Origin of the sequence: Flavobacterium chryseum (genome assembly GCF_004362015.1) — a bacterium.
Taxonomy (GTDB): domain Bacteria; phylum Bacteroidota; class Bacteroidia; order Flavobacteriales; family Flavobacteriaceae; genus Flavobacterium.
The window spans coordinates 713,974-771,644 of sequence record NZ_SNWW01000001.1 but is presented as its reverse complement, the minus strand read 5'-3'; the positions used below and the strand labels follow the sequence as shown (position 1 = coordinate 771,644).

Sequence of the window (57,671 nt, the reverse complement as noted above, 5' to 3'; positions counted from 1 at the left end):
GAGTTAGTAAGCTTTTCTCGAATGTTTACAAAACAGAAAGTTTAGCACGAAAAACGATTCAAACCAATTCTGAAAAAGATTTTAAAAGCTACCTTATTGAAACAGATTCATTAAAATCAAGAATTGATACTTTAAAACAAATTGTTACTACAGATTATCAAAAGGTTTTATTAGATAGCGTAACGTATTTATTATCAGAAAAAACAGAGAACATCAGACAATTAAAAACGATAAAAAACAAAGCCGAAGATGAAGTTTCTGTAAATACTGCCATTGACGAAATTACCAAAATGGAGTTCAAACTCCGAAAACTGGAATTGCAGGATTTTACCAAAAGCCCTAACGATTTGGGAAATTATCAGCGAAATGTATTGCAGAAATACGTTGATTATCTCAATCAGAATATTCCTGATGACAGTACCAACACGTTAAGCAAACAAGCTTCAGATTCTATTTTGGCTAATTCGAAAAAACTTCTAAGTAATGTAAAACTGAAAGCGGAAAAGAAAAAAGAATCATTGAATTTTGAAGAGAATAAACTCCTGAAAAATGAAATTGCTATTTCTGAACAACTTCGAAAAGTACTTCGAATTATTGAAAGAGAAATTATCATCAACTCCATCAAAAACAATTCATTAAAAGAAAAATCATTAAAAAAAGTCAATGAAATTGTCACGGCTTCGGCTATTATTGGTTTAATATTAACGTTGTTTTTCTCTGTTTTAATTGTTAGTGATTATTCGAAGTCGCAAGTGTATAAAAAGCAGCTTGAAATCGCGAATTTCAAAACCAAAAATCTACTTAAAAGTCGGGAGCAATTAATTTCGACAGTAAGTCACGATTTAAAAACGCCGTTAAGTACAATTGTGGGTTATACAGAACTTTTAGGCAATTCTGATGTCAATACAAAGCAATCTTATTTTGTCAAGAACATTAAAAACTCATCTGAATATATCTCGCAACTGGTTCAGGATTTATTGGACTTTTCTCAAATTGAAGCCGGAAAAATTACCATTGAAAAAGTACCGTTTTATTTGCCCGAAATTATTGATGATGTTGCCAAAAACATCCAAACGGTTTACAAACAAAAAGACATTGAACTTATTATTAATGTCGATGAAAAACTGAATACAAAAGTTGTTGGAGATCCTTTTCGTTTAAAACAAATTCTGAGCAATATTATCGGAAATGCCTATAAATTTACTGAAGAAGGTTTTATAAAAATTAGCGCATTTGTAGCCCTTGAGGAACCATTTTTCACCATTACTATCGAAGATACAGGAATTGGAATCGAAAAGAATAATCAGAAATTGGTTTTTGAAGAATTTGCTCAGGCGAACGAAGGCATCGAAAAAAAATACGGCGGAACTGGTTTAGGATTGTCTATTTGCCAGAAAATAATTTCGATTTTGGGCGGAACTTTACATTTGGAAAGTACATTTGGCAAGGGAAGTGTTTTTGAAATTAAATTGCCTTTGTTAATTGACAATAGCAGCGAAAATGGGGTTCCTGAAATTAAAAAACCTATTCGTCTTAATGACAAAAAATATACTTTTATTGTTATTGACGACGATATCAATTTGTTGAATTTAACGAGCGGCGTTTTAAAACAGGAAAATCATCAGGTTTTTTCTTTTGACAGGGCAAACAAAGCTTTAGAAGCAATTTCTCACACTAAATTTGACTTTATTATTACTGATATTCAAATGCCGGAAATGGACGGTTTTCAGTTTGTTGAAAAATTACGAAACTCTCAAAATTCAACTTTTAAAAATCAACCCGTAGTTGCGCTTACAGGAAGAACTGATTTAGATTTTTCGGTTTACACCAAAGCCGGATTTACAACGGTGATCAAAAAACCGTATTCGCCTAAAGTTTTATTAGAAACGATTCAGCAAATTTTAGAAAATGATACGATTCCAACTATTGAGATTAATGAAAAAGAAGAAGTAGCTTCTCCTCATTTATATTCGCTAGAAACCTTAAAAGAGTTTTTAGGCAACGACAATGATGCCTTACGAGATGTTATAATTTCATTTGTAGAAAGTACGGAAGAAAATATAGGGTTTCTGGACAAAGCAATTACTAATAAAAACATTTCAGAAATTCATGCGATTGCCCATAGAATTGCGCCAATGTTCAGGCAAATTCAGGCAAATGATATTGCTAAAATTTTAAAAGATTTAGAAAAAGAAGCATACAAAGAGGAAGATTTAAAAAGTATTTTTGATGATTTAAAAATCAAAATCAATACGCTTTTTGAATCTTTACAACAAGAAATAATTTAGTCTATATTGTAATGTTTCAATTTATTGTAAAGTGTTTTTCTGGTAATTTTAAGCAATTTGGCGGCTTCAGACTTATTATTATGTGCTTTTGACAAGGCATGAATAATCGCTTCTTTTTCATTTTCTGATAATGAAAAATTACTATTAGCAGTACTTTGTTTTTGAATCTGAAAAAACTCGGCAGGCAAAACATCGCTTTCGATAAAATCTCCGCGTGTTAGTAATGTAGCACGTTTTACGCAATTTTGAAGTTCACGTAAATTTCCCGGCCAGTTGTAATTTTGAAAAATAGTAACTACTTCTGGCGAAAAGCCAATAATTTCCTTATTCAATTGCTGGTTGGCTTTCTCCAGAAAATAATCTGCAAAAACCATTAAATCTTCTTCTCTATCTTTTAATGAAGGCGACAAAATCGAAAATTCATTAATTCTATGGTATAAATCTTCTCGAAAATCACCGTTTTTAACGGCTTCACGCAAATCTTCATTGGTTGCCGTTATAATTCTGATATCGACATTTATTTCCTTGTTGCTTCCAACCGGTTTGATTTTTCGCTCCTGAAGCGCTCTAAGCAATTGTATTTGATTTTCGTATGAAAGATTCCCAATTTCATCTAAAAAAATAGTTCCTCCGTTAGCGGCCTCAAAATAACCCATTTTATCGCTAATAGCTCCCGTGAATGATCCTTTCAAATGTCCGAAGAATTCACTTGCTGCCAATTCTTTCGGAATTGCACCACAATCAACCGCAATAAAATTATTGTTTTTTCTATTACTTTGCTGGTGAATACTTTTTGCAATGATTTCCTTTCCTGTTCCGCTTTCTCCAATAATTAAAACAGACATATCTGTAGGACTCACTAATTGAATATGATCCAGTAATTTTTTTGAAGCAACAGAAATTCCCCTTACAAATTCATTTTCAGAAGAAGGTGCTGGTTTTTTTACCGCTTTTTTTTCTTTTGTTGAGATTTCTTCCTGCTCTGGTTCATTTTGCAATGCATTTGTAATTACCAGTAAAACCTCATCAGGATTAAAAGGTTTCGAAATATAATCTGCCGCGCCGTTTTTAATCGCTTTTACAGCAGTATTTACATCTGAATATCCTGTCATAAGCACAACAGGGACTTCAGGGTTTGAATTTTTGAATTCAGTCATAAGTCCAATACCGTCAGAATCAGGCAAACGAAGATCTGTCAAAATCAAATCGAACGATTCTTTTTTGATTGCTAATCTTGCTTCTTCAGCTGAGAATGCAATTGTTACATCGTATGCTTTTTTTACTAGAAATCGCTCTAATAGTTTGCAGAATGAGATGTCATCTTCTATTATTAATATCTTTGGCATTTGCTTTTTGAGACTTTTTGCTAAAATAATACTATTAAACTTGTATTTTCATAAAATTATGCAAAAAAAAAGAGATTGTTTCTACAACAATCTCTTTTTCACCAAAAACATAAATCTAATTCACCTAATTATATTTTTAACCAATTACCATTAACATCTGAATACACAGTAGCCTTTTGGTCCTTGACAGCTATTTCTAATTTGTATTCTTTTTTATCGTTTACAAAAGCTTTAACCAATTTTGCACCTGGATAAGCTGCTTCTAAAGCTGTTTTTATTGGAGTCGGTACAGTTTCTGTACTCACTTCAGTATATTCACTTTGAGCTGCAACTTCCATTTTTACTTCTTCAGAAGGTAAAATTGTAGTAGCATAAATGGATAAACTTCCAAAAACGATAGCTGCTGATAAGATTATCTTTTTCATCTTACTTATTTTTTAATGATATTTCCTTCAGCATCTGTAAATACAGTATACTTTTTATCTCCATTTGAGATTTCAAGTTTATAGTGTTTCTTTTCGTTCACATACGCTTTTTCAAGTTTTGTTCCCGGAAAAGATTTTTCAACCGTAGATTTTACTGCGGCTGGTATTGCATCAGCACTAACTTCAGTGTATTCGTCCTGAATAGTTACTGATTGATTTATTGAATTTGTTGTTAAAGGAGTTGTTGCTGCGTTTACAGTTAAACTTCCTAAAACGATTGCAGTAGATAATAGTAACTTTTTCATAGTGATTGTTTGTGTGGTTTGTTTATATTATTTTTTAAGGATATTTCCTTGAGCATCAGTATAAACAGTAGATTTTACATCTCTAACACTGATATCAATTTTATATTCTTTTTTATCGTTTACATATGCTTTCTCCAATTTTACACCCGGATAAGCATTATCTAAACCTGTTTTTACTGCTGCAGGAACAGAATCTATTTCTTTATATTCGTCCTGAGTTTGTACTGATTGAGTCGTTGCTTTTGAAACAATTGTATTTCCTGCTTGCATAGACAACGTTCCTAGAACGATTGCCGCTGATAAGATTAACTTTTTCATAGCTATATTTTTTAAATTTAATATCTAATTATTTTTTAATCCAAGATCCGTCAGCGTTTGCATAAAGAGAACCTACTTTATCTCCAACGGTAACATCTAACTTATATTGTGAGTTTGCATTTTTATATGCTTTTGAAAGTACTGCATCAGGATATGCTTTTTTAAGCGCCTCTGTAATGGCAGCCGGAACTTCTTCTAGTTTAACCTCAGTATATTCGTCTTGAATTGAAATTGTTTTTACGATTGTATTTGTAACTGGTGAAGTTGAAGCAAATGCTGTGAAACCTCCCAGAATAATTGCGGCTGATAAAAATAAATTTTTCATAATGTTTGTATTTTAATAGTAATAAATGGAATGAGTGTAAGAGAATCTATTTTGGATTATTTTTTAATCCAGGTTCCGTCTGCGTTTGCATAAAGAGCTCCTACTTTGTCTGCAACAGTAACTTCTAATTTATATTCATTTTTTGCATTTTTATATGCTTTCGTAAGTACTGCATCCGGATATGCTTTTTTAAGAGCGTCTGTAACTGCAACCGGAACTTCTACTACTTTTATCTCAGTATATTCATCTTGAATTGAGATTGTTTTTACGATTGTATTTGTAATTGGCGAAGTTGAAGCAAATGATGTTAAACCTCCCAAAACGATTGCGGCTGATAGAAATAAATTTTTCATGATAGTTATATTTTAATATCGTTAATTTTACTTTAGTATTGTTTATTTGAATTTTCACAAGAATCTGTGTGATTATTTTTTAATCCAAGATCCGTCTGCGTTTGCATAAAGAGAACCAACTTTGTCCCCAACAGTAATTTCTATTTTATACTCTGATTTCTCGTTTTTATATGCTTTGTTAATTACAGCTTCAGGGTATGCTTTTTTCAAAGCTTCATTAATTGGAGCCGGAACTTCTTCTAATTTAATTTCTGTGTAATCTTCGTTAATAGAAATTGATTTTACGATTGTATATGAAATTGGTGAAGTTGAAGCGAATGATGTAAAACTTCCCAAAACTATTGCGGCTGATATGAATAAATTTTTCATAGTGTATATATTTAAAATTGTTAATAGTTGTTTACGCTTTAGATAATGAAATTATTATGCCGTAATCGCAAACTGACCTTTCAATGCCCGTAAACACTTAATTTTAAAGGCTTTTACATGAATATGCCAAAAATGAGTATTTATTAAAAGTGTGTAATTTGTTGAATTAGTGTGTAAAAAGTAAACACAATTTGTGTTTACTTACGAAACAACCGGAAATAAGAAAACCCGACAAATTTTAAAATCTGTCGGGTTTAAAAAAATAAGATTGAAAATAAAAAAGGCTGTCAAAATTGACAGCCTTTAAATTTATTCTACTGGATTCATTTTAAAAGTATCCATAAATGCAGTTGTATAATCTCCTGCAATATATCTCGGATCATCCATTAATTGTCTGTGGAAAGGTATTGTAGTTTTCACACCTTCGATAACAAATTCATCCAAAGCTCTGCGCATTTTGCTAATAGCTTCTTCACGAGATTGCGCTGTAGTAATTAACTTAGCAATCATTGAATCGTAATTTGGTGGAATTGTATAACCTGAATAAACGTGAGTATCTAAACGAACTCCGTGACCTCCAGGCATATGAAGCGTAGTAATTTTTCCTGGTGAAGGACGAAAATCGTTATAAGGATCTTCTGCATTAATACGACATTCGATAGCATGTAATTGTGGTAAATAGTTTTTTCCTGAAATTGGAATTCCCGCCGCTACCATAATTTGCTCACGAATCAAATCATAATCGATAACTTGTTCTGTAATCGGGTGCTCTACCTGAATACGAGTATTCATTTCCATGAAATAGAAGTTTCTGTGTTTGTCCACTAAAAATTCTACAGTTCCGGCTCCTTCGTACTTAATGAATTCAGCAGCTTTTACAGCAGCTTCTCCCATTGCAGCACGTAATTCGTCTGTCATGAAAGGTGAAGGCGTTTCTTCAGTCAGTTTTTGGTGACGACGTTGTACTGAACAGTCTCTTTCAGAAAGGTGACATGCTTTTCCGTATGAATCTCCAACAACCTGGATTTCGATATGACGTGGTTCTTCAATAAGTTTCTCCATGTACATTCCGTCATTTCCAAATGCTGCAGCAGCTTCCTGACGCGCACTTTCCCAAGCTTTCAATAATTCATCTTCTTTCCAAACGGCACGCATTCCTTTTCCACCACCTCCGGCAGTTGCTTTAAGCATCACCGGGTAACCAAATTCTTTTGCTAATTGTTGTGTTTGTTCGAAAGATTCTAATAATCCGTCTGAACCTGGTACACATGGAACTCCTGCTGCTTTCATTGTCGCTTTTGCAGAAGCTTTATCTCCCATTTTGTCAATCATTTCAGGAGCGGCACCAATAAATTTGATTCCGTGTTCCTGACAAATTTTAGAGAATTTAGCATTCTCAGAAAGAAATCCATAACCTGGATGTATTGCGTCTGCGTTTGTAATTTCTGCAGCAGCAATTATATTTGACATTTTCAAATACGATAAGTTACTTGGAGGAGGACCAATACAAACCGCTTCGTCAGCAAACTTAACATGTAAACTCTCTGCATCAGCTGTAGAGTAAACTGCTACAGTTTTAATTCCCATTTCCTTACATGTACGAATTACACGAAGTGCAATTTCTCCTCTATTCGCAATTAATATTTTTTTAAACATCTTACTTATATTAAAAATTACAAATTCCAATCTCCAAATTCCAACAATTGGATTTTGTGATTTCTCTATTGGAATTTTTAAAAATTATGATGGATCTACTAAGAATAAAGGTTGGTCAAATTCTACAGGAGACATATCGTCAACAAGAATTTTTACAATTTTACCTGAAACTTCTGATTCGATTTCGTTGAATAATTTCATTGCTTCAATTACACAAAGAACATCACCTTTTGCGATAGTGTTTCCAACTTCAGTGAAAACTGGTTTATCCGGAGATGGTTTTCTGTAGAAAGTACCAATAATTGGAGACTTAATAGTAATGTATTTCGAATCTTCAGCAGCTGCTGGCGCTTCAGTATTTACGTTTACAACTACAGGTGATACCTGTTGAGGAGCTACTTGCGGCAATTGCGCCTGAGTAGGTAATTGTTGTACATACGTAGTTTCAGTAACGTTTCCTTCTAAAGTTGTTCTGATAGTGATTTTTACATCATCCATTTCCAGCTTTACTTCTGCAACTCCCGAATTTGCTACAAATTTGATTAGGTTTTGAATTTCTTTTAAATCCATAATGATTCGTTTTTAGTTTTAATTTATTTTTTATCGTAAGCCCATTTTAGGTAAATAGATCCCCAAGTGAATCCACCACCAAAAGCGGCAAAAATAATATTATCTCCTTTTTTGAATAAGTGTTCAAAGTCGCTTAGTACTAATGGCAAAGTAGCTGAAGTGGTATTACCATATTTTTCAATATTCATTAATACTTTAGAATCATCAAGATTCATTCTGCTTGCAGTTGCATCAATAATACGTTTATTTGCCTGATGAGGCACTAACCAATTAACATCTTCATTAGTCAAATTGTTTCTTTTTACAATCAATTCGCTTGCATCAGCCATATTGGTAACAGCATATTTAAAAACGGTTTTACCGTCCTGAATAATATTGTGCTGTCTGTTTTTAACGGTCTCTTCTGTAGTTGGTATTAGAGAACCTCCGGCAGGAATTTTAAGAAAATCACGCCCTACAGCATCGCTGCGTAAGTATTCATCTTGTAAACCTAAACCATCATAATTTGGTTCGAATAAAACGGCACCCGCTCCATCTCCAAAAATAATACAAGTTGCCCTGTCTGTATAATCTACAATTGATGACATTTTATCGGCACCAATTAATAATACTTTTTTATATCTTCCTGACTGAATGTAAGCTGCAGCAGTAGACATTCCGTATAAGAAACTTGAGCAAGCCGCTTGCAAATCATAAGCAAATGCATTTGTAGCTCCAATTTCTGTTGCAACATAAACTCCCGTTGCGGCTACCGGCATATCTGCTGTAGCTGTTGCCATAATAATCATATCAATCTCTAAGGGATCAATATTAGCTTTAGCAATTAAATCCTGAGCTGCTTTTATAGCAAGGTATGATGTTCCTTTGTCAGCATCTTTAAGAATTCTTCTTTCTTTAATTCCGGTACGAGTAGTAATCCATTCGTCATTAGTATCGACCATTGTTTCCAGCACTTTGTTTGAAAGTACAAAATCCGGAACATAGGCTCCAACAGCGGTAATTGCGGCTGTGATTGTATTCATTATATTTTATTATTTCCTTTCAAATACAATGTATTTGAAAAATTTTTAAAAGACTTGAAAATTACAAAAAAAAACGAAATGAATTTGTAGATAATTTCTTAAAAACAGAAAATTATAACCAACAAAAAAAACTCTCACGATGTGAGAGTTCCGGTATCATTTACAAAAACGTATTAAGCAACCGCTACAGATTTATCGATAACAACTTGCCCTCTGTAATACATTTTACCTTCATGCCAGTAAGCTCTGTGGTATAAATGTGCTTCTCCAGTAATAGGACATGTAGCGATTTGAGCTACAGTAGCTTTATAATGTGTTCTTCTCTTATCTCTTCTTGTTTTCGAGATTTTTCTCTTAGGATGTGCCATTTTACTATATTATTTATCCGTTAATAGTTTCTTTAATTTGTCCCAACGCGGGTCAATATCTTCTTCTTGTTTACTCTCTTCTTTTTGTTCTTTTACTGTTAATTCATTCAGTTTTGTCAAGGCTTCTGTTTTTAAACTTCCATCTTTTACGCCTGGATGAACTCGTTTTAGAGGAACTGAAAGCGCAATCATTTCATAAATGTATTGTGCAATATCTATTTCATGTTCTCCATGCGGTAAGATTAACAACTCTTCGTTATCGTTATTGAATTCATCTCCAAAACGAACAATCAATTTCATTTTCCCTTTTATAGGAAGATCAAAATCTTCGCCAGTCAGATCACAAGGTACATTTACGGTTCCTTTGTGTTTGAACTCCAACTCTAACATGTTGCTTTTCTTATCTAAAACTAAACTCACTTTGATATCCGAACTTTGAAATTCGTCGTAATCAAAGTTCTCAAAGAACGCGTTACTTATTTGATACTCAAAATGGTGTTTTCCTAGCTTTAATCCACTAAATGGAATTAAAAATTCTTTTGTTTTGCTCATTTCAACATCAATTTGCCCCACTCACCTCTCAAACAAGATATCTGAATTGGGGTGCAAAGATATAAAATTATTATAAAACTAATAATCTTATTCACCTTTTTTTGTTTATAACTGTTTTTCTTTTATTTTAAGAGGTTTTTCGCTAATCTCCTCATATTGATTACGCGAGCGAAAAATATCTATAGCAAGGTAAACTGCCTCTTTAAATGAATTAAAATCTGCCATATCTTTTCCTGCAATATCGTAAGCTGTACCATGATCAGGAGAAGTTCGAATCTTATTTAATCCTGCTGTATAATTAACTCCTTTTCCAAAAGACAGGGTTTTAAACGGAATTAATCCCTGATCGTGATAGGTGGCAATGATAGCATCATATTTCTCATATTGACTGCTTCCGAAAAAACCATCTGCAGAAAAAGGACCAAAAACCATTGTTCCGCTTTCAAATATTTTTTTTAAGGCCGGTTTTAAAATCAAATCTTCTTCTTTACCAATAACACCACCATCGCCACTATGCGGATTTAACCCTAAAACAGCAATTTTCGGTTTTACAATACTAAAATCCTGAATTAAAGATTTTCTTATCGTTTCTATTTTTCTTGTAATTAATTCTTCTGTAAGATGCGAGGAAACTTCGTTTAACGGAACATGATCTGTTAGCAAACCAACTCTTAGATTATCCTGAACCATCATCATTAAAGCATTTCCCTCTAATTCCTGATCTAAATAATCTGTATGTCCCGGAAATTTAAAATCTTCCGACTGAATATTGTATTTATTTATTGGCGCGGTTACTAAAACATCAATCAAATCTTCTTTTAATGCTTTTGTAGCGGCTACAAATGATTTTATAGCATACTCTCCTATTTTTTCATCGTTTGCTCCTAAATTTATATCAACTCCTTCTTTCCAAAGATTAAATACGTTTAATTTCCCTGGTACAATCTGATCTAATTTATCAATCCCGTGAAACTGAACTGCTGATGTAAAACTTTTTTTAACGAAAGAAAGAATTTTAGCATTTGCAAAAATAACCGGTGTACACAGTTCTAACATACGAGAATCTTCGAATGTTTTTAATATAACTTCGCTTCCAATACCGTTTAAATCTCCTATTGAAATTCCAACAATTATATTTTCTGCTTTTTTATTCATGAGCTCAGATTATTTATTACTAATTTTGATGTGCAAATTTAGTAAAATAAAACAACAATGTTCACAGGAATTATAGAAACCCTAGGCAGGATTCACGAAATAAAAAAAGACCAAAACAATCTTCATTTAACTGTTGATTCATCGATTACAAACGAATTGAAAATTGACCAAAGTGTTTCGCACAACGGAATTTGCTTAACGGTTGTTGCAATAAAAAATTCTTTTTATACAGTAACTGCAATAGAGGAAACAATTTTAAAAACCAATATTGGAGACTGGCAAGTCAACGATATTGTAAATCTGGAAAGAGGAATGAAACTTGGAGATCGTCTTGACGGACATATTGTACAAGGTCACGTTGATCAAACCGGAATTTGTATTAGGATCGAAGAAGCAAACGGAAGTTGGAATTATACTTTTGAATACGATAAAGACCTTAACAATATCACGATAGAAAAGGGATCAATTACGGTAAACGGAGTAAGTCTTACGGTTGTAAATTCTAAAACAAACGAATTTAGTGTTTCGATAATTCCTTATACTTTTGAAAACACTAATTTCAAAAACTTTAAGGTGGGCACTAAAATAAACTTAGAATTTGATGTCGTGGGAAAATACATATCAAGACTTTATTCGATTAACAAATAAGCCTCGGAATAGGTCATAAAAAAAGCTTCAATTTATATTGAAGCTTTTTTTATTAAGTTATATCTATATATTGTATACATTCCAAAAAACAATGCGCTTATTAACAAAATCACAACATTTTGATCAATTGCACCTCCTACTGGCGGTGGCGGTGGCGCAGCTGGAGCTGGAGGAGTGGGATTTGCTAAAACACTTGAAACATTAATCAAGGTTATAAATAATACTAAAAAAAAAGTTTTTGCTATCTTCATAAATCTCAACTTACTGAAAGCCAAGGAGCTTTCTATTAATCTATCTGCTTATATTATAATTCGCACAAAAACAATGTCTTACGCTTTATTATTTGACAAATGTATAAGATTTTATCATAAATCCAATCTTTTGAACAAAAAAAAGCTTCATAAATAGTTATGAAGCTTTTCGTGGTCCCACCTGGGCTCGAACCAGGGACCACCTGATTATGAGTCAGTTTTAAGTTATTTTAGAATAATTTATTTTTGCTTATTATATCTGTAAATCAGTGTTTTATGAAAATTAAATTATAAAATATATCATTATAAATGATAATATTTGTAGATTTGTTCGTCGATTGTTCGTCGATTTTTTACATGTTTTTCTAGTATTATAAGGCAATTTATCTTCAAATATTCGTCAAATTTATAAATTAAACCTTAAAACAAGATGATTTCTTACAAATTTATAATAAAAGCTACTACAAATACACAAGCAGAATACTCAATTAATCTCGCCTTTGTTAAAGATCGGGTAAACTCTACTTTATCAATTAATAAAAAATGTAAATATGAAGATTGGTCTTTTGACACCCAACGACTAAAAAAAACGCACAAAGAATACAAACAGATTAATGAACTAATAGAGAAGTATTCCAATCGAATTAACGAAATAATTTATGATTTTGAATCGGACGAAACTCCATTTACAATAAAAGATATCATAACTGAATTCAAAAAGAAATCAGGTAAACAGAAAGCTTTGAGTTATACTTATTTTCATGAGAATTTAATTGAAGAAATTAAAAATGAAGGAAAGCTGTCAACTAGTAGCATTGAAAAGGATACACTAAAATCAATACAACGCTTTTTGGGCAGAACCGAGATCACTTTTAGAGATTTATCTGTAGATACAATCTATAAATACCAATCCTTTTTAAATGCCAATAAAAATAGCCAGAGCACCATTGGTATAAGAATTCGAACTCTAAGATCGGTTTTTAATAAAGCAATTAAGAGGGAAATCATTCCTGCTTCTATGTATCCTTTTACTAAATTCAAAGTATCAAAGATTAAGGAAAGTGGTAAAAAAGAATACTTGTCTGAAGAAGAACTCGATTTACTGAAAAAAGCAAATTTATCTGAAAACAATGATATTATTGCTAGAGATATGTTTTTACTAAGCTATTATGGAAGAGGCATTAATTTCATTGACCTTATACAATTAAAGAAAAGGGACTTGTATAAAGAGACTATTACTTATAAAAGAAGTAAAACAGGAGTAATTGTAAATTTTAAATTAAATGATTTCTGGAAACAAAAAATTAGAGAATATGCCTCTCCTGTTGACTCTTTATATATATTCAATATCATTCACAATAATCAAGATTCTAAAACCTATATAAATAACAGAAAGGAAAAATTCCTAAAACTTTATATAAACAAGCCTATTAAAAAAATCATCAACGACTTGGGTATTCACAAAAACATCACTTACTATTGTGCAAGACATACATTTGCTACAATACTGAAATTTAATAATATCTCTGTAGATATTATTAAAGAAGCTTTGGGTCATAAAGATATTAAATCCACTATGTCTTACTTAAATACACTTCCAAGTAACACTTTAGATAAAATGATTGATGATATTATTTTTTAAATAAATGTCTTGTTTTTTATTTTTTTTTAAAAAATCGATTATTAAAATCATAAATGATAACATTATTCAAAACTTCAAATTTCATTAATTTACAAATGTTAAGTTATTTTGTATATTTTTACAATAAAGAAATTGAAGACTTTCTTTACATCTTTTATTAATTACATTATGTTCTTTCATATATTAACTATTCCAGCAAAAATATCACCCTTCTTTTGGAATGCTGGTACCCAATCGTCATGCCGACACCGAAGAATACCGTTATGGGTTCCAGGGGCAGGAGAAAGACAAGGAACTAAAAGGGGAAGGGAATTCAATTAATTATACTTTTAGAATGCATGATCCAAGGATTGGACGTTTCTTTGCAGTGGACCCTTTGTTTAAAAAATATCCTCATAATTCGCCATACGCATTTAGTGAAAATAGTGTTATAGCATTTATTGAATTAGAAGGTTTAGAGAAATATAGTGTTGTTGGTCGTAGTTTTGCTCCTCGGGGATCATTTGAAGGATCAATACTTTTTGAAGGTAAAGCGGATGATAGAACCAAATTTCAAATAGCAAATTATAAAAAAATCTCTGCAAGAATTCATGTTAAATTAGATATTGATTTAGATAAATTTACATTAGGAAAGGAAATTAGTTCACAAGCCTCCACTGCTTCTATTGGTGGTAGTAAATGGGAAATAACTAATCAAAGTATTGAAGCTAAGGGGTATGGCAATAAGAAATCTAAAAACATGATGGTTCAAGGATCTTATAAAGCTAAAAATGGGATGAATGTTGGACCTCCTATTGATATCCAATTTAAAATTGAAATTAATAAAATTGATAATTCGAATAATGTTAAAATTGATGCCACCATCACAGGCAACGTGTTTCCAGCTCAAGAAACTATTATTTTTGATTCAGTTGGAAATGGTCTTTTCTTAGGAACTTCGACTGCAAATGGAGGTCCATTAACAGATGTTTATGGTGATGGAAAGGATAATATTTTAAGTAAAAGATCATTGCTTATTTCAACAGATAAAGATGGTAATTTTTTAGGAGTTTTCACTCAAGATAAAAATGGTCAACAAAAATTACAATCATTAGACGATTGGAATAAGCAATTCGAGGATAAAAAAGTATGGAATAAACAAGATGATAGAGAGGATTATAAAGAGAAAAAAAAATAATGTTTTAGGAGTTATAATATTACTACTCCTGAGTTCGTGTAACTCTGAAATACTTGTATATTCTATTAATAAAGATTTTACGGGTGTATGTGCGGTCTTTATATTTGACGATTTAACAAATACTGAACTTGTTAAAATTAATAATGATGGTCTTTCTCATATATCAGAAACAGACATGAATAAGAATTTTATTTTTATACAAAATAAGGTAGAAATTGAATGTGTGCCCATTGGTTCAAAAACAGATTTGAGGGATTCACATCGTTATATTTTTCAATTAACAAATAATACTATTAGTTCTAAATGTGTAGATTCTGACATAAAAGTCATTACTTTTTTTATTGGAACAAATAAGGATTTTTTGGAATGGAGTAATATGAATAAAGGTGAACTTGAATACTTAAGTGATCTAGGAATAGATTGGTGTTCATATTATAAAGAATTACTCGATGTCCGAAGAGTTAAATAACAAATCTTGTCTTGTGTGTGGTAAATGTCACCCCAATGTTTGAAGAGTTCTTTAAAAATAATAAATTTATCGTGTGGCTGTGCGAATGTCTCCTGACTTCGCACCCGCAACGATAATACTCAAAAGGCATTGATTAAAACAAGAAAACAATAAAAACTACAACCCTAAAAAAGTTGTAGTTTTTTTATTTATGCGTATCCATAGTTTCACTTTCACCTAAAATTGTATTTTTGGCACAAACCACAAAACCACAACCATGAAAAAAACGAGTCCCATTATTCCGCTTTTCAAACAGTTCATCAGAGAAACGGAAACGGGTAAGCGACTCAAAAAAAATGGTGAAAAAATAAAATCCAGTTCGATAGATAATTATAAATATGTCTTACAAAATTTAATTCAGTTTTCGAGTGACACTAAGTTTGAACTGCGTATTTGTGATGCCGCAAAACTGGATAAAAGGGAACTAACTTCCGAGAAAAGCTATTGGAAAAAATTCTATCAGAAGTTTACTGATTTCCTTTATAAAAAGGGCTGTCACGACAATTATGTGGGGGCTAATATAAAAGTGATCCGGGTCTTTTTTAATTACCTGAAAAACGACAAGGATTTAAATACGGGTGATTTTCAGCGTCTGTTTTATGTAAGAAAAGAAGAAATCGAAATCTTTGTTTTATCACCGGAACAACTTAAGTTTTTAATTCACGACAAAGAATTTGAACAAACCCTTATTCCGAGTTACAAACGAATCAAAGACATCTTTGTGTTTGGTTGTACCACTGGTTTACGGTATTCCGATATTTTTTTACTGACCAATAAAAACTTCGAAAAAATGGAAGACGATTGGTACCTGAAGCTTAAATCCAAGAAAACCAAAACCTTTAGTTTTATCAAACTTTCTGCTTATGCCGTAACTATTTTTCAGCATTATGCAACGACCAACAATAAAACGCCGCTTTTTGGAAATACCAGTTTATTCAATTTTAATAAAAGCCTAAAACAAATTGGGGAACTAGCCGGCTTTACAGCGCCAATAGAAGTTTCCCGCGAAAAACAAGGTAAAACACAACGTATTACAAAAAAAACAGATCTGGTTAAAAATAGGTTTTGCGATAAAATGAGTTCCCACATGATGCGGCGAACTGCCATTACCACTTTATTAATTTTAGGGATGCCGGAACATTTGGTGCGAAAAATTAGCGGACACAGTCATGCCAGCACTTCTTTTAATAGATACGTACATTATGCGCAGGCTTATATGGACAAAGAGATTGAAAAAGTGCATAGTAAACTGGAAAGTTATTAATTGGACCTAATACTGCTAATAAAGAAAATGACGATTTAACCGGTGATAAAATCACAATTCAGGCTACTGATTTGACTGACAATCTGACTGAAAAAGAGCAAATGCTCTAAAAATCTCAAAAAAAGTTTGGACGGAGGAGTGACGGAAGAGTGACGGTACGGTGACGGAGAAATGACGGGTTCGAAAATAATGTCAAACTGCCAGAATTAAGGTTAAAAATCATGATTTGTCGTTCCCCCCTCTCTATAACTTTTAGTATGAGTTTTCTTTTGGTTAAGGTTTAAGGAGTTATAAAGAGTTAAAAAAGAAAAACCTGGTGCCAGAATCATATCTGATACCAGGTTTTTTTATTAGGATCGATGCTGTCTTCGGATCAGTGTTGCGTGTGCGAAGTCAAGAGACATTCACAGCGCATGCGATAAATTTAATATTTGTAAAGACCTTTCGGAAAATTGCTGTTTTTAGCTAGTAAATCATAATCTTATATTAGCTCCATTAGGATTGAAAAAACATACAATTGCTTTCATTTCATTATCGTTAAAAATGGGAATATTTTTGTATTTAGATCTAAGAAAATCAATTTTTATTTTCAGATCACTTAAACTTTCTTTTTTTATTTTCCCAAATTCACTATTAAAATAAGGATCCAAATATTTGTTAAATAAATATCTTCCATTATCATAATTTATTTTTTCAAAATCAGCACACTTTTTTTCTTCTAACAGTTTTCCGTTTATGTAATATGCATCATAAATTATCTTACCATTCCTGCTATATTGTTTAATTGACAAGTTATTGGAATCGTTAAACTCTAACTCTAAAATTAATTTTTCCTTATCATTATAGAACGTCCACAGCCCGTATGGTAATGTATCGTTTTTCATTTGACCAGATAGCAATAGTACACCGCTATTATTTTTAATTTTAACTTTTTCAATAGGTGACTTTAATTTTTCCTCACTGTTTGAACAGCTAATTAAAAACAAAACAAAAAACAAATTTAAATAAAATAAAATTTTCATAAATATTTATAGTTTAGGAGTTGCTATACTATTTGAGCTTAACTTGGCTGTTGTTGATGTTTTCGCACTTTCAGATGAGTGGTAAGTATTGTCTATGTTATATTTATCAGCAAATCTAAATAGGAAAGCGAGAAATTGATTTTTTTGACCAAAATTTATACTTTTATAATTGGAATTTCCCATGGTATTCTTTTCAAATCCTTTATTAGGAATGCCAGTACCTGTATACTGATCTTCTAAACTGAATTGATGACCTAACTCATGATTAATGACATTACTTATTCTTCTGACAGCCTCTCCTCCACCGTTAAAATCGTATCTTCCATTACTGTTCAATTTAGCACCCAAATTTTTAATGTCTAGTATCATCACTTGGCCTTCCAAATCAGTATAAGCTGGTGGGTTAATATTAGTCCCCTTATATGTTACAGCTTTTAATCTATCGTCCCCAAGTATTATAACGTAATCATTTGCTTTTATTTGCCCTAATGATGTAATCATTTCATAGGAAGTTTTTACTTTACTAGTTACTGTATAATTATAAAAAATCCCTCCTTTATTTACATTAACTTTTTTGCCTTTGAAATTCGTCAATCCTAATTGTGTTCCTGTTCCTGTGAGATCAGAATATGTTTTCATAATGTTGAGCTGAGCTTGTTCTATTACTTTTTCAAAGCCTTCTACCTTAACACCTGTTGCATTCAGAACCTTAAAATGAATATCTGTGTTAAAAACCATCGTTATTTTTGATGAAGTGCTATTTATTTTTTCAGAACTTGATACAGTAGTTGATATTTTCATCTCTAGTCCATCCAAGTCTATAGCCATAATTGGAGAGTTTCCGGCAAATTGATAAGGACTATAAAATGGATAATCTTTAGTTAGAGGATCTTGTGACAAGAATTTTCCAATTCTAGGATCATAAACTCTGAATCCGTAGTCATACTGTAATCCTCCCCCTTTAATTTCATCATCTTTTTCCTTTCCATTAAAACCATAGCGATACTCTTTCGAGCTTTCATGACGGTTTGGTACCAGCATTCCAAAAGGATAATAAACTAATCAGCCTCTACCCAACAAACATAAGAACTTTTACGAAATAAATATAACTTAAAAATGCATCTTTTAAGCATTTTATGAGATATTAACTTAATAAAAAAAGTTCTTTCCTATTCATTAAGACTAAAATCTTAATAAGTTATATTAATAATCATTAAAAAAATCACTTATTGACTATTATTTATTTTCTAATGAGTTTATATAAGCTTTTTTCATAAGTTTTTTAGTTTCTTTATTGTTATTATCATACATATACTCCCAAGCTTTTCTTAACCTATCATTTTGAATTTGTTGTATTTCAATTTCTTTGTTATTGTCGCTATAATGTATTCCCCAGTTATAAAGATTGCTTAGGGCTACCATTATAGCAAGCCATAAAAACCACCTGCTGAAAACAATTTTATAAAACAATTTCGCATCCTGTTCCGGAAATAACAAAATCTGGAATTTCTTAACGATATTTTTTGGCTGCCTGCCAATCATATATTTTATGTCTAGAAAACCTTTTTGAAGAATAGCTTCAATTTGCTTAATATCCAATTGTTCTGAAACATTTTTTTCTATTCTATGTTCCTTTTTAAACACATCGATTTTATCCTCTACATTCTTAACTGCAGTAATAAGCGCCTCAATATGCTGATTGTTTGTTTTCTGTTCCAGTGTAAATTCCTCCAGTACTAATTGTAAGGTCTCTCTTTCTATATGTCCTTTGTCTGTATTTGAATTTGTTTCCATATTTTTTATCTTTTAATATCATCTCCTTAATGCTGATTTCTTCTTTTTCTTTTGAGGAATTCTCTGTAATTCAGGATCGATATAATCCGGCTCATATTCAGAATTCATTAATTGTCCTATAGCTCCTAAAACCTCTTTAACAACTGTTTCTCCTGGTCTATCTAAACTATAGCTTTGCTTTTCTTTGTTTTGTTTTTCAGTGTTAAAAGAATTAGATATTGACTGACTATCTCTATCATAATTTTTTTCTTCACCAGCATTTCTGATGGCATAATGTTGTTTCTGATGTAATATCTTTTCAATTTTCATCAATGAAAAACCAACTTCGCTTCCTTTTATTTTTACTTTTTTATCATCTATAAAAGAAATTCCCCTGCCCTTAAGAACTTTATAACCCAACTCCCTCATATGTATTTCAAATTCTAAATAGGAACTGGCATATTTTAATGTCTGTTGAATATTTTCTTTAAGTTTTTCTTTCCTGCTGTCATGGCGAGGCAGTAGTCTATCTTTAGGAGAAAGGAATGCTCTTGGACTCAATACTTCTTGAAGATCGTATTTTTTTTCAAGCCGACGACAAAGTTCAGCCATGCGTTTATAGCTATTGCTATCATTGGCAACCTTACCATCAAAGCCAACTCGATTGGCTGCAATGTGAATATGCTGTTCTTTGGTATCCTTATGTAGCACACAAATATATTGGTTGTCTGCTATACCAAACTCCTTGGCGCATTCTCTTCCAACTTCTCTTAATTGTTCTTTGGTCAATATATCTTCCGGGGCTAGACGTAAGGTGAGATGCAACATTGGTTTTTCAACACGCCTGCTTAATCTCCTAACATCTTTAAACTGCTCTGTAAGCTCATACTTGTTGCCAAAGCATTTATTATATTCTAATACTTCTGCTCGTTCTTTATGCTGCAAATGGTCTTGCATTGCAAGTCCAAGTTTTTTCTCCTCAGACAATTCTTTTTTATCTTCCAGACAGTAGCTAATGCAATGATAAAAAGAGCTGCCTATGCTTACATGACCTATCATGATATAAAGTTTTTAATTTGGACAGCAAGATCTTTAACCTGACCTGACTGTACTTTTAATTCTGCCCGTTCAAGGGGGTTTAATTCATCGTTACTGTTTCTCTTTTTAGCGATTTGGTTCAGGTTGGCAGCCATGTGGTTGAGCATTCCTGTAAAACTTAGAATTTCTTTTGGAAGGGCTTTATTTTTATAATCAATCTTTCCCGTGAGTCCAATTTCACGAAGGTATTCGGAAACGGTTAGATTTACTTTTTTAGCTTTAGATTCAATTATTTTACGCTCGTAGAGTGTACATTTAATTGCCATAAGTTGGTCTCTTTTTATCGCCTTTTTCGGTCTGCCTCCTGTATTTTTTTTAGTTTCATTCTGTTGTTCCATAATCTTTCATCATTTATTTTTTGAATGCGGCAGCATGAAAAAAATCCTCTCAACGAATGCGATAGCATGAGGGGAGCCAGCGTTTTGGTTTTACCAAAACATAGCTGGCTACCACTCGAACGTCATATAGATCGCCTAAAACTATGACCTCGTTTAACTTGCTGTTTCTGGTTTAACCATTCGTTTAAATCTTTCTTTTTCTCATATAATAAACTTTGGTCGATATATTTTGCAGAATCTCTTTGTAGGGCTTCGCAAGTACATTTTATACCTCCCGTATCTCTGTCTAAATAGAGATCAACTGTCTCATGTTTTTCCATTAATTCTAGAGACTTCTTAAAAAAAGATAGAGAATTTAGTATCAGGAAATTTGTTTGTAGGTTAACCGATTTTTGATTCATCATTTTATAAGAGAGGTAGTCAAAAAAGCCCTCGAAAACGGCTACTGATTTTGCTTGCCTATCTATGAAAGTGATATCTTTTGGTGAGCTGCTGCCTTTAAAATATTCATTTCTGAGTTCGTATCCTCCTGAAATATTCTGAAATCCAATAGCAGTATACTTTCGATTATTTAAACAAAAATCAACTTCTTTACAATGTTGTCTTGCTATCTCATGCGAAATGCTTCGGCTATTTAAATAAGCCATAAGGAACTTATTTTCTAATGTGCGTACATCAACAATAACAATTTTGTCATGGACATTAGCTTTTTTGTCATTTACAATTCTTTGATTTGAAGATTGTCGATTCTCATTCTTAGAAGATAAACTTATCCCTGAGGAAATACTACTGCCATTTAAAAGCTGTAAAAATTCAGAAACTGTACATCTAAAATATTCAATTCCAAAATCAACTACATTTCCTCCCTTGCCTAATCCATGGTCATACCATAAATTAAGTTTTTGATTCACTTTGAAAGAGGGTGTATTTTCATTTCGAAATGGCGATAGATACCAATGATCCTGATTTTTTATTTTTGATGGCTCATGTCCTAATGTTTCAAGATAATTGACCAAATCAATTTGATTTGCAATTTTACAATTGAACTTTTCCATAATTGCTTTTTTTAATAAATCTTCTATTTGATTTCGAACAAGTTTGTTCATTTGCTGATGAAAAAAAATAACTATAATTTTTGCTTTTTTTGATATTTTGATGCAAATATCATCTAACTGACTGACTACGTTAACATTAAATCGCATCAATAACTGCATCAGTGCATCACTTTATTTTTGTCCTGCATCAGTTTTGCATCAAAAAAGATTGTTTTTTAGTTTGATGCAAGCTTTGATGCAGATCTGTTTAGCTCAATTACAAGACTTTACACTAATTTCGCATCAAAGCATCAAATATTTTATAAAACAAAATCTTTTTAATGGTATAAAAGCGCCCTCTTCGATCTATTTTTATATACTCACCATGCGACAATAATTCAATTCCACAATAAGACTTCGTATTGTCTTCAGGCGTAAAACCCCATCGTTTGAGAATATTTCTTATTTCATTAGCAGAAATATCCATTCTGTTATTTTGCTTTCTCAGTAGAATAAAAAGATCATTAGGAGCTAATTTCAACTCATCATCTTCCATTTTTTCAAAACATTCATGAATCAATTCAAGCATTAGTATTTCTTCTTTATTTCGATTTACAAGCTTTAATAGAGAGGGTGTCATAATCTGCTCGGGTTTAAACCACATTCTAGTTTTTTGCTCGGAAAAATAATTTCTCATTTGCAGATACTTTAAGAAATACGGAATTTCTTTGTTCAGTTTTTTAAGAAAGAATACATCTTCTGTATTTATAGTGCGAATCTTACGAATCCAAAAACGGATTTCTTCTTCGTCGATTTGGATAAAATTGTCTTCATTATTAGAACAAAGGATAAATTTTGCAAAGAATTCGATTTCTTGCCGATCCTTTCCTTTTGCTTCTACTTTATCTTTGTCGGTTGTTGAAAGATATTTTAAACGTTCTGTAATTTCTTTTTTATCAAAAAAGACTTCATCAATTGCCACAAGTAACATACTTGCCCAATCAGAATTAAACTGCGAGCCAAATGAATCCCCTTTTATGTAAGTCATATTCATTCCAAAAATTGATTTTAACCACTTTATGAAAGAACTTTTTCCAGTCGATCGCTCTTTGCTTACTAAACAGAGAATTGGTAACGTTTGCGTAGGTTTTTCATATAAAAGCTTTACATAGTCTAAGCCCAATTCACTTTGTTCTCCAAAAATATGGTGGATAAACTTCAAAGAATTCGGAATTAATTTTTCCAATTCATCTATTGAAAAATCTTTATCTATTGGTTGATTTGGCAGTTCATGATAGGTATTATAAAAATCAGCTACGATTTGTTCGTATCCAAAATGGTTAGGGATACAACAAAAGCCATCTAATTTGGATATATCGTTTAAAAATGATTTTCCGTGATCGGTAATGATTGTTTCCCGATTCCATCGAACCATTACTTTTACTTTATCACCTGAAATCAAAGGCTTGTCTATAATTTTGAAGTAGGAAGTCCCTACTCGGATATAAGGAATATCTAGGTTCATAAGATTCAAATTACAATCCTTCCAGTTTTGTCGTAAGGATTTGATTAAAAGACAACAAATTTTTATGCGTTTTATTTGTGAGAGTTAAACGCATTATTTTTTCCAAAAAGCAGCATTTTTATTTTCAAGATCTTCGGTAGTATTTATGATTTCTCCGTTTAAATAATCCAGAAGATCCTCTTTTCTAAAATAGATTTTCTTCTGACCTTTTTTCTTGGAATATCTAATTTTTCGTTGGTGGGTGAGTTGATAAATGTATTTGACCTCAATCGATAAAAACTCGGCAGCTTCTTCAGAGGAATAAACATCTTTACTATTTAAAGATAATTTCATTAATGCTTTCTTAATAAAAGCATCTTGTTTGTTCGCTAGTTCCTGTACGATCAATTCTAATCGATCAATTTTTGAAGTAAAATTACTTGTGTCCATGATTCTATTTTTTGAATTAAGAGACAAGTGTACAGAGGTTTGATGAAGTAAAAAATCGTGTAAAAACATTTTACACATCTAAAATAAACCATACTGATTAATACCCAAGTAGGGTAAATCATTATAACTTACTTTATTTGAAAAATCAGATTGCAGTAATAAAATTTTACAATTAGGTTAGTCTAATTTTTCAAATAATCGGGTAAAATCATTACTGTGTAATATTTTCTCTTTTTGGTTTATTATGATAAACATATTCAGAAAATCAATGATTTTGGTATTGGATCTATCTTTTATTTGAGAATTCCAGTTCTTCTGAATATTGAAAAGTGAAGCTAATATTTCAACTATATTCTGTTTGGAATTTCTTTTGTTGTCAATTTTTATAGCAATTGATCCTTCTTTTATTTTTATTCCATTACAAAGTTTATAAAGATTATCAATCGAAAATTGGTCTTGAAAAACATCCTTATGTTTTTCTATAATCAATTCAAATTCTCTTGAGTCAATCTGTTTAATAATATCTCCATTAGATAAATTTATCACATCTTTAAAACTGACACCATTTTGAATTGACGAAATAGCTTTGCTTTCTTCAAAAACTACTTTCCTTTCTTTAAATATTTCTTTAGGGTTTAGAATATACTCATTTAAAATTTTTAAAATATGTACTGGAGTTTTTATTTCAAACAGATAAAGCAAAATGAATTGAATCAAAACAAGTAGAAAGGTATAAAATGTTTGATTATAAATATCTGAATTCTTCGAAATTTCATTTCCAAAGACGATTCCTAAAAAACAAGATAACAGGAAAAGTGAACACAAGATTATCAATCTACTTTTATTAATTCCGATATAATAAGTAAATTTTTCTTCAGCGTATAAATTTATCAAAAGAGGTTTGACAATGAAAAATAATCTAAAAAGTAAGAACACGGGAAAACCAATCTTTGCAAAAAATAACACAAACGTTATGATGTAGATATAAATTTCCATGTTCAATTAGTTAGCTTCGATAAAAATAAGCAAAACTAATTAAAAATAAAGCAAGTCTTTTTTTACATCATTTTTTAAAAATGTTCGTCAAATGTTCGTCGATTAAAACAAAAAAGCCTTCACATATTTGCGAAGGCTTGATTTTACTAGTGGTCCCACCTGGGCTCGAACCAGGGACCACCTGATTATGAGTCAGGTGCTCTAACCAGCTGAGCTATAGGACCGGTTTGAGGATGCAATATTACTACTATTTTTCATTCACTCCAAATATTTCGGGACATGATTTATATTTTATTTCAAACAGCATCAGCGAATTTTAAAAACTTAATTGATTTTCAATACCTTATTTCAAAAGTCAATTCAGGATTTTTTTATTTAATTTCCTGACAAAGCTCTACCAAAACACCATTTGTATTTTTTGGATGTAAAAAAGCAACTAATTTATTATCGGCACCTTTTTTAGGAACTTCATTAATTAATACAAAACCTTCGTTTTTTAAACGCTCAATTTCAGCAACGATATCTTCAACGTCAAAAGCAATATGGTGAATTCCTTCTCCTTTTTTTTCCAAAAACTTTGCAATTGGACTTTCAGGATTGGTTGCCATCAAAAGTTCTATCTTATTTACTCCTGTCTGAAAAAATGATGTTATTACGCCTTCGCTTTCTACTGTTTCAGATTTATACGAGGAAACTCCCAATAATTTCTCAAACAAAACATTAGCATCATCCATGTTTTTTACGGCAATTCCGATATGTTCAATTTTATTTACCATTTCTATTTTTAATTAAAAGAATTATTGATTTACATAAGTATTAAAATATCCGCATTCTGCAATTACATCCTGATAATATTTAGTGTCTGAATAATCCTTTTTTAAAGCTTTAAATCCGTTCCAGGCAATAAAATTAACTTTATCATCCTGAATTTCCCACCAGCTGTTCACTCCATTATATTTGGTATTGTAATATGCATTACGTTCACATTTTGCCAGCAGATAAATACATTTAGCTTTTTGTTCTTTTGTCGTTGCGGCTTCAAAAGCTTTTTGATAATACATTTTAGGTACATCGCAATTGGTAATCATTTTTTTCATTGGATCTCTAAATGAATATGGACTCGATCCGTAGCCTACAATGTTGATTTCATAAAAAGTTCTGCCATTTCCAAAATGTGTAATGTTATAAAATGCATTTCCAAGTAATAAACTATTGGTATAAACATCTTCTTTTTGAGCCAGTTTATCCTGCATTTCTTTTATTGTAGTTAGAAACTCTATCTGAGAATATTTCTTTTTCTGATACGCAGCATGTTCACAATCGTGGCAATCTTTTATATTACCATTAAACGGATTTCCAAGAAATTGATAATGTTGCACTGAATCTGTTTCTTTCATGTAAGCAATTGCTTCGGGAATTTTGTTTTTGAATGTTGCCTGAATCGCCTGAAAATTACTAATGTCTTTTAGTTTTAAATTATAAATTCCAGATGCAATTTTTTCGATTTCTGTTTTATCTGATTTTGCTAAAAATGCTTTCATATCGAGCAAATTCTTTTCATTGTCATAAAATGAATTTCCAGAACCCCAATAATTGTTTGGCGTATCACCAAATAACTCCGCCATAACCGGATTTGCTTTCGCTCTGTAAAGTGTGGCTAAATAGTTTTTACTCCATTGAGCAGCATTTTGATAACGAAAAGTTTCACCTTTATACGTTTTTGGAAGTTCCTGATACAACCAATTCAAATCGGCTAAAATTGTTTTTTCGTTTTTATCTGTAAGCTGATCAATCTTACTCATGTTATTTACAAACCGAAGTAATCTTAACTGATATTTTGCCAACTCTGTTTTAGGCATTGATTTCTCAGCTTTATCATAATTACTTTCTGCAGCAGCAAAATCACCTTTTAAAGTTTGCAGATATCCTATCGAAATATCCCATAAATAAGGTTTATTGGTATTTCCTGCCAAAGCGATCTTAGCCACTAAATCAAAAGCCTTTTGATCAATTTTAGTCTTATTAAATTCTTTATTTTCAGCAACTGTTTGCTTTTTTGACGGCAGATTGTCTTTACCGCTTTCTTCAAATGAATTATTTATACTTTGTTCCTGACTGTTTACCAATCGGGTTAACAAATAATTCAAGTGTTCGCTTTTGGGATCTAATCCGTAAATTTTTTCGATTGCTTGCTTTTCATCTTTGTAAAATCCGCGAATTGCCCAAAGTGCTGCTTTTTCAGTATTATTTTTAGCCAAAAACAACGACTTGTTCCAGTCCGCGTCATTCTGGGGATGAAAACTATATGCCGTAACAATTCTCATTTCCGGGCATTTATCAAATACTTGTGCGTACAGGCAATTTGATTCAGCATATTTTTTCTGCTTGTATTTTACTCCTGCTATATAAGCAAGCCCTCTGTAATACAATACGTTTTTGGGAACTGATTGCTCTGTTTTATTAAAAAAATCAATCGCTTTTTGTTTATTGGTACTATAAAAATAAGCTTTCAGGGTAAGAAACCAATATCTATTTTTTAAGAATGCGTCCGGAGTTGTATTATAAACATTTTCTATAGATTGAATCATTTTGAAATCTTTCAACGTTTTTGCTACGACCGGATCGTAACTCCAATAATCTTCTCCAATAGAAACTGTTTCTACTTTTTGTGCCAAATACAGGAATTCGATAAAACTCTTGACTTTGTCATCTTTCAAATTCAATTTTTTACCCCATTTTAAAGAAGTCTGATTTTCTTTTTTGGTTTTTAAATAAACGTGAAGCTGTGTAATCTCCGTTTTATTTTTCGAGATTTTACTTTCGCTGGAATATTGTGGCGTTAAATCTCCAATTAAAAAATAACTCACCGTTGCTGTATCAACTTTGGTTTTTAAATACGTGTTCCAGTCTGATTTAATTTTATCATTAAATCTGGAATTATGTTGTGTATCAAAGCCTATTCCGTAAAAAATATCTCCTGACAAAAAAAGTGGTGAATACGATTTATCTGTAAATGTTTCTGGGGTGAAATTAGAATTGTAACTAAAAAAATCCCAGTCGTCTCCGCCAGCGCAGGCATAAATTACGCCATAAACAAAAAGCAGAGAAGCGCTAGAAATAAGAAACAACTTGTTTAAAAATATTCTTTTCATGGTATTTAATATTGAATTCGTCTAAATCGTAAAAAATAATTTCATTTGGCGTCTGAGCTAAATTTTCATCCAAATCCTGCGCCATTTCTTTTAAATCTTCTGAAGAAATTGCTTCAATTTTAAGCAAATCGTTTTCTTCATAAAAAACTCCGTTTTTGTAATTAGATTGTCCGGCTTTAAAAAAGACTGAACTAATTTGTTTGAAGTTTTTATCTTTTTTAAGTTCCTCTACATTCAGTTTCGAACGTAAAGCTATCACTTTCTGATTTCTGATATGAATTCCCCAGGAATATATGGGTAAAGCGACATCCAGATGCAACGGATATTTTTTTAAACTTTTAAGATAGTTGTAGGCAATCTTTTGACTGTAAATTGAATTTAGAGAATCCGGAGCGATAGATCCCATATTATAATACATTAAAACGCCAGAATCTACATTCGGAATTTTGGTCTTTTTGAAATATTTTACCTGATGCAATCTAATTGTTGCTGAGAGTTTCTTATGCGAGAGTTTTTTAAATTGTTCAATAAACTTCAAATAATTCCCTTTGCTAGCCAATGTCCAATCGCAATCAATTTGAATTTCAGTGGAAACAATTTTATTTTTAGTATTGATTTCTTCTACTAAACGAATCGTTTTCTGAGCTAAATCCTTAATATCAAGGTTTGCTTGCAACATGACTTTGTTTTTGATGAAGATTACCGGAACAATTTCAAAATCCTTCATGTTTTCCTGAAAATGTATTGGACTTATCGGAATAGGTTCTTCCGTTTTTGGATGCAGACCAATATCAAAATACCGAATATAAAGCTTTGTTACGTTATTGTCTTTCAAAACTTCTTTCTCGGTATGAGATAACTTGAAAATGGTTTTCCAGTAATAAAAAGATACAATTGGCTCTTTTGTTTTGCTACAGGAAACAAGTAATAAAAACACAAAAGCAACTAGGATATTCTTTTTCAAAACCAATCAAATTAAATAAGAACTCAAATGTAAGAAATAATGAAGCGTTTCTGAATTCATCTCCAGAAAAAACAATAAAAAAGCAAAAGCTGTAATTCCCAATAAATAGATAAAAAATTTCGATTAAAGCAAATATAATCGTTATTTTGTGCAATCAAATTTAAAAACCGTTATGTTGAAAAACAACTTAAAATATATTTCATTCTTTTTAGTTTTCTTAATGATGAGCTGCGCCAAACGAGGCAGTATAACTGGCGGATTGAAAGATACGCTTGCTCCGGTTTTAGAATCGAGTTCGCCTAAAAACTTCAGTACTGACTTTAAAGGAGATCAAATTATTTTAAATTTTGATGAATATGTTAAGCTTAAAAACCTGAACAAACAGCTTATTATTTCACCTCCAATGAAACATGAGCCGCTCATTACTCCAACCAATGTGAGTAAAGTTATCACCATAAAAATTAAGGATACTTTACAACCTAACACGACTTACAGTTTTAATTTTGGACAAAGTATTACCGACAATAATGAAGGAAATGCGATGAATCAGTTTAAATATATTTTTTCAACGGGACCTTATATCGATTCGCTTTCTATTGGCGGCATTATTAAGGATTCTTATGAAAAAACGGTTGATAATTTTGTTTCGGTGATGTTGTATGAAGTGAATGACAAATACAAAGATTCTGTTGTTTATAAAGATTTTCCAAGATATGTAACTAACACTTTGGATAGTTTAAGAACTTTTAAATTAGAAAATTTAAAAGCGGGAAAGTATCTTTTAGTGGCGATGAAAGATAAGGGAGGAAACAATAAATTTAACCCGAAAGATGATAAAATTGGTTTCCTTAAACATTTTATCACGGTGCCAAACGATACGCTTTTTGAATTGGAATTATTTAAAGAAGTATTACCCCTTAAAGCCTTTAAACCTATTCAGGCTTCAGGAAACAGATTATTGCTTCCGTACGAAGGAAAACAGAATTTTAAACTTTCTAAACCAAAAATTGTTCTTAAAAACAACACTGAAATACTGGAAACTATTGTAACTCAATTTCCTAAAAAAGATTCTTTGCAGGTTTGGTATAAGCCTTTAAAAGCAGATTCTTTGTCGCTTGAAGTTAGCAAAGAAGGTTATGATAAAAAGTTTACATTTAGAATAAAAGACCAGAAAAAAGACACTTTAAACATTATAGCGTTACAAAACGGCGTTATTCATTTTAGAGACCGATTTACTTTAGAAACGGCAACGCCTTTGGTGAAATTTGACAAATCAAAAATCAAGTTGATAAATAAAGATTCGACTGCGGTAGATTTTACTACAGAATATGATGAATTTGAACAGAAATTATATATTGATTTTAAGAAAGAGCCTTTGCAGAAATACAATTTCACGTTTCTTCCGGGCGCTCTGACTGATTTCTACGACAAGGCTAACGACACTTTATCTTTTAAATTAAGTACTAAGGAATTTGAAGATTACGGGAATTTAATATTGAATTTGAAGAATGTAAAACGTTTCCCGATAATTGCGGAAATAACCAATAAAAAAGGAGATGTAGTACTTGCCAGCGACTATTCTGAAGGCAAGACTAAACTTCAATTCGATTTATTGCAGCCTGAATCATTTACTTTAAGAATAACATATGACGATAATAAAAACAAGGTCTTTGACTCTGGTAATTTCTTAAGTAAAACTTATGCTGAAGAAGTGTTTTATTATCAAAAAGAAATCGATGTGCGAACGAATTGGGATGTAGACGAAAGTATCGATTTAAGCATTCCTTATAATCCTGAATTGGAAAAAAAGGAAATAAATAAAAAGAAAAAACAAGAGGAGAAGAACAGAAAAGCTTTCTAGATTTTAATTTCGAAAGCATCTTTATCACTCAAAAAGTCAAGTTTTTTGCGTGTTTCCAACATTATATTTTTATCTAATTCAACCACAAAAACGTCTTCGGTTTCTTGTGGCTCCAGAATAGTATTGCCTAAAAAATCAATTACCTGCGAATGCCCTATGTGTTCATAATTGTTAGCGTCAATTCCTAATCGGTTTACGCCAACAACATAACTCAGGTTTTCTACGGCGCGTGCTTTTAGCAAAATATCCCAGGCATTGGTGCGGACTTTTGGCCAATTGGCAACATATATTAGTAAATCGTAATTTTCGACATTTCTCGCAAAAACAGGAAACCTCAAATCATAACAAATTTGCAGACAAATCTTCCAGCCTAAATAATCCACAATTACTTTTTCAGTTCCACTAGTATAGGTTTTATCTTCGCCTGCCAATGTAAACAAATGGCGTTTATTATAATATTCAATTTCTCCTGACGGAAAAACAAATAGCATTCTATTATAATATTGATTATTTCCTTTGATAATCAAACTTCCGGTAATCGCGCAATTTCTCTGTTTTGCCAATGACTGTAGCCAAAGAACCGTTTCTCCTTGCATTGTTTCTGCCACTGCAACAGCATTCATTGTAAATCCGGTCGAAAACATTTCAGGAAGTACAATCAAATTAACTTCTGAATCGATTTGATTTATCTTTGATTCGAAGTTATTTCTGTTTTTGGAAGCGTCTTCCCAATAAAGATCTGATTGTATAAGTGCTATTTTCATTTTATATGAATTTTGAGCGTAAGATTAAATAAGAACTAAATCTGGAAAAGCCGTTTTATATGCTTTTAGCTTTTCGTTTTTCGGATCAACTTCCGTAACGATATAATCAACTTCAGATAAGCTCGCAATTTTCATTTTCAGCACCGTATTAAGCTTTTCAGTAATTGTTATAATGGCTGTTTTTTTTGAAGCTTGTATCATCGCTTTTTTGACTTGTACCGTTTCCCAATCCGAATCAGAATAACCACCGTCAATGTCTAAAGCATTTGTTCCTAAAATCAATAAATCTGCTTTAATATTTGCCAATTGATGATATACTTCTCCACTCACACACATTTGACTGTAAGATGATATACTGCCTCCAATCATTATGACTTTAATATTGGGTTTATCTAAAAGTTCCACAGCAGTAACTACAGTAATAGTAAAAATGGTCAGATTTAAATCATTTGGAATTAATCGGATAAACTCTCTAATCGTAGTTCCTCCATCAAGGATTAAAACCATACCATCATGCAGCAGACTAATCGTTTTCTGAGCAATTATTTGTTTTGATTCTACTTCATATGTTTGGTTTGAGGATGAATAATGATATCCTTTAGTCATCGCACCACCCTTCACTTTAATCAACAATAACTCTGATTCAAGTTCATTAATATCACGTCTTATCGTATCTTCCGAAACACCCAGTTTCGCCGAAAGTGTTTCGAAACTTACGCGAGTATGCAGGTTAATCTCTTTTAAGATGTGATTTTTCCTTTCCTCTTTGGTATAATTTATTAATTCATGATCATTCATTCCAATACTTTTTACGTAAACAAATTTAAGCATTTAATACAATAGTATTGCGAAACATAAAAAGGTGTCTTCTAAAAACAAAAAACGCATCCAAATTAATGAATGCGTTTTTTAATATAATTTAATCTTTTTTAGATTATCCTTTTAAGCTTGCAGATAAATATTCACGGTTCATACGTGCGATATTTTCAAGAGAAATTCCTTTAGGGCATTCTACTTCACAAGCTCCGGTGTTGGTACAGTTACCAAAACCTTCGTGATCCATTTGGTGTACCATGTTTAAAACACGATCAACAGCTTCAACCTGACCTTGAGGCAATAAAGCATATTGAGATACTTTTGCTGCAACGAATAACATTGCTGATGAGTTTTTACAAGTTGCAACACAAGCTCCACAACCAATACAAGCTGCAGCATCAAATGATTTATCTGCATCGTGTTTGTTCACCGGAATTGTATTGGCATCAATTGTGTTTCCTGAAGTATTTACCGAGATAAATCCTCCTGCGTGTTGAATTCTGTCGAAAGAACTTCTGTCAACAACTAAATCTTTAATTACAGGAAAAGCTTTTGCTCTAAATGGCTCGATAAAAATCGTATCGCCATCTTTAAACATACGCATGTGTAATTGACAAGTTGTAACACCTCTGTCTGGACCGTGCGCTTCTCCGTTAATGAATAAAGAACACATTCCGCAAATTCCCTCACGACAATCGTGGTCAAATGCTACAGGCTCTTCTCCTTTATTGATTAATTGCTCGTTAAGAACATCAAGCATTTCAAGGAAAGACATATCTGGTTCAATTCCGTCGATTGGATAATCAACAATTCCACCTTTATCTTGGGCGTTTTTTTGACGCCATATTTTTAATGTAAGTTTCATACTGTTTTAGTTTGAAGGTCATAAAGTCGAAAGTCGAAAGTCAGCTAACATTGAGCCATTTGACTTTAAGACTTCTGTCTTTTGACTAATTGCTATTTGTAACTACGCTGTACTAATTTAATGTTTTCATAAACCAGAGGTTCTTTGTGTAACACGGCATCACTTGGTTTTCCTTTGTATTCCCAAGCTGCAACGTATGCAAAGTTCTCATCGTCACGAAGTGCTTCTCCTTCTTCTGTTTGATATTCTTCACGGAAGTGACCACCACAAGATTCGTTACGGTGTAAAGCATCTTTCGCGAACAATTCACCTAATTCTAAGAAATCGGCAACACGTGTCGCTTTCTCTAATTCCTGATTAAATTCGTAAGCGCTTCCTGGCACTTTTACATCTCTATAAAACTCTTCACGTAAAGCAGCAATTTCTTCGATAGCTTCGGTTAAACCTTTAGCATTACGAGCCATACCAACTTTATTCCACATAATTTTTCCTAATTTCTTATGGAAATAATCTACAGAATGAGTTCCTTTATTATTGATAAATCTATCGATTTGATCTTTTACATTTTTCTCAGCTTCAACGAATTCCGGTAAATCTGTAGAGATTGGTCCCATTTTAATATCCGGAGCCAAATAATCTCCAATAGTATAAGGAAGAACAAAATATCCATCAGCTAAACCTTGCATCAAAGCAGAAGCTCCAAGTCTGTTTGCTCCGTGATCAGAGAAGTTAGATTCTCCAATTGAGAAACATCCCGGAATAGTAGTCATTAAGTTATAATCAACCCAAGTTCCACCCATAGTGTAGTGAACCGCCGGGTAAATCATCATTGGTGTTGTATAAGGATCCTCATCAACGATTTTGTAATACATCTGGAATAAGTTTCCGTATTTACTTTTCACGATTTCAGCTCCTAATTTAGTTACCAATACTTTATCATTAGCATCTAAACCTTTTACGTAAGCTTCTTCAGTTCCGTAACGTTGAATTGCCGCAGCAAAGTCTAAGTAAACTGCTTCTCCTGTTTTATTAACTCCAAAACCTGCATCACATCTTTCTTTTGCAGCACGAGATGCTACGTCACGAGGTACTAAGTTACCAAAAGCAGGATATCTTCTTTCTAAGAAATAATCTCTTTCAGCTTCAGATAAATCAGTTGCTTTTTTCTTTCCTTCGCGAATTGCCTTAGCGTCTTCTAGTTTTGCAGGAACCCAAATACGACCGTCATTACGTAACGATTCAGACATCAAAGTCAATTTAGACTGGTGATCTCCAGAAACCGGAATACATGTTGGGTGAATTTGTGTGTAGCAAGGATTTGCAAAAAACGCTCCTTTTTTATGAATTTTCCAAGCTGCTGTCGCGTTACTTCCCATAGCGTTAGTTGACAAGAAAAATACGTTTCCATATCCTCCAGAACCAACTACTACTGCATGAGCAGAATGTCTTTCTATTTCTCCTGTAATTAAGTTACGAGCGATAATACCTCTTGCTTTTCCATCAACGATTACTAAATCCAGCATTTCGTGACGGTTGTACATTTTTACTTTTCCACGACCAATCTGACGGTTCATTGCTGAGTAAGCTCCTAACAATAATTGTTGCCCGGTTTGTCCTTGTGCGTAAAAAGTACGAGAAACTAGAGTTCCTCCAAAAGAACGGTTGTCTAAAAGTCCTCCATATTCACGAGCCAATGGCACACCTTGAGCCACACACTGGTCGATAATATTTGCAGAAACTTCAGCTAAACGGTGAACGTTTGCTTCACGCGCACGGTAGTCACCCCCTTTTACAGTATCGTAGAACAATCTGTAAACTGAGTCACCATCACCTTTATAATTTTTTGCTGCATTGATACCACCTTGTGCCGCAATAGAGTGCGCACGTCTTGGTGAATCCTGAAAGCAAAATGCTTTTACGTTATATCCCAGTTCAGCCAAAGTAGCCGCAGCAGAACCTCCAGCTAAACCTGTACCAACAATGATAATATCTAAATTACGTTTGTTTGCAGGGTTTACTAAATTAATATGATCTTTATAATTTGTCCATTTGTCCGATATTGGACCATTTGGAATTTTTGAATCTAATGCCATTATAATTGATATTAATTATTGAAATGATGAAATAATGCGATGATGATGAAAAGTGCAGGTACAATTACCGCAAAACCATAACCAACTTTACTTAAAAATCTTGAATACTTATTGTGCATCCCCATAGATTGAAGAGATGAACCGAATCCGTGCCAAAGGTGAAATCCTAATAATACAAAAGACACACAATAGATAGCAGTACGAATTGGATCGTGAAATTTATGAACTAACTCTCCATAATATCTTGTAGCATCTGGTGCTGCACCTGCAATATATTTGTAATTAACTTCAGGAAACCAAAAATCATAAAAATGCAATCCTAAGAAAGCTAAAATAACCAATCCAGAAATAATCATATTTCTTGAACTCCATGAAGCATTAGCAGCTCCGTTGTATTTTGCATACGAAATTGGTCTTGCAGCGCTATTTTGAGCGGTCAGTACAAATCCCATTACGAAATGAAAAATTACACCGAATGCCAAAACTGGTTGCATTACATATTGAATCAGCGGATTGTATCCCATAAAGTGAGAAGCTTCGTTAAAAACATTTTCACTAATAATTGAAATAAAATTTAAGGAAACATGCAGCGCTAAAAACGTGATTAAGAATATTCCCGAAAGAGCCATAGCCACTTTCTTTAAGATGGAAGCATTCAACTGTGCAGATTGTGCCATAAGTGTTTAAGTAGTTTGTTTTAAAAAATTACACAAAAATAACTCAAATAGAAAAGAACTACAACCATTTCGTTGTTATTTATAATGATTTTAAAGAGCTTTAACTGACAATTCATCAAATTATTTAAAAACAACAAAATAGGATTTATTCCGAAGCTCTTTTAACGAAAACCTGACATTTATGTAATTACTAAATTGTTATTTTTTTTACGCTTTTGATTTATTTTCCTCAAAAGTGATTCTAAACTAAATTTTAATGAAGCAAAACCGCGCAATTTCAGAAGCATAATTTTACCTTTATCGGCTTCAAAAAAAAGCAGAATGAAAACAGGAATAGACGCTATCTCTTTTGATGTAGCTAACATACATTTACCCATCAAAACTTTGGCGATCGCCAGAAATATTGAACCAGAAAAATTAGAAAAAGGTCTCGGGTTACTAAAAATGACCCTTCCGGATGTTCATCAGGATGCCGTTGTTTTTGGGGCAAACGCTTTAACAAAATTAATTTTTGACAACGAAATAAATCTAAGTGAAATCAGCAGAATTTATGTTGGAACTGAAAGTGGAATTGACAGTTCTAAGCCAATTAGTTCTTTCTTAATCAGCCTAATGGAACAAAAATTTGGTGAAGATTTATTAGCCGAATGCGATGTCGTTGATTTTACTTTTGCCTGTATTGGTGGCGTTGATGCTTTGCAAAATTGCATTGATTTTGTAAAACTGAATCCAACTAAAAAAGCAATTGTCGTTACAACAGATTTTGCTAAATACGATTTAAACTCTACTGGAGAATATACACAAGGTGCAGGAGCTTTGGCAATGTTGGTAACTTCAAACCCAAGAATAATCGCTTTTGATGAAAATTGGGCAACAAGCACAAAAGGCGTTTTTGACTTTTTTAAACCGTACAGAAGCATTTCAAAAGAAGCGATTACACAAAATGAAAACAATGATCCGTGGTTTGATAATTTAGAAAATGAAATCGAAATTCACAAAGATCAGCCTGTTTTTGACGGTCAATATTCCAACCAATGTTATATGGATCGTACGCGAAATGCTTACTTTTCATTCAAAAAATTAAAAAACACAACCGAAACTTTATACAATTCCTGGAACAGCATTATCATGCACCTTCCCTATTCCTTTCAGGGACGCAGAATGTTATCTGAGATTTACGCTTTAGATCACGCTAATAAAATTATTGCAGAAAATATTGAACCTGCAGATTATCAAAACAAAATTAAAGAAGTTGGAAAATCTGACGAGTACCGAAAATTTGTAACGGACAAATTACAACCTGCAGAATTGGCTTCGTCTTTAATAGGAAATCTTTACACCGGTTCCATTTTCATGGGATTATTATCGACTTTGGCTCATTATTACGATACAAAACAAGAAATTACCGGGACAAAATTCGGTTTCCTGGCTTATGGAAGCGGATCAAAATCGAAAGTTTTTGAAGGAACGATTCAACCACAATGGAAATCTGCTATAGCCAAAACCAAACTTTTTGAAAATCTTGAAGAAAGCATTGAAATTGGTTTTGAAACTTATGAAAGTCTACATAAAAAAGAACAAAAGCAAAGTGTTCGAAATCCTAAAAACGAATGGGTTTTAGATCGAATTGAAAAAGAAATTCCTAATTTGATTGGGGCGAGATATTATAAATGGGTTGATTAAATTTCAAATTTTACAAATTCCAATAAAAACCGAAGCAATTTTGCCTCGGTTTTTTTTATGTCAATCTTGTCCTGCTGAGCTAAGTCGAAAGACATGCCCGAAATTCACGCAAAGCGAATCCACATTGTCGAGCTACTTACTTGTCCTTCGACTTTGCTCAGGAAGACATACTTTACGCTTACAAAACCTTTATCAAAGTTTTAAACTTTGACAAAGGTTCCTTAGTCATAAAAATCAATCCTTTTTATGTTGTTCCGTATAATTTTGATTTCCTTTTAAAGCTTCATCCTGCGTATGCATTCCATTTGCCATTCCTAACATAAATGCGGTCATTATTACGAGTATTTTTCTTTTTAACCAAAATAATGGTCGCTTAGATTGCTCTAAACGTGTTTTATTTTTGTGTTTATACATTTTGAAAATGATAAGTGATTAGACATTATTTTATCATTTTATGCGTTAAGCGCATAAAAGCGCAGAAGAGAAACTTCTTAAGCGCTGTATAAACTTTTATAAAAGTTGTTTGAATTTAATATTTCATTCATAAAACAGGATTGTCTTATAAATGAATCTATATTTTGATGAAGAATGTTTTGCAATTTTTGAATAACTCTCATTTGAAAATCGAGAACCTTTTTAAAATCAAGATAATTTACAGGAATAGAAAACGCAATTTTTAATCGGCGAACAAATCGATTGAATACGTATAAACGAGATTTTTTAAAATCTAATTCTCTCTTAACAATCACAAAAGATGATTGATAATAATCTGCCGACTTAGACTGAGGAAATAATGTTCCGTCATTCGCAATCACAACAAAAGTTAGAAAGAGATAAATTAGATATTTTAAATACTTATTCAATTGATTAATTTAGATTATTATCATTTCAAATTTACAAAAAATCATTACTTATAAATCGTAAACTTATTATGTATCAAATTAAAACCAAGATTTTTATAAATCAAAACATTTTCGAATCTTTTACTATTTGTGGTTACCAATTATGAGGATTGAAATAAAGAATTTAGTAGTTGGTTTCATAAAGTAGTTTTATTAAAAATCATCTTTTACAAGCGTAACTATTTAATTTCAAAAATTATACTTCAAATTAATTTGTTTAAACATATTTGTCCAGCCTTCCCAAGCACAAGTTCTATCGTTAAATTCTTTTTCTTCATTTCCAAATTTAACGATGTAATGATCATTTGTAGTGCATCCGCCTTTTTGTAAAAGATTCAATTCGCACTCCATTTTGATTATCGCGTCTAATTCTTTTTTATTCAGCTTTTTAGCCGACCCACGACTTTCAGCATAATACGTATTATCCTTTTTATTGACTATTAAATTTCCTTCAAGAGAATGAAAACAACCTGAACTTTTATAAAAGAATTCTACCTTTTGATTGTCTTCTAAATTACGAACAAGTGATTTATCAATAAAATCTTTGTAGTCAGAATAATCAGGATTGATTGAAATAGTATATTGCTTATTTTCTTTTATTTCGACAGTTTTGGTTAAAGATTGATTTAAAAAATTCAAATAAACAAATTCATATTCTCCATTGGTCAGGCTATCCATTAAGATTTCTTTTTCAATATGAGGTTTTCTAAAACGTTCGTATTTTTTAAATATTTTTCCGTCTTTATAGACATCTATAAAATAAATTCGAGGAATTTCTTTTTTTGATTTATCTGAATACTCGACTTTTAATTTTATAGATGGCGGGATTTCTTTTGTGCAAGATGACAAAGAGAGCAAAGTTAAAATTGCTATTATTGTTTTAAATCTCATTTATCTTTTTTAATTCATTATTCATGGACGAATATACAAATTCCTATAATTGATAAAACCATATTTTTAACATAACAATAAATCCTTATAACCTAAATTGAATAAGGGATTGAGGCGGCCCCGGCACGGGGCAAATGCTTTTATAAAGATCCTATGATTCTGAGAAGCTAAGTTGCTAAGATTTAAAAGAAAAATCTATGTTGGAAAAAAATCCTTTTAATCAAATGAAATCTGTGGCCAAAAACAGAACCCAAACAAATAAGAAAACTTTAATAAACCAATTTTGTTCTACTTCTTCAAAAAATAGTAATTTTGAAATTCGAAGTTCAAAAACTAAGTTATTATGAAATATCATCAAATAAGCAGCGCTCTTTTTGTAAAAAATCGCAGAAAATTTACGGCAGAAATGAAACCTAACAGTGTTGCCGTTTTCAACTCAAATGACATTTATCCAATTAGTGCCGACAGTACTTTGCCGTTTGCACAACACAGAGATATTTTTTATCTGAGCGGTGTAGATCAGGAAGAAAGTATTTTGCTTTTGTTTCCGGATGCGCCTTACGATAATCAAAAAGAGATTCTTTTTCTGAAAGAAACCAACGATCATATTGCGGTTTGGGAAGGTGAAAAACTAAGTAAAGAACGTGCTTTTCAGGTTTCGGGAATTAGAACCGTTTATTGGCTACAAGATTTTCATAAAATTTTGAACGAAATGATGACGTATGCTGATACGATGTACATTAATACTAACGAGCATTACCGCGCAATGGTTGAAACTGAAACTCGCGAAGCGCGTTTTGTAAAATGGTGGAAAGAGCGTTATCCTGCACACAATGTAGCAAAAAGCAACCCAATTTTGCAACGCATTCGTTCTGTAAAAGAAAGCGAAGAAATTGATTTGATTCAGAAAGCTTGTGATATTACAGAAAAAGGTTTCCGCAGATTATTGTCTTTCGTAAAACCAAATGTTACTGAATATGAAATTGAGGCAGAATTGGCACACGAATTTATTCGTAACCGCTCTAAAGGTTTTGCTTATACACCAATTATTGCTTCTGGAAATAATGCGAATGTTTTACATTATATCGAAAACAATCAGCAATGTAGAGCCGGAGATTTAATTTTGTTGGACGTTGCGGCTGAATATGCAAATTATTCTAGTGATATGACGAGAACAATTCCGGTTTCGGGAAAATTCTCTGATCGTCAAAAAGCGGTTTACAATGCAGTTTTAAGAGTTAAAAATGAAGCAACCAATATGTTGATTCCTGGAACACTTTTGAAACAATATCATATTGAAGTAGGCAAAGTAATGACTTCTGAATTGCTTGGTTTAGGTTTAATTGACAAAGCCGATGTTCAGAATGAAAATCCGGAATGGCCAGCTTATAAAAAATATTTCATGCACGGAACTTCTCACCACATGGGTCTAGACACGCACGATTACGGATTGCTTCACGAACCAATGAAAGCTAATATGGTTTTTACGGTTGAACCTGGAATTTATATTCCGGCAGAAGGTTTCGGAATTCGTTTGGAAGACAATGTTGTGATTCAGGAAAAAGGGGATCCTTTTAACTTGATGCGCAATATTCCAATTGAAGTGGATGAAATTGAAAGTTTAATGAACTTATAATTCTTTGATGAAGAATATTTCTCTGAAGTAAATTCAATTTTAAATCATAAAAAAACGGCTTTCAGAAATGAAAGCCGTTTTTTGTTTTACTCCGATTATCATCAATAGAGTTTGCCACAAATTTCACTAATTTTAAGTAATTACTTTGCCCTTAATTTTATTTGTAAATAAAATTCGTAGAATTCAATTTTTGAAGTTGATTTGAATTCGTGTAAATTTGTGTAATTCGTGGCAAAAAAAATACTTAAAAAAAACATTTTGAAAAACATTCAATATAAAAACACTAAAATATCTTTTAATGATTCTGGTCAAGGAAACGCAATTGTATTGCTTCACGGCTTTCTGGAAAACAAAAAAATGTGGGCAGAATACATTTCGCTGTTTTCAGAAAAATATCGCGTTATTGCGATTGATTTATTAGGCCATGGAGAATCAGAATGTTTGGGGTATGTGCATTCAATGGAAGAAAACGCAAATATAGTTCATGAAGTTTTAGAACATCTGCAAATTGAGAAAGCTATTATGGTTGGACATTCTATGGGAGGTTATGTTGGTTTGGCTTTCGCCGAATTGTATCCTGAAAATATTCAGAAATTGGTTTTATTAAATTCAACTTCAAAAGAAGATACCCCGGAGAAAAAATTAAACCGAACTAGAGCCATAAAAGCTGTGAAGCAAAATTATGTTGGTTTTGTAAGCCTGGCAATTGCAAATTTGTTTAGCGAAAACAACAGAACAAGATTGGTCGAAGAAATAGAAAAAATTAAAATTCAGGCTTTAAAAACGCCTTTGCAGGGAATTGTGGCTTCGCTGGAAGGAATGAAAATCAGAAAAGATCGTGAAGATCTTTTGCAAAAAAATCTATTTCCGGTTTTATTAATTTTAGGAAAGAAAGATCCGGTCCTAAATTACGAAGAAAGTATTTCTCAAATAGAAGATACAACAGCTGAACTTGTTTCATTTGATGATGGTCATATGAGCCACATTGAAAATAAAGAAGAGTTAAAAATTATATTGGGAGAGTTTTTTCAATAAAATCAGAACATATTAAAACCAAAAAAGGCTGTTCAAATATATTGAAACAGCCTTTTTCTCATTGTTGGGGGCAAAAATTATAGTTTTGAAATAATATCCTTTTTGAACTTCGACAATGTCGCTCTTGTTAATCCAAGATTAGCTTTTGTAGAGTCTACTGCTAAGTAAATAAAATATTTACCATCCTCAGAAACATCTATAATATGTATTTGGTCTGTTAGCGTAATTAAAATATCGTTGATTTTTTGATTTAATCCTAAAGCTTTAATAGCGCTCATTTTTGCTTTTACAACCTCTAAATTATAAGCAGATGCTAATTCAGGGTCAAAATTTGGGTTTAAAGAAAGTGAACAATACGACATTCCTGTTTCAACTTCAGTTACTGAAACCGCAATGAATCCGGCAACATTCTCTTTTAAGTCGTTTTGAAAATTTTGTAAAAAATCTGACATGTTTTAAATTATATTTAAATTAATTATTGAAAACGGTATCCATTTTGCGAAGCAAAAGTCCCATTTTACTTATATCTTTAGAAAGTAGCGCAACACAATTATCATCCTGATCTTTATTTGCTACTACAATACCATCATTATTTTTTATCATGATTTGTTTCAGTTCTCCGTTATTAAGATCTTCAGACATTTCAAGGCTCATTTTCAATATCATACCAATCATTGCCGCAACATTTCCATCATATTCTAAATTAACAGATTCAAGCAAAATTCCATCAATATTAAAAACCAATCCAGACTCTGCTCCTGTCTCTTCTACTAGTGCATTTATATTAACCATGTTGTAATTTATTGTTTATCAATAATCAAAGATATTTTCAATAAACAAATATGACGTATAAACAGTTGTTAAAAAATGAGGCGCTCTAACTTATTGACTTACTTTTATTTATCTCTTAATTTTTAGCAATCTTTAAAATAAGATTCTCAAAAAAAATTAACAGAAAAAAGAGATTTATTGATAATTCTTTGGTTTTGTTCCGTAAAATTCATTTATAAAATTAAGATTTATGACAAAGTATGTTTAATAGAAGTTTTTCATAACTTTGCAAAAATTTTATCAAATGAAAAATGTAGAAGAATTAAGATTTGACTTAAACGTAAAACTAATGAAGTTTAGAAGATTTCGTTTTGAAAATGGTCGTCTAAATAACCCTGGTGCTCAAGAAACCGAAAAGAAAGGTTTTTTTAAAAAAATATTTAGTTAAAAACTCCTTACAAAAAAGCTGAAATTTTCAATGAAAATTTCAGCTTTTTTCTTTTGAAAAACAATCTCTAACAATTTTTATTAAAGGTAATTCCCTCAAAAAATCGGATTACATTTTAAACTTCAAACAATAGAAAAATAATCTTATTTCTTCCAATTTATATTTTTCATTTCAACTCTAAAGTCAGTCATAACGGGTAACTATAGAGATCGTATTAATTCATCAAACAAATTTAATAACTTCAAAATTTAGTTTTAGATAGTGAGGTTTTCAAGCTAAAAAGTACTTTATTTTTTTATTTACATCAATATAAATTTTCCAATTATGTATAAAAGTGTTTATACTTTCATTTTTAATAAAAACATAAAACGTCTGCAAACCTTGATATTTTAATTTGTTTTTTCTTCAAATGGAATGGAAGCATCAAAAATTTCTTTTAACAATAAAGCAATTTCTTCTAAATAATTTTTCAGAATTTCTGAAGTCACGGTAATAGTGAGTTCTTTATCTTCTTTAAAACCGAAAGGCAAAAATCCTGATTTCAGATTTTTAAATGAAATAATACCAACTTCAATTGGAACTCCTTTTGCTTCGTTCTCAAACATGAAAGCATAAGCCAGAACCTGAATAATTTTATCATTTTTAAGCTCTTGAGTCAATCCGTTCCATGATTTCAATATAATATTTGTCTTTTCAACTTTTCCCGTCTTATAATCGATGATTCTTATTTTCCCGTTACGAAGTTCAATTCTATCGACATTTCCTTTAATTAAAACCGGAAACGGCAAACCCGGATGTGCAAACTCTCTTTCAAATGTTTTTTCTAAAGCAATAATCTGAATTGCGTCACCATCCTTAATTGATTCTAATTCCATTTTTAGGAAATTAGAAACATTACGTTTAGCTACTTCAAAGGCCAAAAGATTCCTTCCTTTTTTGATTTCTCCTTCTTTATAAACTAATTTGAATTGCTTTAAAACTTCATCATCTAACATTTTAAAACAATTAGAAATATCTGTTTCAGAAATAAATTTTCCAATAAAAGGATCGTATAATGCTTTTAGTGTTTCATGAATTATAGTTCCGAGTGTATTCAGAGCAATGTTTTCCTCAACTTCATCCACTTCACGAATTCGGAGTATTTTTTGGAAATAAAAATCAATCGGATTTCGAATGTAACTTGTCAAAGCCGATGGAGAAAAACCTGCAATTGCAATTTCGCGTAATCGTTCCATAACAGCATCTGATTTCGGAATCACCATTGACTGATATGCTGTATTTGGCAAAGCAGGATTATAGATATCAAACGTAAGATTGTGCTTTGGCTGTTTCTCAACTTCTAATTGTGTGATAAACCGACTGCGCTCTCCGGCATCTAAACCGTCATTTTCGGTATTATAAATTAGATAAATATTTTTGGCTCTTTGCAGTAAATGATAAAAGTGATACGTGTAAATCGCATCTTTTTCTTTAAATGTAGGCAAGCCTAATTCTCGTTTAACATCATACGGAATAAATGAATTTTGAGATTTCCCGGCAGGAAATTTTCCTTCGTTCATAGAAGTTACAATAACTGTATCAAAATCTAAGACGCGACTTTCCAGAACCCCCATGATCTGCAATCCGCGCAGAGGTTCCCCTTCAAATGAAACTTCAGCAACATCAATAACTTGCTTATAAATAGCATACAAAGTATCAATATTATCAATATGTTGATGTTGAGAATAATAATTAATCAATTTATTAATGACTTTAAAAATAGCGTATACAAAAGCTTTTGCTATTTTTTCTTCTTCATTATCATTATTGAAATTTTCTTTTATCAAAAGTAAAAGTGCCGAAATATTCTCAAGAACCTTTAGTGCTCCGTTTTCCCACTTCTGAAACAATAAATGAAATAAATTTGATGGATTATTTCCGAGTTCCATAAGCCTATGATGCGTAATAAAAGTGTAATTATTTTCTTTGATAATCTTTACTAAATTATTGGCTTTTGCGTAAGGCTCTACTAATGGATGCGTTAAAATGTCAAGAACATCTTTATAATAAAAAACATAGCTTTCACCTTTTCTGGAAAGGGCATTTGTATGCATTTTAAACAATTTGGCAATTAATATTTGTGATGGATTATTTTTGCTCGAATATCCCATTGTAATATTTAAAGCACCAACAGAAGAAGGCAATGAATATAAAACCGGCATCAGTAAATTTTCTTCACCAAGAACAATTGCAACTTTATCAAGTGATGTTTCCGGATTTTCATTTATTATATTCTCTATAATATTTCCGGCTAATTTAGCCTGACCAATAGTTTTTGGAGTTCCTATTATCTGGATATTTTTAGATTGAGAAAAGTCATCTACAATCCACTCAAAATGATTTGTTTTATAATGTTTCCAGCTTTCTTTAAAACGACGAACAAAAAGCCCTACGTCATGATAAGAATCATTTAAAAAAGTCTGATCAACATCCCAATAAATTTTAGCCTGATCAAGAGCTAAAAGGTGCTGTACTATTTTTTCTTCGGCTGCATTTAAGGCATTAAATCCAGCAAAAACATAAGTACGATTTGAAATTGTATTCGAAAAATGATTTAGATTATTAACGGCTTCACGGTAAATCAAACCTTGATAACCAATTTCTTTGTTTAACAGATGATTATATAACGATTCATAATATAACGGAAGAAGTTTCCAAAAATCAATATATTTTTCTAAAAGCTTTGTTTTGTTTTCAACTTCTATTCCCCATTTTTTAATATCTTCAATATCTTTCAAATAAGATAAAACATGGGATGGTTCTAATAAGTATCGATCGATTTCATTAAAATCCTGTAAAAGAGTTTTAGCCCAATTCGCAAATAATTCAAATGATTGTTGATTTTGTTTTTCAGTCACAGAAAGATAAACTTCATAAAATTCAAAAAGAAGCTCTATGGCGTCAATAGATCTAATTGAAGCAACATCCTGAACAAAATCTTCAATACTAATAATTTCAGGAGAAAGGATAGTTTGTTTTGTTTCTTTTTTCAAAGCTTCAATCAAAAAAACTTTAGCTCTTTTATTAGGGAGAATGATAGTTGTTTCAGCAAGTTTTCCTGAGTAATCCTGAATTATAACCGTTGCAATTTTTTCGAGAAAAGAAATATTTACCATTTGATAAAAATAAAAAAAGCCATTCAATTAAGAATGGCTTTTCAATTTTATTTACAAAGTAAATTATAGTTTACCTTGGTATTTAGAACCAATATGTTTGATTTCAGTTCTTCTGTTTTGTGCTTTACCTGCAGGAGTTTTATTACTTGCAACTGGCATAGACTCACCAAAACCTTTTGATTGTAAGTTATCAACGTTTACTCCTCTTTCGATTAATGCGTTCATAACAGCAGTAGCTCTTTCTTCAGAAAGTTTTTGATTCAATTTATCAGAACCATCGCTATCAGTGTGTCCTTCAATGCTGAATTTAGCATTTGGATAGTTGATAAGGATTTGTTTGATAGCATCTAATCTAGCTGGAGTTTCTTTGTCTCCTGTTTTGAAAGTAGCTTTACCTGAGTTAAAGTAGATTGCTCTAGCTTGAACTTTAAGATCTTCTAACGCTTCAGAAGTAACTTCTGGACAACCTCTGTTACTAGCAGGACCAGCAACTGTAGGACAATCATCATCTTTGTCTAAAACACCATCTTTGTCAGCGTCTAAGAAAGGACAACCACCGTTTTCTCTTGGACCAGCAACTGTAGGACATTTGTCATCTTTGTCAGCAATTCCGTCTCCGTCAGCATCTGGACAACCTTTTAAAGCAGCTAAACCAGCAACATCTGGACAAGCGTCATCTTTATCAGCAATTCCGTCTCCGTCAGTATCAGGACATCCGTTTAATGCAGCTAAACCAAATACATCTGGACAAGCATCACTAGCGTCAACGATTCCGTCTCCGTCAGTATCAGGACAACCATTGAATTGTTTCAAACCAGCAACATCTGGACAAGCGTCATCTTTATCGTAGATTCCGTCTCCGTCAGTATCTTTACCTCCAAATTTGAAGATAAGACCTGCAGTGTGTTGGAAAACAGATCTGTCAAGAGGCTTATCTTCATTAGCAGCTACAGCCCATTTGTATTTTGAAGCTAACTCAAGACCAATTGCGTCAGTAAACCAAAAAGTTATACCAGCACCTGGGTTAACAGTTCCAAAACTGTTATCACCAAAGAAAGTGTAACCACCACCAACAGATAACGAAGGATCAATTACTTTAGATTTGATCATTTCTTTGAAGCTATATTTAATAGTAGCATCAATTCCATAATACATCAAATCACCAGGATTAGATACAACATTTCCTCTTGAATCATGAGCAGGATTGCTTGGATCAAAAGTAACCAATTTATCAATTTTGTTTACAGAACCTTGTAAACCTAAAGAGAAACCACTTCCTACGTATCTAGACACACCAATGTAAGATAAAGAAGGAAGAATATTCCAGTTGTCTTTCACAGCGAATGGCTGAGAAAAATGTTGATCAAAGAATCCACTTCCGGCACCAGAACTAGTTCTAGTGTCAACGGCATTAACCCCAAAAGAGATCGCCCATGGATTGTTACTGTCTTGCGCGTGAGAACTTAAACCCATCACCATCATCACAGCAACTAAAAGTTTGTTAAGATGTTTCATACTTAATTTTTTTAATTACAATTTAGTTAATTACAGACAAAAGTAACACCAAAATTTTTAAATACAAAATGAAATGTTAAAAAAAACCTACAAAAATTACATAAAATGGGAATTATATAACTTTTAACATTTTACCTACTGATATGAAAGCACTTATAGCTTTGTCTAAATGCTCTTTATTATGGGCTGCTGACAATTGAACTCTAATTCTTGCTTTTTCTTTTGGAACCACAGGAAAGAAGAATCCAATAACATAAATTCCCTGTTTCAACAGCTCGTTTGCCATTTGTTGCGATAGTTTTGCATCATATAACATAACAGGTACAATTGCTGAATCCCCATCGATGATATCAAAACCGGCTTTTTTCATACCGTCTTTAAAATAATTTGTATTCCATTCTAATTTATCACGTAGTGAAGTATCTTTTTCCAGCAATTCAAAAACCTTAATAGATGCGCCTACAATAGCCGGGGCAAGTGAATTCGAAAACAAATAAGGACGTGAACGCTGACGCAATAATTCAATAATTTCTTTTTTAGCAGTTGTATAACCTCCCATTGCTCCGCCTAATGCTTTGCCAAGAGTTCCGGTTATAATATCAACTCTTCCCATAACACCTTTCGCTTCAAGTGTTCCTTTTCCGGTTGCTCCTATAAATCCGGCTGCATGACATTCATCTACCATTACCATGGCATCATATTTATCAGCCAAATCGCAAATTTTATCTAAAGGCGCTACAACTCCATCCATTGAGAAAACACCATCTGTAACAATTAATTTGAAACGTGCTCCAGCTTCATTTGCTTTAATTAATTGTTGTTCTAAATCTTCCATATTACTATTTTCATAGCGATAACGGGCCGCTTTACACAAACGAACTCCATCTATAATAGAAGCATGATTTAAACTATCTGAAATAATTGCATCATTTTCTCCCAACAAAGGTTCGAAAACCCCACCATTAGCATCAAATGCAGCTGCATAAAGAATGGTATCTTCTGTACCATAAAATTCTGAAATCTTTTTTTCTAATGTTTTATGAATATCCTGAGTTCCGCAAATAAAACGTACTGAAGACATTCCAAAACCATGCGTATCCATTGCATCTTTAGCAGCCTGAACAACTTCAGGATGAGATGAAAGTCCTAAATAATTATTGGCGCAAAAATTTAAAACCTTTTCTCCTGTAGAAATAGTTATTTCAGCACCTTGGGCTGAAGTTATAATGCGTTCTTTTTTGAAAATCCCGTTTTCTTCAATCGTTTGCAGCTCACTTTGCAAATATTCCTTAATTTTACCGTACATTTTTTTATTTATTTAATATGTTAAATATTAACAAGTTAACATTACTTAACTCTTTAACATCTGATTAATTTTATCACAAATTTACCACATCGATTTCGGTTCCTATATACACCAAAGCTCTTTTTAACACTTTGTATCCCAAATCTTCAATCGCATCCTGATATTCTTGAATTTGTTGTGTGTATTTGGAATTTATAGCGCCCGTTTTATAATCCAACAAATAAGCTTCTTTATTCTTGGTCAAAACAATTCGATCCGGTTTCAGGATTTTACCTTCTTTTTGAACAATAGTTTGCTCGTTCAAAATAGTATTTGTTCCGTCAAAACAAATATTTAATTCACTATGATTTACAATTTCATCCAGTGTTTTCTTTACTTTTTCAACCTGATCAAAAGTAATCAATCCATTTTCTATCGCCTTTGTAATCGCTAAATGAACATCTGATTTATCTTTTACAAAAGCTAAAATTTCATGAATTATATTTCCATATGAAATCGCTTCCTGCTGATGCGTCCCCCACATTAAAGATTCTTTCTGCGCAATTTTAATATTTTTCGGATTCAATACCTCTGAAACGATCGGAATCATTTTTACCAAATCTAATGTTTTACTATTAGCAGAAAGTTTTACGCTGTTTCCAAATTCATATTCCAATTTTTCGGGATCATAAACTCCTTTGTGCATTAAATATTTAATAAAAAAAGAAGCCATATTACTCGGGAATTCTCCATCTTTCCTTTCTTTTATAGCTTGCGAAATAATATACAATTGTTCTTCGGCCCGCGTTAGCGCAACATATAGGACATTAATATTATCAAGCAATTCTTCTTGCTTTTTCAAATTAAAAACAACCGAAGCACTTTCACCAAAACCTTCTACAGCGCTGCTATTGTCAATCAGAGCTTTTGGAACTCCTAAATCAGCATCTTCTGTATCAATCCACAATTTGTCTTTTGGTTTTCTATTATAATCTTCTTCAGCAAAAGGCATAATCACTACAGGAAATTCTAAACCTTTCGATTTATGAATGGTCATAATGCGAACTGCATTATTTCCTTCGGGAGACGGGACACTGAATTTGTGTGCATTTTTATCCCAATAACTTAAAAAGTCAGCTATTCCCGCCTGATTTCTGATATCACGTTCTAAAACGATGTCAAGAAAATATTGTACATAAGCATTCCCTTCTGAAGGAAGTACAAATTTTGAAATGATAATTTCTACCGCTTCGTACAATGATTTTTTTCGAATGTTTTCAAAAGACAATGAAACATCAAAGGTTAAAAGCCACTTTTCAAAATCATTTTCAAATCTCTGAGCCATTCCCTTTGCTATAAAATCATGAATTGGCATTCCAATTTCTATTGTGTTTGCCAAAAAGTGCAGGAAATTAGCTTTTGCTTCCAGATCGATACTATTGTTCAGATATTTAAGCAAATGAATAATCAAACGAACTTCTGTAGCATTTTGAATCATCAAAGTTTCTGATGATAAAATGGGAATACTTTGTTCTGTTAAATAATTTGCAACTGCAATTCCCTGATCTCTTTTTCGGGTCAAAATTACAATATCTTTGTACTCAAAACCTTCACGAACAACTTTCTGAATTGTATTTAAAGTTGCTAAAACATATAAATCTGATTTTTCTACAACTTCTTCCTCATCAACAAAATCATTTTTTTCAATTATAGGGAGGAAAGAAATATTTACATAGCCGCCTTTTTTAGCATTTGAATTTTGATGACTGTGATTTTCATATAAATCTTTATAATCTTCATTTGAAAATTCAGTCGAAATCAGCCTAAAAAAAGCATTATTAAAATCAATTACTTCACTGTAGCTTCTATAATTGGTATCTAAATGCTCTATTACTTTATCCGGATTACTAAACGGGTTTGTATCCTTTCCCAGTTCAATAAACTGCTCTGCCTTCCCCCCGCGCCAGCGATAAATAGATTGTTTTGGATCTCCAACAATCATCAGCGTTCCTTTATTGCCCAGATCATCCTGGCCAGCAAGTGCGTTATCAATTAATGGAATTAAATTTTGCCATTGCATTTCAGAAGTATCCTGAAATTCATCGATAAAGAAATGGCGATATCTTTCGCCTAAACGTTCATAGATAAAAGGCGCCGGTTGATTCTGAATTTCACGATGAATAATGGCGTTGAATTCTGAAATCGATAAAATATTTTGTTCAGATTGAATTTTAGCCAATTCATTGCTAACTGTGTTTAATAATGAAAGCGGCGTTATATTTTTTAAGAAGGCTTTATAGAAATCTCTTTTTTCAAAATTTTTATAGATTTTTTCTAATGCCTGAAGAAATTCCGGAATAAGATTTTCTATTAACGCTTTGTCTTTTGCCGCTTTATTGATGGCTATATCTTCAAATTCATGAAAAGTTTTATTTCTGGGATTGAATTTTCCATCCCGGATGCTTTCTAAATGATTTGGAAACGTTCCTCTTGAAAATGATTTTAAATCGATGCCGTTATTATCAATTAAAGAAAGAAGTTGTGTTGCAAACGCTGCATTTTCTTTTTCTAAATCGGCACACAAAGCTGACATTTTCTTTTTTATTGCCACGAATTCTTCAATTGAAGTATCCTGAAAATGCAAAATCTCATTTCGATTGTTTTCGTTCAAAACCAATCTTCCTGTTTCCAGAATTTCACGAGAAACATCCCAACTTTTATCATCGTCGGTTTTCTCCATCGTAAAATCGATTAGCAGCTTTGTCAAAGTTTCATCCTGTCCGGCTTGTGCAATAATGGCATCAACAGCTTCGACTAATAAATTTTCGGTATCTAAAGTAACCTCAAAAGTCATTGGCAAATTTAAATCATGTGCAAAAGCACGAATGACTTTATGTGTAAATTTATCGATGGTAGAAATATCAAAGGCAGCATAATTATGAATAAGATGCTTTATTATACTCTGAGATTTTGTTTTGATTTTAATTAACGAAAGCCCCGTTTCCTGAGACAAATTCTCCATTAGAGCTATGGCTTTCGCCGAAGGTTCATCTTTGGCAAATTCAGACAAACTTCCCACAATACGGCTTTTCATTTCGTGAACAGCCTTGTTTGTAAAGGTGATTGCTAAAATATTTCGATAAGCATCGTTTTTAGGCGATGAAAGAATTATTTTAAGGTATTCCTTAACCAAAGTATAGGTCTTTCCTGAACCTGCAGATGCATCATAGATGGAAAAAGACGGACTTGGCATAGGTTTGGCTTTTGTATGGTAAAAATAGCACAATAAATATTAAGAATAAATTCCAATTAAAATGAAAATCTAAATTCCAATATCTGTGGTAAACAAATTCCAACAACTCTGTAGTAAATGCAAATTCCGATAATACAAATTCCAAATTCCAATATCTACATGCAATTAACGCTTCAAAATATTGGAATTTGGAATTTGATTTTTTTGAAATTTAATTTTTTGGGAAAGCTCTTTTGTTAAAAACAAGCAAGATTCCAACTCCTGTAGAAATCGCCATATCGGCAACATTAAAAATAGCATTAAAAAACATAAAGTGTTTACCGCCAAAAAAAGGAATCCAGGCTGGTAAATTACCTTCCCAAATAGGAAAATAAAACATATCTACAACTAAACCATGAAACCATGTTCCGTATGGATGAGGAGAAAAAAGTGTTGCAAGATTATTAGAGCTGTCGTCAAAAATAACTCCGTAGAAAACTGAATCTACAATGTTTCCGGCAGCACCGGCAAAGATTAAAGCAATTGCTACGATTAAATAAGTCGAATGACGTTTTTTAATTGCATCAGCCAACCAATATCCAATTCCGAATACAGCAAAAATTCTAAAAACCGTTAAAATCAATTTACCGTATTCACCAGGAATTTTTGTTCCCCACGCCATTCCTTCATTTTCAATAAAATGAATTCTGAACCAGTCAAAAACTTTAACTTCATTATCCGGATACTGTAAAGTAAAATTGGTTTTTACATAGATTTTTGAAATCTGATCGATAAGTAAAACTAAAAATATAAGGAGATACGCTTTTCGTAATGACATTTTAATAATTTTTGTTGCGCAAAAGTAACAATTTAATCAAAAAAAACGCTCCTTATAGAACGTTAATTCTTTGGTAACAAAACTTATTATTAATATCTAATCGTTAAACAGAATAATAGTGCTATTTTTTGATATTTGTTTTAGGTGCTGTTTTTGGACTATCTGCAAAAAATCCGGAAATTGATTTAAGCAAACCTTTGCTTTCTTTTCCTGCACTGGCTTTTTTAGAAGCATCCTTATCAATTTGAGCTTTTAATTTAAGTCTCATTTTCTCAAATTCTTTCATTCTATTTTCAACATCTGAGTTTACATCCTTGAATTTCAATACTTTAGCCATAATGTAGGTTTTTTATAGTAAAAAAAAATTATTTAACGGTTTCGCATTACAATGATACGTAATTTAATTTATATTTGTTAATAAAATTAACACTTGTTTAATTCAAATAGACGTATTTCTCTTAAATATAATGTTATATGAGTAATTTTTAACAACTCCTCAAACTTTACCGAAAATGAATGAAATTACATCCACCTTAAACGATTATTTAGTTACTACTAAATCTACCTCAGCTCTTATTTTAAACGGAAAAGGAAAACTAATCACTTCCTTACATATTGATTACGGAGATAGTATTGCCGCCATGAGCGCTGCAATTTTATCTATGAGTGAAAAATTTGTTTCTGATTTAGAAAAGGGATCTCTTAAACAATTATTTTTAAAAACGACTGAAGGAGTTGTCATTGGAAATAAGATTAACAGCTCAAATTTTGTTATTGCATTTACTAAGGACGGAACCAACCTTGGATTACTAATGCGAACCACTGATGAACTTTCGGCAGAATTAGGCAAAAATTCCCTATTGAAATAAATAAACTATTAACAACAAACCCACCTAACTATGAGTAATGATTTTTTAAATGTGTTTTTAAATGAAATAAAAACAAACGTAAATGGATTTATAGCTGTCGCTGTAACAGAAATCGAAACAGGATTAAGCTTTGGAAACTTTACAGTAGACTCAAATTTTGACCCTGAACTTGCAGCAGCTTACAATCTTGAGGTTGTAAAAGCCAAATTGAACGCCGTAAAAGCTTTAAATTTAAACCAGGACATCGAAGATATTTTGATTACACTTTCAAATCAAATTCACATTATCGATATTTCTCCTAACAAAAAATTCATGATTTATCTTGCTGCAGATGCCAGTAAGGCAAATTTAGGAATGACGAGAGCAGTTTTAAGAAAACATAAATTAGACTTAGAGAAAAATCTAGCTTAATTAATTTGTAATAATTTAGAATTGGCTTTAATCAAAACAGTTCTAAGTTATTATATTTTACTTTAAATTGACCGCATTAAGATTTCTTGATAAAAAAGATTTCTTATCAAATACAAAAAACGCTCCCAAAAGGAGCGTTTTTTATTTATATATTATCGTTGTAGATTTTTAGCCTCGATACTCATTGTAGCGTGAGGAACAATTTTCAGTCTTTCTTTACCGATCAGTTTTCCTGTTACTTTACAAATACCGTATGTTTTGTTTTCTACACGGAATAATGCATTTTTAAGATCGCGTATAAACTTTTCCTGTCTGATAGCTAACTGTGAGTTTGCTTCTTTAGACATTGTTTCGCTTCCTTCTTCAAAAGCTTTAAATGTTGGAGACGTATCATCTGTCCCGTTATTCAAATCATTCATGTAAGCACTTTTTATTAAATCCAGATCGGCTTGTGCTTTTTGTATTTTATTTTGAATTATTTCTTTGAACTCTGCTAAATCAGCGTCAGAGTATCTTGTAATTTCATCTATCATGGTATTTATAATTATTTTGAAATTAATATCATTGTTTTAATATCATCAAATTCAATTTCTATGCCGCTTTCTAAAGCGTCTGTAAAAACTAAACTATCTGTTAATGTCTCAGACTTAATATAGTCTTCATTTTTAAGAATGGCTTCTTCTAAAAGACCACTTCTCTTTAATTGAACCTTGATTTTATCAGTAACTTCAAATCCAGAATCTTTACGGATATTTTGAATTCTGTTTACCAATTCTCTTGCGATTCCCTCGTTTTTCAATTCTTCAGAGATTGTAATATCAAGCGCAACTGTTATTCCGTTTGAATTTGCAACCAACCAGCCTTCGATATCCTGAGATGTGATTTCGACATCTTCTAATGATAAAGTTACGCTATTTCCAGCAATAACAATATCTAACGCACCCTGCTTATCTAACTGATTAATCTGATCTGCAGAAAAAGATTGTATTTCTTTGGAAATCAGACCCATATCTTTTCCGAAACGTGGTCCTAAAGTTTTAAAATTAGGTTTAATCTGTTTTACCAATATACCGGAAGCATCGTCTAAAAGTATAATTTCTTTCACATTTACTTCGGCTTTTACAAGCTCAGAAATGGCTTCAATTTCAGCACGTTGATTTTCGTCAAGTACCGGAATCATTACCTTTTGCAGAGGCTGACGCACTTTGATCATTTCCTTTTTACGAAGTGATAAAACCAAAGATGAGATGGTTTGAGCCTTCTGCATTTTGCTTTCTAACGTTTTATTAACAAAGTTTTCGACAAATTTTGGAAACTCAGCCAAGTGAACACTGCTATATTGCTCAGATTCTGTCGAAGTTGTCAAATCTCGGTACAATTTATCCATGAAAAAAGGAGCGATTGGAGCGCTTAATTTACTGATTGTTAACAAACAAGTATAAAGCGTTTGGTAAGCTGCAATTTTATCATGTGCATATTCGCCTTTCCAGAAACGACGACGGCATAAACGAACGTACCAGTTACTCAGGTTTTCCTGAACGAAATCAGAAATTGCTCTTGCTGCTTTGGTTGGCTCATAATCTTCGTAACATTCATCAACAAATTTTATTAATGTATGTAATTCAGACATAATCCATTGATCGATTTCAGGTCTTTCGTTTAACGGAATTTCCGCTTCAGCGTATTTAAAGCCATCTATATTGGCATATAACGAAAAGAATGAATAAGTGTTGTATAAAGTCCCGAAGAATTTACGACGCACCTCAGCAATTCCATCCAAATCAAATTTCAGGTTATCCCAAGGATTAGCGTTCATAATCATATACCAACGCGTAGCATCAGGACCGTATTCTTCAATGGTTTTAAAAGGATCTATAGTATTCCCTTTACTCTTAGACATTTTTATTCCGTCTTTATCTAAAACCAAACCGTTTGAAACTACATTTTTGTAGGCCACTTTATCAAAAACCAAAGTTCCGATAGCGTGTAAGGTATAAAACCATCCACGAGTCTGATCGACACCTTCGGCAATAAAATCTGCAGGAAAATCTTTATTCTCGTCGATTTTATCTTTATTTTCGAAAGGATAATGCCATTGTGCATAAGGCATTGCTCCAGAATCGAACCAAACATCAATTAAATCGCTTTCACGTTTCATTGGCTGGCCTGAAGCCGAAACTAACGTTATTTCATCAACAACATTTTTGTGTAAGTCAACTAAATCATAGTTTGACTCAGACATATTTCCAATTTCGAAACCTTTAAATGGGTTTTCCTTTTGAAAACCGGCTTCGATAGATTTCTCAATCGCATGGTATAATTCTTCAATAGAACCAATAAGAACTTCTTCTTTTTTGTCTTCAGTTCTCCAAATTGGCAACGGAATACCCCAATATCTAGAACGAGATAAGTTCCAGTCGTTGGCATTTTTCAGCCAGTTTCCAAAACGTCCTTCACCAGTAGACTTAGGTTTCCAATTGATAGTTTCGTTCAGGTCGAACATTCTATCTTTTACATCGGTTACTTTAATGAACCAAGAATCTAGTGGATAATATAATAACGGCTCATCAGTTCTCCAACTGTGTGGATAACTATGTACGTATTTTTCAACCTTAAAGGCTTTATTTTCTTCTTTTAATCGAATTGCGATTTTAACATCTACAGATTTTTCCGGAGCTTGTCCTGCATTGTAATATTCGTTTTTAACATATTTACCGGCAAGGTCACCTAAATGTGAAGTGAATTTTCCTTGTAAATCTACTAAAGGAACTGCTGTTCCGCTTTCGTCAAGAACCAACATTGGCGGAATTTCCGGTTTTGCTTCTTTTGCTACTTTGGCATCATCTGCACCAAAAGTTGGAGCGGTATGTACAATACCTGTTCCGTCTTCTGTTGTAACGAAATCTCCTGCAATTACTCTAAATGCATTTTCAGCATTTTGATAGGGTAATACATATTGCAATAATTGTTCGTATCTGATTTCAACTAAATCAGCACCTTTTGCTTCTGCTAAAATTTTGTACGGAAGCTGTTTGTCGCCATTTTTTACTT

General features: G+C 32.1%; 56 protein-coding genes, 1 tRNA gene and 1 pseudogene (2 of these 58 only partly in view). 13 read left to right on the top strand and 45 right to left on the bottom strand.

Annotated elements, in window-relative coordinates:
- Positions 1–2,288, top strand: the 3' portion of a protein-coding gene (locus EV143_RS03205) for a hybrid sensor histidine kinase/response regulator (protein WP_133506529.1). It extends 157 nt beyond the left edge of the window; the window shows 2,288 of its 2,445 coding nt (coding positions 158–2,445); its start codon lies off the left edge, out of view; its stop codon occupies positions 2,286–2,288.
- On the opposite strand, the gene EV143_RS03200 is transcribed toward EV143_RS03205, so the two are convergent.
- The 13 genes from EV143_RS03200 to pdxA form a co-directional block, all read right to left on the bottom strand.
- Complete coding sequence (locus EV143_RS03200) at positions 2,285–3,634, bottom strand: sigma-54-dependent transcriptional regulator (protein ID WP_133506528.1); 1,350 nt, start codon at positions 3,632–3,634, stop codon at positions 2,285–2,287. The two genes, EV143_RS03205 and EV143_RS03200, sit on opposite strands and share 4 nt — an antisense overlap.
- Before the next feature lie 128 nt (positions 3,635–3,762).
- Positions 3,763–4,059 carry a hypothetical protein gene (locus EV143_RS03195; RefSeq protein WP_133506527.1) on the bottom strand — a complete coding sequence of 99 codons (297 nt, stop codon included), beginning with the start codon at positions 4,057–4,059 and terminating at the stop codon, positions 3,763–3,765.
- 5 nt (positions 4,060–4,064) lie between these two features.
- Entirely contained in the window at positions 4,065–4,364 is a 300-nt protein-coding gene (locus tag EV143_RS03190; RefSeq protein ID WP_133506526.1) for a PepSY-like domain-containing protein, read from the bottom strand.
- Between the two features lie 27 nt (positions 4,365–4,391).
- Positions 4,392–4,682, bottom strand: a complete 291-nt coding sequence (locus EV143_RS03185) for a hypothetical protein (RefSeq protein WP_133506525.1) — start codon at positions 4,680–4,682, stop codon at positions 4,392–4,394.
- Positions 4,683–4,710: 28 nt separating this feature from the next.
- Positions 4,711–5,007 (bottom strand): hypothetical protein, encoded by a 297-nt coding sequence (locus EV143_RS03180; protein ID WP_133506524.1) that lies wholly within the window; start codon positions 5,005–5,007, stop codon positions 4,711–4,713.
- Between the two features lie 56 nt (positions 5,008–5,063).
- The gene (locus EV143_RS03175) at positions 5,064–5,360 is read right to left on the bottom strand and encodes a hypothetical protein (RefSeq protein ID WP_133506523.1); all 297 of its coding nucleotides are present in this window, start codon (positions 5,358–5,360) and stop codon (positions 5,064–5,066) included.
- 72 nt (positions 5,361–5,432) lie between these two features.
- On the bottom strand, positions 5,433–5,729 hold the full coding sequence (locus EV143_RS03170; RefSeq protein ID WP_133506522.1) for a hypothetical protein: 297 nt from the start codon (positions 5,727–5,729) through the stop codon (positions 5,433–5,435).
- Positions 5,730–6,038: 309 nt separating this feature from the next.
- Positions 6,039–7,385 carry an acetyl-CoA carboxylase biotin carboxylase subunit gene (accC, locus tag EV143_RS03165; RefSeq protein WP_133506521.1) on the bottom strand — a complete coding sequence of 449 codons (1,347 nt, stop codon included), beginning with the start codon at positions 7,383–7,385 and terminating at the stop codon, positions 6,039–6,041.
- Positions 7,386–7,469: 84 nt separating this feature from the next.
- The gene (accB, locus tag EV143_RS03160; protein WP_133506520.1) at positions 7,470–7,955 is read right to left on the bottom strand and encodes an acetyl-CoA carboxylase biotin carboxyl carrier protein; all 486 of its coding nucleotides are present in this window, start codon (positions 7,953–7,955) and stop codon (positions 7,470–7,472) included.
- A gap of 23 nt (positions 7,956–7,978) precedes the next feature.
- A complete protein-coding gene (locus EV143_RS03155) occupies positions 7,979–8,977 on the bottom strand; it encodes a beta-ketoacyl-ACP synthase III (protein WP_133506519.1) in 999 nt (332 codons plus the stop codon).
- A gap of 173 nt (positions 8,978–9,150) precedes the next feature.
- Positions 9,151–9,345: a 50S ribosomal protein L32 gene (gene rpmF / locus EV143_RS03150; protein WP_007137315.1), complete on the bottom strand. Its 195-nt coding sequence runs from the start codon at positions 9,343–9,345 to the stop codon at positions 9,151–9,153.
- A gap of 9 nt (positions 9,346–9,354) precedes the next feature.
- Positions 9,355–9,897, bottom strand: coding sequence for a YceD family protein (locus tag EV143_RS03145; RefSeq protein WP_133506518.1), 543 nt, complete (start codon positions 9,895–9,897; stop codon positions 9,355–9,357).
- A gap of 105 nt (positions 9,898–10,002) precedes the next feature.
- Complete coding sequence (gene pdxA / locus EV143_RS03140) at positions 10,003–11,052, bottom strand: 4-hydroxythreonine-4-phosphate dehydrogenase PdxA (RefSeq protein WP_133506517.1); 1,050 nt, start codon at positions 11,050–11,052, stop codon at positions 10,003–10,005.
- Positions 11,053–11,109: 57 nt separating this feature from the next.
- Between pdxA and EV143_RS03135 the strand changes: the two genes are divergently transcribed.
- A complete protein-coding gene (locus EV143_RS03135; protein WP_133506516.1) occupies positions 11,110–11,700 on the top strand; it encodes a riboflavin synthase in 591 nt (196 codons plus the stop codon).
- A 32-nt stretch (positions 11,701–11,732) separates the two neighbouring features.
- Here the strand turns inward: EV143_RS03135 and EV143_RS03130 are convergent, their stop codons facing one another.
- Positions 11,733–11,951 (bottom strand): hypothetical protein, encoded by a 219-nt coding sequence (locus tag EV143_RS03130; RefSeq protein ID WP_133506515.1) that lies wholly within the window; start codon positions 11,949–11,951, stop codon positions 11,733–11,735.
- Positions 11,952–12,381: 430 nt separating this feature from the next.
- Between EV143_RS03130 and EV143_RS03125 the strand changes: the two genes are divergently transcribed.
- From EV143_RS03125 to EV143_RS03110, 4 genes are all read left to right on the top strand, one after another.
- Positions 12,382–13,593: a site-specific integrase gene (locus EV143_RS03125; RefSeq protein ID WP_132037301.1), complete on the top strand. Its 1,212-nt coding sequence runs from the start codon at positions 12,382–12,384 to the stop codon at positions 13,591–13,593.
- Between the two features lie 220 nt (positions 13,594–13,813).
- Positions 13,814–14,770 carry an RHS repeat domain-containing protein gene (locus tag EV143_RS03120; protein ID WP_132037295.1) on the top strand — a complete coding sequence of 319 codons (957 nt, stop codon included), beginning with the start codon at positions 13,814–13,816 and terminating at the stop codon, positions 14,768–14,770.
- The gene (locus EV143_RS03115; RefSeq protein WP_132037296.1) at positions 14,736–15,239 is read left to right on the top strand and encodes a hypothetical protein; all 504 of its coding nucleotides are present in this window, start codon (positions 14,736–14,738) and stop codon (positions 15,237–15,239) included. The genes EV143_RS03120 and EV143_RS03115 overlap by 35 nt, the downstream gene beginning before the upstream one ends.
- A 256-nt stretch (positions 15,240–15,495) precedes the next feature.
- Positions 15,496–16,542: a tyrosine-type recombinase/integrase gene (locus EV143_RS03110; RefSeq protein ID WP_133506514.1), complete on the top strand. Its 1,047-nt coding sequence runs from the start codon at positions 15,496–15,498 to the stop codon at positions 16,540–16,542.
- 473 nt (positions 16,543–17,015) lie between these two features.
- Here the strand turns inward: EV143_RS03110 and EV143_RS03105 are convergent, their stop codons facing one another.
- The 13 genes and pseudogenes from EV143_RS03105 to EV143_RS03045 all read right to left on the bottom strand — a co-directional run bounded on the left by EV143_RS03105 (position 17,016) and on the right by EV143_RS03045 (position 28,873).
- A complete protein-coding gene (locus tag EV143_RS03105; protein ID WP_132037299.1) occupies positions 17,016–17,564 on the bottom strand; it encodes a hypothetical protein in 549 nt (182 codons plus the stop codon).
- Between the two features lie 6 nt (positions 17,565–17,570).
- Positions 17,571–18,608 (bottom strand): annotated as a pseudogene (locus EV143_RS03100) (RHS repeat-associated core domain-containing protein); the annotation flags it as partial.
- 192 nt (positions 18,609–18,800) lie between these two features.
- On the bottom strand, positions 18,801–19,358 hold the full coding sequence (locus EV143_RS03095) for a hypothetical protein (RefSeq protein ID WP_132037294.1): 558 nt from the start codon (positions 19,356–19,358) through the stop codon (positions 18,801–18,803).
- Between the two features lie 18 nt (positions 19,359–19,376).
- Positions 19,377–20,396, bottom strand: coding sequence for a relaxase/mobilization nuclease domain-containing protein (locus EV143_RS03090; RefSeq protein WP_132037293.1), 1,020 nt, complete (start codon positions 20,394–20,396; stop codon positions 19,377–19,379).
- Positions 20,393–20,773, bottom strand: a complete 381-nt coding sequence (locus EV143_RS03085) for a plasmid mobilization protein (protein ID WP_132037292.1) — start codon at positions 20,771–20,773, stop codon at positions 20,393–20,395. The genes EV143_RS03090 and EV143_RS03085 overlap by 4 nt, the downstream gene beginning before the upstream one ends.
- Positions 20,774–20,895: 122 nt before the next feature.
- On the bottom strand, positions 20,896–21,987 hold the full coding sequence (locus EV143_RS03080; protein WP_238698758.1) for a toprim domain-containing protein: 1,092 nt from the start codon (positions 21,985–21,987) through the stop codon (positions 20,896–20,898).
- A 112-nt stretch (positions 21,988–22,099) separates the two neighbouring features.
- The gene (locus EV143_RS03075) at positions 22,100–23,332 is read right to left on the bottom strand and encodes a primase-helicase family protein (RefSeq protein WP_132037291.1); all 1,233 of its coding nucleotides are present in this window, start codon (positions 23,330–23,332) and stop codon (positions 22,100–22,102) included.
- Positions 23,333–23,425: 93 nt separating this feature from the next.
- Complete coding sequence (locus EV143_RS03070; RefSeq protein ID WP_158286341.1) at positions 23,426–23,761, bottom strand: helix-turn-helix domain-containing protein; 336 nt, start codon at positions 23,759–23,761, stop codon at positions 23,426–23,428.
- Between the two features lie 177 nt (positions 23,762–23,938).
- A complete protein-coding gene (locus EV143_RS03065; protein WP_132037289.1) occupies positions 23,939–24,757 on the bottom strand; it encodes a hypothetical protein in 819 nt (272 codons plus the stop codon).
- A gap of 150 nt (positions 24,758–24,907) precedes the next feature.
- Positions 24,908–24,981, bottom strand: a tRNA-Ile gene (locus tag EV143_RS03060).
- A gap of 147 nt (positions 24,982–25,128) precedes the next feature.
- On the bottom strand, positions 25,129–25,533 hold the full coding sequence (mce, locus tag EV143_RS03055; protein ID WP_133506513.1) for a methylmalonyl-CoA epimerase: 405 nt from the start codon (positions 25,531–25,533) through the stop codon (positions 25,129–25,131).
- Between the two features lie 21 nt (positions 25,534–25,554).
- Positions 25,555–27,909: a hypothetical protein gene (locus EV143_RS03050; protein WP_133506512.1), complete on the bottom strand. Its 2,355-nt coding sequence runs from the start codon at positions 27,907–27,909 to the stop codon at positions 25,555–25,557.
- Positions 27,869–28,873 (bottom strand): hypothetical protein, encoded by a 1,005-nt coding sequence (locus tag EV143_RS03045; RefSeq protein WP_133506511.1) that lies wholly within the window; start codon positions 28,871–28,873, stop codon positions 27,869–27,871. Before EV143_RS03045 ends, EV143_RS03050 begins: the two co-directional genes overlap by 41 nt.
- A gap of 172 nt (positions 28,874–29,045) precedes the next feature.
- On the opposite strand from EV143_RS03045, the gene EV143_RS03040 reads away from it, so the two are divergent.
- On the top strand, positions 29,046–30,734 hold the full coding sequence (locus EV143_RS03040; RefSeq protein WP_133506510.1) for an Ig-like domain-containing domain: 1,689 nt from the start codon (positions 29,046–29,048) through the stop codon (positions 30,732–30,734).
- On the opposite strand, the gene EV143_RS03035 is transcribed toward EV143_RS03040, so the two are convergent.
- The 5 genes from EV143_RS03035 to EV143_RS03015 all read right to left on the bottom strand — a co-directional run bounded on the left by EV143_RS03035 (position 30,731) and on the right by EV143_RS03015 (position 35,949).
- Complete coding sequence (locus EV143_RS03035) at positions 30,731–31,498, bottom strand: nitrilase family protein (RefSeq protein WP_133506509.1); 768 nt, start codon at positions 31,496–31,498, stop codon at positions 30,731–30,733. The two genes, EV143_RS03040 and EV143_RS03035, sit on opposite strands and share 4 nt — an antisense overlap.
- A gap of 24 nt (positions 31,499–31,522) precedes the next feature.
- Positions 31,523–32,296, bottom strand: coding sequence for a DeoR/GlpR family DNA-binding transcription regulator (locus EV143_RS03030; RefSeq protein WP_133506508.1), 774 nt, complete (start codon positions 32,294–32,296; stop codon positions 31,523–31,525).
- Between the two features lie 136 nt (positions 32,297–32,432).
- Positions 32,433–33,179, bottom strand: coding sequence for a succinate dehydrogenase/fumarate reductase iron-sulfur subunit (locus EV143_RS03025; protein WP_133506507.1), 747 nt, complete (start codon positions 33,177–33,179; stop codon positions 32,433–32,435).
- Positions 33,180–33,271: 92 nt separating this feature from the next.
- Complete coding sequence (locus EV143_RS03020; protein ID WP_133506506.1) at positions 33,272–35,272, bottom strand: fumarate reductase/succinate dehydrogenase flavoprotein subunit; 2,001 nt, start codon at positions 35,270–35,272, stop codon at positions 33,272–33,274.
- Positions 35,273–35,283: 11 nt separating this feature from the next.
- Positions 35,284–35,949, bottom strand: a complete 666-nt coding sequence (locus tag EV143_RS03015) for a succinate dehydrogenase cytochrome b subunit (protein WP_133506505.1) — start codon at positions 35,947–35,949, stop codon at positions 35,284–35,286.
- A 321-nt stretch (positions 35,950–36,270) separates the two neighbouring features.
- Between EV143_RS03015 and EV143_RS03010 the strand changes: the two genes are divergently transcribed.
- Positions 36,271–37,632: a hydroxymethylglutaryl-CoA synthase family protein gene (locus EV143_RS03010; protein ID WP_133506504.1), complete on the top strand. Its 1,362-nt coding sequence runs from the start codon at positions 36,271–36,273 to the stop codon at positions 37,630–37,632.
- Positions 37,633–37,866: 234 nt separating this feature from the next.
- On the opposite strand, the gene EV143_RS03005 is transcribed toward EV143_RS03010, so the two are convergent.
- From EV143_RS03005 to EV143_RS02990, 3 genes are all read right to left on the bottom strand, one after another.
- On the bottom strand, positions 37,867–38,046 hold the full coding sequence (locus EV143_RS03005) for a hypothetical protein (RefSeq protein WP_133506503.1): 180 nt from the start codon (positions 38,044–38,046) through the stop codon (positions 37,867–37,869).
- A gap of 77 nt (positions 38,047–38,123) precedes the next feature.
- On the bottom strand, positions 38,124–38,495 hold the full coding sequence (locus EV143_RS03000) for a hypothetical protein (RefSeq protein ID WP_133506502.1): 372 nt from the start codon (positions 38,493–38,495) through the stop codon (positions 38,124–38,126).
- A 228-nt stretch (positions 38,496–38,723) separates the two neighbouring features.
- A complete protein-coding gene (locus EV143_RS02990) occupies positions 38,724–39,425 on the bottom strand; it encodes a hypothetical protein (protein ID WP_133506501.1) in 702 nt (233 codons plus the stop codon).
- 343 nt (positions 39,426–39,768) lie between these two features.
- Here EV143_RS02990 and EV143_RS02985 point away from each other — a divergent pair, with 343 nt between their 5' ends.
- Positions 39,769–41,061 (top strand): aminopeptidase P family protein, encoded by a 1,293-nt coding sequence (locus tag EV143_RS02985; RefSeq protein ID WP_133506500.1) that lies wholly within the window; start codon positions 39,769–39,771, stop codon positions 41,059–41,061.
- A gap of 258 nt (positions 41,062–41,319) precedes the next feature.
- Positions 41,320–42,096, top strand: coding sequence for an alpha/beta fold hydrolase (locus EV143_RS02980; RefSeq protein ID WP_133506499.1), 777 nt, complete (start codon positions 41,320–41,322; stop codon positions 42,094–42,096).
- A 77-nt stretch (positions 42,097–42,173) separates the two neighbouring features.
- On the opposite strand, the gene EV143_RS02975 is transcribed toward EV143_RS02980, so the two are convergent.
- The gene (locus EV143_RS02975; protein WP_133506498.1) at positions 42,174–42,548 is read right to left on the bottom strand and encodes a hypothetical protein; all 375 of its coding nucleotides are present in this window, start codon (positions 42,546–42,548) and stop codon (positions 42,174–42,176) included.
- Positions 42,549–42,567: 19 nt separating this feature from the next.
- Positions 42,568–42,888, bottom strand: coding sequence for a roadblock/LC7 domain-containing protein (locus tag EV143_RS02970; protein ID WP_133506497.1), 321 nt, complete (start codon positions 42,886–42,888; stop codon positions 42,568–42,570).
- Between the two features lie 283 nt (positions 42,889–43,171).
- Between EV143_RS02970 and EV143_RS21415 the strand changes: the two genes are divergently transcribed.
- Positions 43,172–43,315: a hypothetical protein gene (locus tag EV143_RS21415; RefSeq protein WP_166638103.1), complete on the top strand. Its 144-nt coding sequence runs from the start codon at positions 43,172–43,174 to the stop codon at positions 43,313–43,315.
- Positions 43,316–43,704: 389 nt separating this feature from the next.
- Here EV143_RS21415 and EV143_RS02965 read toward each other — a convergent pair whose 3' ends face one another.
- The 6 genes from EV143_RS02965 to EV143_RS02940 form a co-directional block, all read right to left on the bottom strand.
- Complete coding sequence (locus EV143_RS02965) at positions 43,705–46,470, bottom strand: PD-(D/E)XK nuclease family protein (protein WP_133506496.1); 2,766 nt, start codon at positions 46,468–46,470, stop codon at positions 43,705–43,707.
- Between the two features lie 63 nt (positions 46,471–46,533).
- The gene (locus EV143_RS02960) at positions 46,534–47,985 is read right to left on the bottom strand and encodes an OmpA family protein (protein WP_133506495.1); all 1,452 of its coding nucleotides are present in this window, start codon (positions 47,983–47,985) and stop codon (positions 46,534–46,536) included.
- Between the two features lie 112 nt (positions 47,986–48,097).
- Positions 48,098–49,291 (bottom strand): glycine C-acetyltransferase, encoded by a 1,194-nt coding sequence (gene kbl / locus EV143_RS02955; protein WP_133506494.1) that lies wholly within the window; start codon positions 49,289–49,291, stop codon positions 48,098–48,100.
- Between the two features lie 73 nt (positions 49,292–49,364).
- Positions 49,365–52,523 (bottom strand): UvrD-helicase domain-containing protein, encoded by a 3,159-nt coding sequence (locus EV143_RS02950; RefSeq protein ID WP_133506493.1) that lies wholly within the window; start codon positions 52,521–52,523, stop codon positions 49,365–49,367.
- Between the two features lie 211 nt (positions 52,524–52,734).
- Positions 52,735–53,340, bottom strand: a complete 606-nt coding sequence (locus tag EV143_RS02945; protein WP_133506492.1) for a lipoprotein signal peptidase — start codon at positions 53,338–53,340, stop codon at positions 52,735–52,737.
- A 121-nt stretch (positions 53,341–53,461) separates the two neighbouring features.
- Entirely contained in the window at positions 53,462–53,677 is a 216-nt protein-coding gene (locus tag EV143_RS02940) for a hypothetical protein (RefSeq protein WP_133506491.1), read from the bottom strand.
- Positions 53,678–53,852: 175 nt separating this feature from the next.
- Between EV143_RS02940 and EV143_RS02935 the strand changes: the two genes are divergently transcribed.
- Together EV143_RS02935 and EV143_RS02930 are read left to right on the top strand one after the other, a co-directional pair.
- A complete protein-coding gene (locus EV143_RS02935; RefSeq protein WP_133506490.1) occupies positions 53,853–54,209 on the top strand; it encodes a roadblock/LC7 domain-containing protein in 357 nt (118 codons plus the stop codon).
- Between the two features lie 30 nt (positions 54,210–54,239).
- Positions 54,240–54,620, top strand: coding sequence for a hypothetical protein (locus tag EV143_RS02930; RefSeq protein WP_133506489.1), 381 nt, complete (start codon positions 54,240–54,242; stop codon positions 54,618–54,620).
- A gap of 152 nt (positions 54,621–54,772) precedes the next feature.
- Here EV143_RS02930 and EV143_RS02925 read toward each other — a convergent pair whose 3' ends face one another.
- Both EV143_RS02925 and ileS read right to left on the bottom strand, forming a co-directional pair.
- Positions 54,773–55,153, bottom strand: a complete 381-nt coding sequence (locus tag EV143_RS02925) for a TraR/DksA family transcriptional regulator (RefSeq protein WP_007807070.1) — start codon at positions 55,151–55,153, stop codon at positions 54,773–54,775.
- An 11-nt stretch (positions 55,154–55,164) separates the two neighbouring features.
- A protein-coding gene (gene ileS / locus EV143_RS02920; protein ID WP_133506488.1) for an isoleucine--tRNA ligase crosses the window boundary here: on the bottom strand, positions 55,165–57,671 show its 3' portion. It continues 895 nt past the right edge of the window; 2,507 of the gene's 3,402 nt are visible here — the last part of the coding sequence; its start codon lies off the right edge, out of view; the stop codon is at positions 55,165–55,167.

Excerpts from the sequence above, each read along its gene's own strand:
- EV143_RS03200 (WP_133506528.1), bottom strand. The coding sequence starts at position 3,634 with ATGCCAAAGATATTAATAATAGAAGATGACATCTCATTCTGCAAACTA.
- EV143_RS03195 (WP_133506527.1), bottom strand. The coding sequence starts at position 4,059 with ATGAAAAAGATAATCTTATCAGCAGCTATCGTTTTTGGAAGTTTATCC.
- EV143_RS03190 (WP_133506526.1), bottom strand. The coding sequence starts at position 4,364 with ATGAAAAAGTTACTATTATCTACTGCAATCGTTTTAGGAAGTTTAACT.
- EV143_RS03185 (WP_133506525.1), bottom strand. The coding sequence starts at position 4,682 with ATGAAAAAGTTAATCTTATCAGCGGCAATCGTTCTAGGAACGTTGTCT.
- EV143_RS03180 (WP_133506524.1), bottom strand. The coding sequence starts at position 5,007 with ATGAAAAATTTATTTTTATCAGCCGCAATTATTCTGGGAGGTTTCACA.
- EV143_RS03175 (WP_133506523.1), bottom strand. The coding sequence starts at position 5,360 with ATGAAAAATTTATTTCTATCAGCCGCAATCGTTTTGGGAGGTTTAACA.
- EV143_RS03170 (WP_133506522.1), bottom strand. The coding sequence starts at position 5,729 with ATGAAAAATTTATTCATATCAGCCGCAATAGTTTTGGGAAGTTTTACA.
- accC (WP_133506521.1), bottom strand. The coding sequence starts at position 7,385 with ATGTTTAAAAAAATATTAATTGCGAATAGAGGAGAAATTGCACTTCGT.
- accB (WP_133506520.1), bottom strand. The coding sequence starts at position 7,955 with ATGGATTTAAAAGAAATTCAAAACCTAATCAAATTTGTAGCAAATTCG.
- EV143_RS03155 (WP_133506519.1), bottom strand. The coding sequence starts at position 8,977 with ATGAATACAATCACAGCCGCAATTACCGCTGTTGGAGCCTATGTTCCG.
- rpmF (WP_007137315.1), bottom strand. The coding sequence starts at position 9,345 with ATGGCACATCCTAAGAGAAAAATCTCGAAAACAAGAAGAGATAAGAGA.
- EV143_RS03145 (WP_133506518.1), bottom strand. The coding sequence starts at position 9,897 with ATGAGCAAAACAAAAGAATTTTTAATTCCATTTAGTGGATTAAAGCTA.
- pdxA (WP_133506517.1), bottom strand. The coding sequence starts at position 11,052 with ATGAATAAAAAAGCAGAAAATATAATTGTTGGAATTTCAATAGGAGAT.
- EV143_RS03135 (WP_133506516.1), top strand. The coding sequence starts at position 11,110 with ATGTTCACAGGAATTATAGAAACCCTAGGCAGGATTCACGAAATAAAA.
- EV143_RS03130 (WP_133506515.1), bottom strand. The coding sequence starts at position 11,951 with ATGAAGATAGCAAAAACTTTTTTTTTAGTATTATTTATAACCTTGATT.
- EV143_RS03125 (WP_132037301.1), top strand. The coding sequence starts at position 12,382 with ATGATTTCTTACAAATTTATAATAAAAGCTACTACAAATACACAAGCA.
- EV143_RS03120 (WP_132037295.1), top strand. The coding sequence starts at position 13,814 with ATGCTGGTACCCAATCGTCATGCCGACACCGAAGAATACCGTTATGGG.
- EV143_RS03115 (WP_132037296.1), top strand. The coding sequence starts at position 14,736 with ATGATAGAGAGGATTATAAAGAGAAAAAAAAATAATGTTTTAGGAGTT.
- EV143_RS03110 (WP_133506514.1), top strand. The coding sequence starts at position 15,496 with ATGAAAAAAACGAGTCCCATTATTCCGCTTTTCAAACAGTTCATCAGA.
- EV143_RS03105 (WP_132037299.1), bottom strand. The coding sequence starts at position 17,564 with ATGAAAATTTTATTTTATTTAAATTTGTTTTTTGTTTTGTTTTTAATT.
- EV143_RS03095 (WP_132037294.1), bottom strand. The coding sequence starts at position 19,358 with ATGGAAACAAATTCAAATACAGACAAAGGACATATAGAAAGAGAGACC.
- EV143_RS03090 (WP_132037293.1), bottom strand. The coding sequence starts at position 20,396 with ATGATAGGTCATGTAAGCATAGGCAGCTCTTTTTATCATTGCATTAGC.
- EV143_RS03085 (WP_132037292.1), bottom strand. The coding sequence starts at position 20,773 with ATGGAACAACAGAATGAAACTAAAAAAAATACAGGAGGCAGACCGAAA.
- EV143_RS03080 (WP_238698758.1), bottom strand. The coding sequence starts at position 21,987 with ATGCAGTTATTGATGCGATTTAATGTTAACGTAGTCAGTCAGTTAGAT.
- EV143_RS03075 (WP_132037291.1), bottom strand. The coding sequence starts at position 23,332 with ATGAACCTAGATATTCCTTATATCCGAGTAGGGACTTCCTACTTCAAA.
- EV143_RS03070 (WP_158286341.1), bottom strand. The coding sequence starts at position 23,761 with ATGGACACAAGTAATTTTACTTCAAAAATTGATCGATTAGAATTGATC.
- EV143_RS03065 (WP_132037289.1), bottom strand. The coding sequence starts at position 24,757 with ATGGAAATTTATATCTACATCATAACGTTTGTGTTATTTTTTGCAAAG.
- mce (WP_133506513.1), bottom strand. The coding sequence starts at position 25,533 with ATGGTAAATAAAATTGAACATATCGGAATTGCCGTAAAAAACATGGAT.
- EV143_RS03050 (WP_133506512.1), bottom strand. The coding sequence starts at position 27,909 with ATGAAAAGAATATTTTTAAACAAGTTGTTTCTTATTTCTAGCGCTTCT.
- EV143_RS03040 (WP_133506510.1), top strand. The coding sequence starts at position 29,046 with ATGTTGAAAAACAACTTAAAATATATTTCATTCTTTTTAGTTTTCTTA.
- EV143_RS03035 (WP_133506509.1), bottom strand. The coding sequence starts at position 31,498 with ATGAAAATAGCACTTATACAATCAGATCTTTATTGGGAAGACGCTTCC.
- EV143_RS03030 (WP_133506508.1), bottom strand. The coding sequence starts at position 32,296 with ATGAATGATCATGAATTAATAAATTATACCAAAGAGGAAAGGAAAAAT.
- EV143_RS03025 (WP_133506507.1), bottom strand. The coding sequence starts at position 33,179 with ATGAAACTTACATTAAAAATATGGCGTCAAAAAAACGCCCAAGATAAA.
- EV143_RS03020 (WP_133506506.1), bottom strand. The coding sequence starts at position 35,272 with ATGGCATTAGATTCAAAAATTCCAAATGGTCCAATATCGGACAAATGG.
- EV143_RS03015 (WP_133506505.1), bottom strand. The coding sequence starts at position 35,949 with ATGGCACAATCTGCACAGTTGAATGCTTCCATCTTAAAGAAAGTGGCT.
- EV143_RS03010 (WP_133506504.1), top strand. The coding sequence starts at position 36,271 with ATGAAAACAGGAATAGACGCTATCTCTTTTGATGTAGCTAACATACAT.
- EV143_RS03005 (WP_133506503.1), bottom strand. The coding sequence starts at position 38,046 with ATGTATAAACACAAAAATAAAACACGTTTAGAGCAATCTAAGCGACCA.
- EV143_RS02990 (WP_133506501.1), bottom strand. The coding sequence starts at position 39,425 with ATGAGATTTAAAACAATAATAGCAATTTTAACTTTGCTCTCTTTGTCA.
- EV143_RS02985 (WP_133506500.1), top strand. The coding sequence starts at position 39,769 with ATGAAATATCATCAAATAAGCAGCGCTCTTTTTGTAAAAAATCGCAGA.
- EV143_RS02975 (WP_133506498.1), bottom strand. The coding sequence starts at position 42,548 with ATGTCAGATTTTTTACAAAATTTTCAAAACGACTTAAAAGAGAATGTT.
- EV143_RS02970 (WP_133506497.1), bottom strand. The coding sequence starts at position 42,888 with ATGGTTAATATAAATGCACTAGTAGAAGAGACAGGAGCAGAGTCTGGA.
- EV143_RS21415 (WP_166638103.1), top strand. The coding sequence starts at position 43,172 with ATGAAAAATGTAGAAGAATTAAGATTTGACTTAAACGTAAAACTAATG.
- EV143_RS02965 (WP_133506496.1), bottom strand. The coding sequence starts at position 46,470 with ATGGTAAATATTTCTTTTCTCGAAAAAATTGCAACGGTTATAATTCAG.
- EV143_RS02960 (WP_133506495.1), bottom strand. The coding sequence starts at position 47,985 with ATGAAACATCTTAACAAACTTTTAGTTGCTGTGATGATGGTGATGGGT.
- kbl (WP_133506494.1), bottom strand. The coding sequence starts at position 49,291 with ATGTACGGTAAAATTAAGGAATATTTGCAAAGTGAGCTGCAAACGATT.
- EV143_RS02950 (WP_133506493.1), bottom strand. The coding sequence starts at position 52,523 with ATGCCAAGTCCGTCTTTTTCCATCTATGATGCATCTGCAGGTTCAGGA.
- EV143_RS02945 (WP_133506492.1), bottom strand. The coding sequence starts at position 53,340 with ATGTCATTACGAAAAGCGTATCTCCTTATATTTTTAGTTTTACTTATC.
- EV143_RS02940 (WP_133506491.1), bottom strand. The coding sequence starts at position 53,677 with ATGGCTAAAGTATTGAAATTCAAGGATGTAAACTCAGATGTTGAAAAT.
- EV143_RS02935 (WP_133506490.1), top strand. The coding sequence starts at position 53,853 with ATGAATGAAATTACATCCACCTTAAACGATTATTTAGTTACTACTAAA.
- EV143_RS02930 (WP_133506489.1), top strand. The coding sequence starts at position 54,240 with ATGAGTAATGATTTTTTAAATGTGTTTTTAAATGAAATAAAAACAAAC.
- EV143_RS02925 (WP_007807070.1), bottom strand. The coding sequence starts at position 55,153 with ATGATAGATGAAATTACAAGATACTCTGACGCTGATTTAGCAGAGTTC.